At 64.1% G+C, this 50,256-nt stretch carries 48 protein-coding genes and 2 pseudogenes; 20 read left to right on the top strand and 30 right to left on the bottom strand.

Annotation, left to right across the window (positions count from 1 at the left end; all coding sequences use genetic code 11):
• A partial coding sequence (locus JQ628_RS32640; protein WP_212230213.1) for a porin occupies positions 1 to 971 on the top strand: 971 nt, incomplete at its 5' end.
• Positions 972 to 1,179: 208 nt separating this feature from the next.
• Here the strand turns inward: JQ628_RS32640 and JQ628_RS32635 are convergent.
• Together JQ628_RS32635 and JQ628_RS32630 are read right to left on the bottom strand one after the other, a co-directional pair.
• Positions 1,180 to 1,800, bottom strand: coding sequence for a hypothetical protein (locus tag JQ628_RS32635; RefSeq protein WP_212230211.1), 621 nt, complete (start codon positions 1,798 to 1,800; stop codon positions 1,180 to 1,182).
• A gap of 185 nt (positions 1,801 to 1,985) precedes the next feature.
• The gene (locus JQ628_RS32630) at positions 1,986 to 2,513 is read right to left on the bottom strand and encodes a DUF6101 family protein (RefSeq protein WP_212230209.1); all 528 of its coding nucleotides are present in this window, start codon (positions 2,511 to 2,513) and stop codon (positions 1,986 to 1,988) included.
• 312 nt (positions 2,514 to 2,825) lie between these two features.
• Between JQ628_RS32630 and JQ628_RS32625 the strand changes: the two genes are divergently transcribed.
• The 6 genes from JQ628_RS32625 (at position 2,826) to lpxK (ending at position 8,311) form a co-directional block, all read left to right on the top strand.
• Positions 2,826 to 4,199, top strand: a complete 1,374-nt coding sequence (locus JQ628_RS32625; protein ID WP_212230224.1) for a TldD/PmbA family protein — start codon at positions 2,826 to 2,828, stop codon at positions 4,197 to 4,199.
• Entirely contained in the window at positions 4,186 to 4,995 is an 810-nt protein-coding gene (locus JQ628_RS32620; RefSeq protein WP_212230207.1) for a 3'(2'),5'-bisphosphate nucleotidase CysQ, read from the top strand. The genes JQ628_RS32625 and JQ628_RS32620 overlap by 14 nt, the downstream gene beginning before the upstream one ends.
• A 63-nt stretch (positions 4,996 to 5,058) precedes the next feature.
• Positions 5,059 to 5,307 carry a DUF4170 domain-containing protein gene (locus tag JQ628_RS32615; protein ID WP_212230205.1) on the top strand — a complete coding sequence of 83 codons (249 nt, stop codon included), beginning with the start codon at positions 5,059 to 5,061 and terminating at the stop codon, positions 5,305 to 5,307.
• Complete coding sequence (locus JQ628_RS32610; RefSeq protein ID WP_212230203.1) at positions 5,304 to 6,017, top strand: lysophospholipid acyltransferase family protein; 714 nt, start codon at positions 5,304 to 5,306, stop codon at positions 6,015 to 6,017. Before JQ628_RS32615 ends, JQ628_RS32610 begins: the two co-directional genes overlap by 4 nt.
• A complete protein-coding gene (locus JQ628_RS32605; RefSeq protein WP_212230201.1) occupies positions 5,980 to 7,314 on the top strand; it encodes a 3-deoxy-D-manno-octulosonic acid transferase in 1,335 nt (444 codons plus the stop codon). Before JQ628_RS32610 ends, JQ628_RS32605 begins: the two co-directional genes overlap by 38 nt.
• On the top strand, positions 7,307 to 8,311 hold the full coding sequence (gene lpxK, locus JQ628_RS32600) for a tetraacyldisaccharide 4'-kinase (protein ID WP_212230199.1): 1,005 nt from the start codon (positions 7,307 to 7,309) through the stop codon (positions 8,309 to 8,311). The genes JQ628_RS32605 and lpxK overlap by 8 nt, the downstream gene beginning before the upstream one ends.
• 85 nt (positions 8,312 to 8,396) lie before the next feature.
• Here lpxK and JQ628_RS32595 read toward each other — a convergent pair whose 3' ends face one another.
• Entirely contained in the window at positions 8,397 to 8,615 is a 219-nt protein-coding gene (locus JQ628_RS32595) for a DUF2093 domain-containing protein (RefSeq protein ID WP_212230197.1), read from the bottom strand.
• Positions 8,616 to 8,806: 191 nt separating this feature from the next.
• Here JQ628_RS32595 and JQ628_RS32590 point away from each other — a divergent pair, with 191 nt between their 5' ends.
• Positions 8,807 to 9,631 (top strand): dienelactone hydrolase family protein, encoded by an 825-nt coding sequence (locus JQ628_RS32590; protein ID WP_212230195.1) that lies wholly within the window; start codon positions 8,807 to 8,809, stop codon positions 9,629 to 9,631.
• Positions 9,632 to 9,805: 174 nt separating this feature from the next.
• On the opposite strand, the gene JQ628_RS32585 is transcribed toward JQ628_RS32590, so the two are convergent.
• Both JQ628_RS32585 and JQ628_RS35005 read right to left on the bottom strand, forming a co-directional pair.
• Positions 9,806 to 10,057 (bottom strand): hypothetical protein, encoded by a 252-nt coding sequence (locus JQ628_RS32585; protein ID WP_212230193.1) that lies wholly within the window; start codon positions 10,055 to 10,057, stop codon positions 9,806 to 9,808.
• A gap of 479 nt (positions 10,058 to 10,536) precedes the next feature.
• Positions 10,537 to 10,938 (bottom strand): DUF6894 family protein, encoded by a 402-nt coding sequence (locus tag JQ628_RS35005; RefSeq protein WP_433996183.1) that lies wholly within the window; start codon positions 10,936 to 10,938, stop codon positions 10,537 to 10,539.
• 393 nt (positions 10,939 to 11,331) lie between these two features.
• Here JQ628_RS35005 and JQ628_RS32575 point away from each other — a divergent pair, with 393 nt between their 5' ends.
• Together JQ628_RS32575 and JQ628_RS32570 are read left to right on the top strand one after the other, a co-directional pair.
• Positions 11,332 to 11,685: a hypothetical protein gene (locus JQ628_RS32575; protein WP_212230190.1), complete on the top strand. Its 354-nt coding sequence runs from the start codon at positions 11,332 to 11,334 to the stop codon at positions 11,683 to 11,685.
• A gap of 215 nt (positions 11,686 to 11,900) precedes the next feature.
• Positions 11,901 to 12,110, top strand: coding sequence for a cold-shock protein (locus JQ628_RS32570; RefSeq protein ID WP_212230188.1), 210 nt, complete (start codon positions 11,901 to 11,903; stop codon positions 12,108 to 12,110).
• A gap of 702 nt (positions 12,111 to 12,812) precedes the next feature.
• Here the strand turns inward: JQ628_RS32570 and xseA are convergent.
• Positions 12,813 to 14,420, bottom strand: a complete 1,608-nt coding sequence (gene xseA, locus JQ628_RS32565; protein WP_212230186.1) for an exodeoxyribonuclease VII large subunit — start codon at positions 14,418 to 14,420, stop codon at positions 12,813 to 12,815.
• A 165-nt stretch (positions 14,421 to 14,585) separates the two neighbouring features.
• On the opposite strand from xseA, the gene purD reads away from it, so the two are divergent.
• Positions 14,586 to 15,869: a phosphoribosylamine--glycine ligase gene (purD, locus tag JQ628_RS32560; RefSeq protein ID WP_212230178.1), complete on the top strand. Its 1,284-nt coding sequence runs from the start codon at positions 14,586 to 14,588 to the stop codon at positions 15,867 to 15,869.
• A 363-nt stretch (positions 15,870 to 16,232) separates the two neighbouring features.
• Here the strand turns inward: purD and JQ628_RS32555 are convergent, their stop codons facing one another.
• Complete coding sequence (locus tag JQ628_RS32555) at positions 16,233 to 16,526, bottom strand: GYD domain-containing protein (RefSeq protein WP_212230176.1); 294 nt, start codon at positions 16,524 to 16,526, stop codon at positions 16,233 to 16,235.
• Positions 16,527 to 16,712: 186 nt separating this feature from the next.
• Between JQ628_RS32555 and JQ628_RS32550 the strand changes: the two genes are divergently transcribed.
• Positions 16,713 to 16,931 carry a hypothetical protein gene (locus JQ628_RS32550; protein WP_212230174.1) on the top strand — a complete coding sequence of 73 codons (219 nt, stop codon included), beginning with the start codon at positions 16,713 to 16,715 and terminating at the stop codon, positions 16,929 to 16,931.
• Positions 16,932 to 17,182: 251 nt separating this feature from the next.
• On the opposite strand, the gene JQ628_RS32545 is transcribed toward JQ628_RS32550, so the two are convergent.
• Positions 17,183 to 18,415 carry an acyl-CoA dehydrogenase family protein gene (locus tag JQ628_RS32545; RefSeq protein ID WP_212230172.1) on the bottom strand — a complete coding sequence of 411 codons (1,233 nt, stop codon included), beginning with the start codon at positions 18,413 to 18,415 and terminating at the stop codon, positions 17,183 to 17,185.
• A 239-nt stretch (positions 18,416 to 18,654) separates the two neighbouring features.
• On the opposite strand from JQ628_RS32545, the gene JQ628_RS32540 reads away from it, so the two are divergent.
• The gene (locus JQ628_RS32540) at positions 18,655 to 19,560 is read left to right on the top strand and encodes an alpha/beta fold hydrolase (RefSeq protein WP_212230163.1); all 906 of its coding nucleotides are present in this window, start codon (positions 18,655 to 18,657) and stop codon (positions 19,558 to 19,560) included.
• A gap of 104 nt (positions 19,561 to 19,664) precedes the next feature.
• On the opposite strand, the gene JQ628_RS32535 is transcribed toward JQ628_RS32540, so the two are convergent.
• The gene (locus JQ628_RS32535; protein ID WP_249128690.1) at positions 19,665 to 20,111 is read right to left on the bottom strand and encodes a nucleoside deaminase; all 447 of its coding nucleotides are present in this window, start codon (positions 20,109 to 20,111) and stop codon (positions 19,665 to 19,667) included.
• 132 nt (positions 20,112 to 20,243) lie between these two features.
• Between JQ628_RS32535 and JQ628_RS32530 the strand changes: the two genes are divergently transcribed.
• The 3 genes from JQ628_RS32530 to JQ628_RS32520 all read left to right on the top strand — a co-directional run bounded on the left by JQ628_RS32530 (position 20,244) and on the right by JQ628_RS32520 (position 26,095).
• Complete coding sequence (locus JQ628_RS32530; protein ID WP_212230160.1) at positions 20,244 to 22,340, top strand: pseudouridine synthase; 2,097 nt, start codon at positions 20,244 to 20,246, stop codon at positions 22,338 to 22,340.
• 140 nt (positions 22,341 to 22,480) lie between these two features.
• Positions 22,481 to 23,041 carry a 16S rRNA (guanine(966)-N(2))-methyltransferase RsmD gene (gene rsmD, locus JQ628_RS32525; protein ID WP_212230158.1) on the top strand — a complete coding sequence of 187 codons (561 nt, stop codon included), beginning with the start codon at positions 22,481 to 22,483 and terminating at the stop codon, positions 23,039 to 23,041.
• Between the two features lie 300 nt (positions 23,042 to 23,341).
• Entirely contained in the window at positions 23,342 to 26,095 is a 2,754-nt protein-coding gene (locus JQ628_RS32520) for a beta strand repeat-containing protein (RefSeq protein WP_212230157.1), read from the top strand.
• A gap of 174 nt (positions 26,096 to 26,269) precedes the next feature.
• On the opposite strand, the gene JQ628_RS34660 is transcribed toward JQ628_RS32520, so the two are convergent.
• The 3 genes from JQ628_RS34660 to mutL all read right to left on the bottom strand — a co-directional run bounded on the left by JQ628_RS34660 (position 26,270) and on the right by mutL (position 28,875).
• The gene (locus tag JQ628_RS34660) at positions 26,270 to 26,692 is read right to left on the bottom strand and encodes a GFA family protein (protein ID WP_283815861.1); all 423 of its coding nucleotides are present in this window, start codon (positions 26,690 to 26,692) and stop codon (positions 26,270 to 26,272) included.
• A 119-nt stretch (positions 26,693 to 26,811) separates the two neighbouring features.
• Complete coding sequence (locus JQ628_RS32510) at positions 26,812 to 27,045, bottom strand: hypothetical protein (RefSeq protein WP_212230153.1); 234 nt, start codon at positions 27,043 to 27,045, stop codon at positions 26,812 to 26,814.
• 18 nt (positions 27,046 to 27,063) lie between these two features.
• Positions 27,064 to 28,875 carry a DNA mismatch repair endonuclease MutL gene (mutL, locus tag JQ628_RS32505; protein ID WP_212230150.1) on the bottom strand — a complete coding sequence of 604 codons (1,812 nt, stop codon included), beginning with the start codon at positions 28,873 to 28,875 and terminating at the stop codon, positions 27,064 to 27,066.
• A 325-nt stretch (positions 28,876 to 29,200) separates the two neighbouring features.
• On the opposite strand from mutL, the gene JQ628_RS32500 reads away from it, so the two are divergent.
• A complete protein-coding gene (locus JQ628_RS32500) occupies positions 29,201 to 29,515 on the top strand; it encodes a ribbon-helix-helix domain-containing protein (RefSeq protein WP_212230148.1) in 315 nt (104 codons plus the stop codon).
• A gap of 61 nt (positions 29,516 to 29,576) precedes the next feature.
• Here the strand turns inward: JQ628_RS32500 and JQ628_RS32495 are convergent, their stop codons facing one another.
• From JQ628_RS32495 to JQ628_RS32480, 4 genes are read right to left on the bottom strand one after another with little or no spacing between them, the layout of a single operon-like run.
• Entirely contained in the window at positions 29,577 to 31,145 is a 1,569-nt protein-coding gene (locus tag JQ628_RS32495; protein ID WP_212230146.1) for a GMC family oxidoreductase, read from the bottom strand.
• A 38-nt stretch (positions 31,146 to 31,183) separates the two neighbouring features.
• Complete coding sequence (locus tag JQ628_RS32490) at positions 31,184 to 31,732, bottom strand: gluconate 2-dehydrogenase subunit 3 family protein (protein ID WP_212230144.1); 549 nt, start codon at positions 31,730 to 31,732, stop codon at positions 31,184 to 31,186.
• A 33-nt stretch (positions 31,733 to 31,765) separates the two neighbouring features.
• Positions 31,766 to 32,161: a VOC family protein gene (locus JQ628_RS32485; protein WP_212230142.1), complete on the bottom strand. Its 396-nt coding sequence runs from the start codon at positions 32,159 to 32,161 to the stop codon at positions 31,766 to 31,768.
• Positions 32,162 to 32,497, bottom strand: coding sequence for a c-type cytochrome (locus tag JQ628_RS32480; protein ID WP_249128698.1), 336 nt, complete (start codon positions 32,495 to 32,497; stop codon positions 32,162 to 32,164).
• A 652-nt stretch (positions 32,498 to 33,149) separates the two neighbouring features.
• Here JQ628_RS32480 and JQ628_RS32475 point away from each other — a divergent pair.
• Positions 33,150 to 33,452, top strand: coding sequence for a hypothetical protein (locus JQ628_RS32475; RefSeq protein WP_212230140.1), 303 nt, complete (start codon positions 33,150 to 33,152; stop codon positions 33,450 to 33,452).
• A 185-nt stretch (positions 33,453 to 33,637) separates the two neighbouring features.
• Here the strand turns inward: JQ628_RS32475 and arfB are convergent, their stop codons facing one another.
• The 6 genes and pseudogenes from arfB to ileS all read right to left on the bottom strand — a co-directional run.
• Entirely contained in the window at positions 33,638 to 34,057 is a 420-nt protein-coding gene (gene arfB / locus JQ628_RS32470; RefSeq protein ID WP_212230138.1) for an alternative ribosome rescue aminoacyl-tRNA hydrolase ArfB, read from the bottom strand.
• A 195-nt stretch (positions 34,058 to 34,252) separates the two neighbouring features.
• Positions 34,253 to 35,617 carry a M16 family metallopeptidase gene (locus tag JQ628_RS32465; protein ID WP_349628152.1) on the bottom strand — a complete coding sequence of 455 codons (1,365 nt, stop codon included), beginning with the start codon at positions 35,615 to 35,617 and terminating at the stop codon, positions 34,253 to 34,255.
• The gene (locus JQ628_RS32460; RefSeq protein WP_433996182.1) at positions 35,614 to 37,008 is read right to left on the bottom strand and encodes a M16 family metallopeptidase; all 1,395 of its coding nucleotides are present in this window, start codon (positions 37,006 to 37,008) and stop codon (positions 35,614 to 35,616) included. Before JQ628_RS32460 ends, JQ628_RS32465 begins: the two co-directional genes overlap by 4 nt.
• A gap of 243 nt (positions 37,009 to 37,251) precedes the next feature.
• Positions 37,252 to 37,968, bottom strand: a complete 717-nt coding sequence (locus JQ628_RS32455; RefSeq protein ID WP_212230134.1) for a hypothetical protein — start codon at positions 37,966 to 37,968, stop codon at positions 37,252 to 37,254.
• Positions 37,969 to 38,046: 78 nt separating this feature from the next.
• Entirely contained in the window at positions 38,047 to 38,574 is a 528-nt protein-coding gene (gene lspA, locus JQ628_RS32450; protein WP_349628151.1) for a signal peptidase II, read from the bottom strand.
• 501 nt (positions 38,575 to 39,075) lie between these two features.
• Positions 39,076 to 42,072: pseudogene (gene ileS / locus JQ628_RS32445) on the bottom strand (isoleucine--tRNA ligase); the annotation flags it as partial.
• Between the two features lie 277 nt (positions 42,073 to 42,349).
• Here ileS and JQ628_RS32440 point away from each other — a divergent pair.
• Positions 42,350 to 42,811 (top strand): cupin domain-containing protein, encoded by a 462-nt coding sequence (locus JQ628_RS32440; RefSeq protein WP_212230132.1) that lies wholly within the window; start codon positions 42,350 to 42,352, stop codon positions 42,809 to 42,811.
• 31 nt (positions 42,812 to 42,842) lie between these two features.
• Here the strand turns inward: JQ628_RS32440 and JQ628_RS32435 are convergent, their stop codons facing one another.
• From JQ628_RS32435 to JQ628_RS32420, 4 genes and pseudogenes are all read right to left on the bottom strand, one after another.
• Entirely contained in the window at positions 42,843 to 43,370 is a 528-nt protein-coding gene (locus JQ628_RS32435; protein WP_212230214.1) for a sugar O-acetyltransferase, read from the bottom strand.
• 25 nt (positions 43,371 to 43,395) lie between these two features.
• Positions 43,396 to 43,677 carry a helix-turn-helix domain-containing protein gene (locus JQ628_RS32430; RefSeq protein ID WP_212230130.1) on the bottom strand — a complete coding sequence of 94 codons (282 nt, stop codon included), beginning with the start codon at positions 43,675 to 43,677 and terminating at the stop codon, positions 43,396 to 43,398.
• Positions 43,674 to 43,998 (bottom strand): annotated as a pseudogene (locus tag JQ628_RS32425) (type II toxin-antitoxin system RelE/ParE family toxin). The gene JQ628_RS32430 and the pseudogene JQ628_RS32425 overlap by 4 nt, the downstream one beginning before the upstream one ends.
• Before the next feature lie 68 nt (positions 43,999 to 44,066).
• The gene (locus tag JQ628_RS32420) at positions 44,067 to 45,038 is read right to left on the bottom strand and encodes a bifunctional riboflavin kinase/FAD synthetase (RefSeq protein ID WP_212230128.1); all 972 of its coding nucleotides are present in this window, start codon (positions 45,036 to 45,038) and stop codon (positions 44,067 to 44,069) included.
• Between the two features lie 227 nt (positions 45,039 to 45,265).
• Here JQ628_RS32420 and JQ628_RS32415 point away from each other — a divergent pair, with 227 nt between their 5' ends.
• A complete protein-coding gene (locus JQ628_RS32415) occupies positions 45,266 to 45,661 on the top strand; it encodes a response regulator (RefSeq protein ID WP_016844467.1) in 396 nt (131 codons plus the stop codon).
• Between the two features lie 150 nt (positions 45,662 to 45,811).
• Here JQ628_RS32415 and JQ628_RS32410 read toward each other — a convergent pair whose 3' ends face one another.
• The 4 genes from JQ628_RS32410 to JQ628_RS32395 form a co-directional block, all read right to left on the bottom strand.
• A complete protein-coding gene (locus JQ628_RS32410) occupies positions 45,812 to 46,666 on the bottom strand; it encodes a TIGR01459 family HAD-type hydrolase (protein ID WP_212230126.1) in 855 nt (284 codons plus the stop codon).
• A 15-nt stretch (positions 46,667 to 46,681) separates the two neighbouring features.
• A complete protein-coding gene (locus tag JQ628_RS32405) occupies positions 46,682 to 48,133 on the bottom strand; it encodes an EAL domain-containing protein (RefSeq protein WP_212230124.1) in 1,452 nt (483 codons plus the stop codon).
• Positions 48,134 to 48,275: 142 nt separating this feature from the next.
• Entirely contained in the window at positions 48,276 to 49,406 is a 1,131-nt protein-coding gene (locus JQ628_RS32400) for a YihY/virulence factor BrkB family protein (protein ID WP_212230122.1), read from the bottom strand.
• Entirely contained in the window at positions 49,403 to 49,987 is a 585-nt protein-coding gene (locus JQ628_RS32395) for a phage holin family protein (protein WP_212230120.1), read from the bottom strand. Before JQ628_RS32395 ends, JQ628_RS32400 begins: the two co-directional genes overlap by 4 nt.
• Positions 49,988 to 50,256: the final 269 nt, after the last annotated feature.

Genomic DNA, 50,256 nt, shown 5'->3' with positions numbered 1-50,256 from the left:
CCAGCATCGGTCTCGATGATCCGACCGTGTTCAACCGCACCGCGATTTGGAACGCCTCTACTGCTCTTGCCATCGGCGCCAGCGGCACCGGCACCAATTCGTACGGCGGCACGCATGCTCCCGACATCGTCGGCCGCATCCGTGTCGACCAGGCTTGGGGTCTCTTCCAGGTGTCGGGATCGGCTCACCTCGTGAACGCCTCGTACAACAACCTGAGCGCCGGCGGCGCGCCGAACGCCCTGTCCGAAATCAGCGGCCACCCCGAAGACAAGTGGGGCGGTTCGGTGATGGCTGCGTTGCAGATCAAGAATCTGCCGACCGGTCCTGGCGACGACTTCAAGATCGACGCGACCTACGCCATCGGCGACACCAAGCAGGTGGTCTCGACCTCGGGCACTTCGCCGAGCATCGCGATGTTCGGTGGATCGGGCATCGGCTACCAGAGCGTTGGTTTCGGTGGCACGTCTGACGCTGTCTTCGCTCCTCCCGGTTCGTTTGGTGGTGGTCCTCTTCTCGGCGGCGCTGGCTCCGGTCTCATCCTGACCAAGGCCTGGGGTGTTCGTGGCGCCTTCAACCACAACTGGGACCCCTACTGGTCGTCCTCGCTGTGGGGCAGCTACGGTCAGGTCAAGTATGACGGCGGCGCCAACGACAACCTCGCCGGCATCGGATCGGCCAAGGGCATCATCTGCAACGGCTTCGCTGCGACCCACCCGGGTCAGACCGGTGCGGCCGGTGTCGGCACCTACTCGTGCAATCCCGACTGGAACTTCGCCCAGATCGGTCTGACCACCCGCTGGACTCCGGTCAAGAACCTGACGTTCTCGGCTGAAGTCGGTGCCTTCTTCCTCGACCAGAAGATGGAGGGCAGCTCGGTGTTCACCCCGGCTGCTCCGAAGCCGGCCGCTCTGTACGAGTTCAAGGACCAGAGCACGGTGTTCCTGAACGTCCGCGCTCAGCGCAACTTCTGATCACGTCTCCCGCAAGGGAGCTCCGATCGACAGAAGCCCCGGCAAGAAATTGCCGGGGTTTTTTGTTGAAGGATCCGCTTTTCTGTCGAAGGATTCTCGGCTCGTTACAAATTCAGGTATTGCACTTAATTGAGTAACTCATGTATTATTCAAGCCGTAGGGAAGCCGGCAAATCCTTTGGCGGCGACTGGTCTCAAGGAGACACAACCTACTTAATGTTATACCTCCGAAACCTCCGGCAATGCCCTGCCGGAGGTTTTTCGTTTGAGGGCTGTGCGCGTGATTCGGTGCGCAAGCGCCGCCTCCGGACGATTCGCATCAGGAAGCCGATGAGCCACGCCGGGGCGCCGAGATAGCGCAATGTCTCGGGTTGTCCCTGATCGTCACGTTCGCGAAATCGCGCGTCGGAAAGCTGATCGGAATTGGCGGCGCACCACTCTAGTGTCCGCACGATCTCGTCCCGTAGAGGCTCGCCGTCCGGCAGCTTGGCTGCAAAGCGCAGCTCGCGCCGGAGACAAATCGCTTCGATCCGGGCGCGCCTCTCTTCGACGTAGACGATTCCCCATCCCTCCAGCCGCGCATGGGTTGCCTCATGCACGATGGTGGAGGCGAGCTTCTCGAGCGTCATCGCTTCCCCGAGCGCGTAGCGCTCATCGATGACACAGGCGTTCAACGACCTGTCGTAATGCGCTTGAGCGCTAGCAATGACGTGCACCCATATTCGATCGAGATGGCGTGTGATGCGGGAATAGTTGAGTGCATCGTGGCGCTGGATCAGTTGCAGCGCCTCTTCGACGCGCCTCAGGGCGGGACCAGGATCGCTTTCCATCGTCCCCACCCAAAGCCCGTCAATCTTCCGGCCCCTTGACAGCCAGAGTTCGAGCTTGTCGACGCGGGAAGGTTTCCGGTCCGGCTTTCGGACCTGGACGAGACCGCGTGATTTTCGCGGTGGTTCCGCATACTGCAAACGTCACCTCACACGCGTGGAGCCGATGGCGACGTCATCGGCTCCGCTCAGTCCCGCGCGATGATCTCGCGTTCGCCGCGATGGATGCTGAGTTCGCCGAGCGGGCTGCCTACGCGGCGGCGCACGAGAAATTTCGGGCGGCGGGTGCGGATGGCATTGCGGCGGCGGCGGCGGGCTGCGGGTTGGCGCGGCTTGTGCTCCGGCAATTGCGGCAAGCCGAAGATCTCACTCCACATCTGCGCTGCGGATTCGAGCTCGCTGCGATCGGAGCTGACGCCGAGCGGAATGGTCAGCGAGGGATCGCGATGGGCCAGCACCAGCATCTGCGCCTCGTCGTCGAGGCCGCGCAGCGCGATGCCGAGGAAATCGCTGACGCGAACATTGACGGCCATCCGCATGCCGCGGACGGCACGGCGCAGCACGACGCGCTCGCGGTGAATCTCGACGTTCCGCACGCCGCCGTCGGCGCGGATGTCGTGCGCGACAAAGATCTGCGGAAGGGAAAGAGGGTCGAGCCGCAATGCGCGGCTCGACCCGGCGGGATTGATCCCGCTTGTTGATGTTTGACGCCTCACCGGCTTTGTCTCCCCGCCGGGATTATGTTCCCGGTCGATGCGTGAGACCTTAGCGCAGGCGTTTCCGTTTCGGCTTAAAAAGGCTGGTTAATCGCTTCTGACTAAGGCTCCATCGCCTCGCATGATTGACAAGACCTTGGCACGCATGATTGACGAGTCCTTGCCCAAATGGCGAAAATCGATGGCTTTTGCCGGGCCAAAGTGCTTGAAATCCCCGTGAATCAGGCACATCTGCAAAACTTGCGGGTTGTGCCAACGCCGCATCAATTGCCGGGAATTTTATTCGTGATCTCTTCACCATCTACTTCCTCGATGCTTTCGAGCAAGCCCGCGACCTCCGATCTGTTCGACCAGAGCGCGCTGAGCGAGCTTGCGCAGCGCCTGGTCGAGGCAGCCAAACGCGCCGGCGCCGATGCGGCCGATGCGGTGGCGGTGCGCGGCGTCTCGCAGGGCGTCGAGGTGCGGGACGGACGCGTCGAGGAATCCGAGCGTTCCGAAGGCGACGATGTCGGGTTGCGCGTGCTGGTCGGGCAGCGCCAGGCGGTGGTGTCGACCAACGACATCAGCGGCGACGGCATCGCAAGGCTCGCCGAGCGCGCGGTGGCGATGGCGCGCGTCGCACCCGACGACAAATATGTCGGCCTTGCCGATCCCGCGCTGCTGGCGCGCGATTTCCCCGATCTCGATCTGCTCGATCCCGTCATTTCCACCACCGCCGAACTCGAACGCCGCGCGATCGCGGCGGAAGCCGCGGCGCTTGCGGTGAAGGGAGTCACCAAGTCCGGCGGCGCGTCGGCCTCGACCGGCATCGGCGGCATGGTGCTGGTGACCTCGAGCGGTTTTCATGGCGCCTATTTGCGCTCCAGCCAGGGCATCGCCATGACGGCGATCTCGGGCGAGGGCACCACCATGGAGCGCGACTACGATTACACGTCGGCGCCGCATGCGGCCGATCTGGCCTCGCCGGAAAGCGTCGGCCGCACCGCCGGCGAGCGCGCGGTGGCGCGCGCCAATCCGCGCAAGGTCGAGACCTGCAAGGTGCCTGTGGTGTACGACCCGCGCGTGTCGGGCTCGATCGTCGGCCATCTGATCGGCGCGGTAAACGGCGCCTCGATCGCGCGCAAGACCAGTTTCTTGAAGGACCGGCTTGGCCAGCAATTGTTCTCGAAAGACATCCGCATCATCGACGATCCGTTGCGGGTGCGCGGCCTGCGATCGCAGTCGTTTGACGCCGAGGGCGTGAAGGTGAAGAAGCTCGCCGTCATCGACGAGGGCGTGCTGACCTCATGGCTGCTCGACAGCGCAACCGCGCGGGAACTGGGCCTCGTCACCACCGGCCATGCCCATCGCGGCGTCTCGTCTTCGCCGTCGCCAGGCGCCTACAACCTGCATCTCGAAGCGGGCAGCGTGACGCCGGCCGAGCTGATCTCGGACATCAAGCAGGGTTTCTACGTCACCGACCTGATCGGTTCCGGCGTCAACGGCGTGACCGGCGATTACAGCCGCGGCGCGTCCGGCTTCTGGATCGAGAACGGCGAGATCAAATATCCCGTCAGCGAAGTGACCATCGCCGGCCATCTGCTCGACATGTTCAAGTCGCTGGTGCCGGCCAACGACCTGGAATTCCGCTACGGCGTCAATGCGCCGACATTGCGCATCGAGGGCCTGACGCTTGGCGGACGCTAGCTTGCAGGACGATCCCAGGACGAGTGACGCCACGCTGTTAAAGGATGCGGTGCGCGAAGCCGGCCAGCTTGCACTGTCGCTGTTCCGCACCGAGCTGAAGAACTGGATCAAGGGCGCCTCCTCGCCGGTGTCGGAAGCCGACATCGCGGTCAACGATCTCCTGGAAGCGCGGCTGCGCGCGGCCACGCCGGATTATGGCTGGCTGTCGGAAGAAAGCGCCGACGACGAGGCGCGCCTCGGCAAGCAACTGACATGGATCGTCGATCCGATCGACGGCACGCGCGCCTATCTCGCCGGGCGCGACGACTGGTGCGTGAGCGCGGCGCTGGTGGAAGGGGCGTCTCCGGTGCTTGCCGCGGTGTTCGCGCCCGTCAGCGGCGAGTTTTTCTTTGCCGTGCGCGGGCAGGGTGCGCGGCTCAACGACGCACGGCTGCACGCGAGCGGCGGCGTCGAGCTGGATTTCTCCCGGATGGCCGGACCGAAGCCGCTGGTGCAACGGCTCAGCCCATCGCACGAAGATATCACACTGCATCCGCGCATCGGATCGCTGGCGCTGCGGCTCTGCCGCGTGGCCGATGGCAGTCTCGATGCCGCCTTTGCAGGCGGGCAGAGCCGCGACTGGGATCTTGCGGCGGCGAATTTGATCGTGCAGGAAGCGGATGGTAGAATGACCGCGCTCTCGGGGGATCCGATCCTGTATAACCGCCGGGAGGTGGTGCACGGGATTCTCGTGGCAGCGGGGCGCGATCGGCATGCACGCATCGTCGGGCATTTCAAGCAACGTCCGCTCCCCTGAACATCGTCCGTCAGCGTCGCGCGAACATGCTTTGCCGGGCATCTCGGTTGGGAAAAATTCGTCATGTCAGATAGCCCGCAGCAGCAACTGCTTCATCTCGTGATCGGCGGCGAGCTCACCGATCTCGAGCACGTCACCTTCAAGAACCTCGACGAGGTCGACATCGTCGGCGTGTATCCGAACTACGCGGCCGCCTATGCGGCGTGGAAGGCGAAGGCGCAGCAGACGGTCGACAACGCCCAGATGCGCTATTTCGTGGTCCACCTGCATCGCCTGCTCGACCCCGCCGCAGAGACAAAGCCCTCCCGTTGAAACGACTCCTCCGCAACCTGCTGCGCAGCAATGTGGTCCAGCGCGCGCTCGGCGTGCTGGCGGCCGAATATCTGCGCTTCGTCTGGCTGACCACAAAATTCGAATTCGAGCCGCCCGACGTCTATGAGCGGGTGGTGCCGATCCAGCCGGCGATCTTGGCGTTCTGGCATGGCCAGCACTTCATGACGCCGTTCATCAAGAACAGGAAGGAATACAAGGCGAAGGTGCTGATCTCGAAGCATCGCGACGGCGAGTTCAACGCGATCGCCGCCGAGCGGCTCGGCATCGAGACTATCCGCGGCTCCGGCGACCATGGCGGCGCGTTCCACCGCAAGGGCGGTGTCGGGGCGTTCCGGGAAATGGTGCAGGCGCTGGCCGAGGGGTGGAACATTGCGACCACGGCCGATGTTCCCAAGCGCGCGCGCGTCGCCGGGCTCGGCGTCGTCATGCTGGCGCGCGAATCAGGCAGGCCGATCCTGCCGTTCGCGATGGTCACCAGCCGGTACATAAGGTTGAAAAATTGGGACTCCTCGACCATCAATCTGCCCTTCGGGCGCGGCGCCGTGGTAGGTATTGACGCCGTTGAGGTTCCCCCCGACGCGGACGCCGAGACCATGGAAAGACTGCGCCTGCAAGTCGAGACCTATCTGAACGAGGCGACGCGCCTGGCCTATGCCAAGGTCGGACGTCCGGAGGGCGCCCTTGGCTGATTCGCTGCCGATGACGCTGCGGGTCTATCGCAAGCTGTCGAGCGCGATGGTGCCGTTGGCGCCCGCGCTGATCGCGCGGCGGCTCAAGCAGGGCAAGGAAGATCCGGAGCGCGTCGGCGAGCGGCGCGGGCTGTCGCCCGATACGCGGCCGCACGGGCCCCTGGTGTGGATTCACGGCGCGAGCGTCGGCGAGGTGCTGGCGGCGGCGGCGCTGATCGAGCGGCTGCGCGCGCTCAATCTGCGCATCCTTTTGACCTCGGGCACGGTGACCTCGGCGGCGATCGTCGCAAAACGCTTTCCGCCCGACATCATCCATCAATATGTTCCCTACGACTCCCCGCGCTATGTCGCGCGCTTCCTCGATCACTGGCGGCCGTCGCTGGCGCTGTTCATCGAATCCGATTTGTGGCCAAACCTGATCCTGTCGAGTGCGGCGCGGCGGCTGCCGATGGTGCTGATCAACGGCCGGATGTCGCCGCGCTCGTTTCCGCGCTGGCGCAGAGTCAGCAACACGATCTCGGCGCTGCTCGAAAAGTTCGAGGTGTGCCTGGCGCAATCGGAAACCGATGCGGACCGCTTTGCGGCGCTCGGCAGCCGCAACGTGGTGGTGACGGGCAATCTGAAGCTCGACGTGCCGGCGCCGCCGGCCGATCAGGCAAAACTCGAAAAGCTGATGGCGGTGACGCGCGGCCGGCCGGCGATCGTGGCGGCCTCGACCCATCCGGGCGAGGAACAGATGCTGGTCGAGGCGCACAAGACGCTCGCCAGATACTTTCCGGGACTGCTGACCGTGATCGTGCCGCGGCACCCCGATCGCGGCGATGCGGTCGCCGGCGTCGTTGCCGCCGCCGGCCGGCACTCTGCCCAGCGCTCGCGCGAGGAATTGCCGACGGCGACCTCGGATATCTATGTCGCCGATACCATGGGCGAGCTCGGGCTGTTCTATCGTTTTTCGCCGATCGTGTTCGTCGGCGGCTCGCTAGTGCCGCATGGCGGGCAAAATCCGATCGAGGCGGTCAAGCTCGGGGCCTCGGTCGTGCACGGCCCGCATGTGTTCAATTTTTCCGATGTGTATGAGGCGCTCGACAAGGCCGGTGGCGCGCGGCTCGCGGCTACGCCGGAGGCGCTGGTCAAGCAGCTCGGCCAGCTCCTGGCCGATTCCAGGACGCGCGAGGCCTGCCTGACGGCCGCGGAACACGTGGTCGGCGAGCTCGGTGGCGCGCTGGACCGGACAATGGCGGCGCTCGAGCCGTATCTGTTGCAATTGCGGCTCGAGATGGGAGCCGCCAATGCGTGAGCCGGCCTTCTGGTACCGGCCCGCTTCCTGGAAATCGCATCTGCTCCGGCCGTTAGGCGCGCTCTATGGCGCGATTGCCGGACAGCGGCTGAGACGGCGCGGCATCGATGCCGGCATTCCCGTGCTCTGCGTCGGCAATTATCACGGCGGCGGCGCCGGCAAGACGCCGACGGTGCTGGCGCTGGCGAGACTGCTGCATGAACTGGGCGAGACGCCTGTCGTGCTGACCCGCGGCTATCGCGGCAAATTGCGCGGCCCGGTGCGGGTCGATCCGCAGCGTCACACCGCCGCCGACGTCGGTGACGAGCCGTTGATGCTGGCATCGCTGCTGCCCGTGGTGGTGGCGCGCGACCGCGTCGAGGGCGTGGTGCTGGCCAAATCGATGGCTGCCAGCATGATCCTGATGGATGACGGGTTTCAGAATCCATCTGTAGCAAAGGACGCCTCGCTGATCGTAATCGACTCTGAGCGCGGGCTCGGCAACGGCAAGGTGATCCCTGCCGGTCCCTTGCGCGCGCCGCTGCGATTGCAGATCGAGCGCACCGACGCGCTGGTCGTGATCGGCGACGGCCGCGCTGCGGACATGGTGGCAGGCGAAATCGCGGCGCGGGGAAAACCGGTGCTGCGCGCGCGCTTTTGCGCCGATGAAGCCTCGCTCGCCGCGCTGCGCGGCAAGCGGACGCTCGCCTTTGCCGGGATCGGCGATCCCGTGCGATTCTTCAAGACGCTGAGTTCAAACGGGATCGAGGTCGTGCGCGGCCGCACGTTTGCCGATCACCACGCCTTCGCACCGCACCAGATCGACGCGCTGCTGGCGGAAGCCAAACGCGATGGCCTGATACCGGTGACGACGGAAAAGGATTTTGTGCGGCTGACGGAGCGGGCGGGCGAGATCGTGCCGTTCAAGGTCACGCTCGCGTTCGACGATGCGGACGGATTGCGGCAGTTCGTGAGCGAGCGCCTGTTCAAGGCGCGCGAGAAGAGGTTTCGGAGTTGATCCGTAGGGTGGGTTAGCGAAGCGTAACCCACCGCCTGGCTAACGTGAATGGTGGGTTACGCCTTCGGCTAACCCACCCTACGATTTACTTTACCTGGTCCGGATGATGCCGCTGTAGCACGGCGACCGGCGAGGCATAGGCCTCCTGCAAATCGACGCTCCAGTATTTCAGCTCATCCAGCGGGATGCGCGCATCCGAGACGGCGCAGCGCACGTAAGAGCCGGGCGAGATCACCCGGAAGTCGCCGTCGAGATATTGCACCTGCGCTTCGCCATGGCCCGAGGGGCCGAATTTGTTCAGCACGTCAAAACTCTCCGAGGCTGGCCGATTCGCCGGCTCATCAAACGCATTTTCGAAATGCGATCTATCATAAATAGGTTGTAATGTCCGCCCCCGCAAAACCACCGATTTGTGATGGTTTGCACATGGGGGTGCATGCTAGCCTTTTGGGCATGGTTGCCATGTGTTCGGCGCCATCATGATGCGGCCACCCGATGCGCTTGTTGTCAGCAACCACATTCCTGACATGGTTGGCGGCCGCCTGCGCCGCGGGCGCCGCGCCTGCGCCGCAACCGGTCGATATTCCCGCAGGAAGCATTACGCTGCACGCGCAGCTCTTCAAGCCGGAGGGCGCAGGTCCCTTTCCGGTGGTGATCGCGCTGCACGGCTGCGGCGGGCTGTCCACGTCGTCGGAAGCCGTGCAGCCGCGCTACCGTGACTGGGCGGAACAACTGCTGAAGAGCAAACACGCCGTGCTGCTGCCGGACAGTTTCGGTTCGCGCGAGCTCGGCCCGCAATGCCGCGTGAGGGATCACCGCGTGCTGGCGCGGCGCGAGCGCGTCGCCGACGTCAATGCGGCGCGGCGATGGCTGGATGCGCAGGACTGGGTGATCCGCGACCGGATCAGCCTGATCGGCTGGGCCCATGGCGCCAGCACCGTGCTGTGGGCGGTGCGGCCGCAACTCGCCGCGCGAGGGCTGGAGCCGGACTACCGCTCGGCGATCGCGTTCTATCCGGACTGCCGCATCTCTTCCGCCACCGGCTGGAGCACGCGGGTGCCGACGCTGCTGCTGATCGGCGCCAGCGACGACATCTCCTCGCCGTCGTCCTGCAAGGCGATGGTCGACAACGCCCGCGGCCGCAGCGCGCTGGCACGCATCGTGCTCTATCCCGGCGCCGAGCACGATTTCGATCGCGCGAATGTGACGACACGCTCGGTGGGTGCGGACCCCGCCGCTCCGGAGCGCGGCCGGATCGGCACCGACAAGGAGGCGCGCGCGGATGCGCAGAAGCGGGTCGCGGACTGGCTGGCGAGGTGAGGCGTTATCCTTCTACAGGGCCGATCGGCGGATCGCCGACGCGCCGGCTGGATACACTAAGATCGAATTAGGTGTTGGCGCTGAAACTGGCAACCGGTCGATAATGCTTGAGCGGGGTGTCATGCTGCCGTTCAACAGACGCGGTGATCCGACAAGAGGCCCAAAGGCTCATCCTTATCGCCGGTTCCGCGCGCGTTCGTGTTCTTCCTCTTCCTTTAGCCTCGCCGAATTCTGACGCTCACGCTCCGCCCGCCACTTGTCGCCATCGGAAAAGCCGGCCGCCTTGGCTTTGCTGTACTCGCCCGCGGTTGAGAAGCCTGCTGCCTCGGCAGCGTCGGCGTCCAGTTTCCTGTTGAAACCATAGTAAGCCCCGTAGCCCAAGACCGCGGCGACCAGAACGATGGCCAATACGTCGCTTACGTTCATCTCAATCATCCTTCATTTGGCGTCCACTCGATAGCGATATCGACAACACAAGTGAAATAGACGCTTGGGGGTTGGCTCGTCATGCACGAGAGCCGCACGCATTGATGATGCGGCTCCATCAATTCAACAAAAAGCAGCGGACCGAAGCCGCCTGATGCGAAAGCCCCCGCCGGAAAAGGATTCGGCGGGGGCTCCGGTGCGCGTGGACAGGTTGAGGCCGGCTCGCGCCAGGTGTCGCCCCGAGGACCCCGACCTCTATGGCGGTTGAATGAACAGGAAGGCGAGGCAAACGATCAGTGTCGCCGCGCTTAGGATGACCACGACAAGCGACCCCGTCTTCAAATGATCAAGCTGCCTCGGTTGATCCATACCAATTCCTTACCGATCAGGGTGCAGATAGCCTGCGTTAACTTCATGCCGCTTTCCGATGCTGGAATATTCGCCAGGCACGGTCTGTCAGGCTCCGCGCAACAATCGCTCTACCGGTCGACTTCGAAAGTGAACAGCGCCTTCATGACCGGTCCATTGTCGTCGCGGACTTCGATTGCCATACGGCGCCGCCCGCAGTTTGATGTTCGAGCCACCGTTTCCTTTGCCATGTCAGCCAACGAGTACGCGGCCTCTTCCTGCATGGCTTCGACACTCGGGAGTTCCATTCCTTCCTCATCAATTGCGAGGAGTTCGCCGTCTCGCAAATCAAAGAATAACGACGCATCGGGCGGTCCATTTCTGCAAAGCCACCGGCGACGAAACTCGCCTCTAGCGTCAGACCGCAGGGTCAGTCCGCGCTTTTTGGCGGCCTGACTGGTCCCGCGACCAGGCGATAGGTAGGGACCCAGGCCGTATTCCAGCTTTCTATGGTTACCCCGCAAACGGAGCATTCAAAGCTGCTTATCTGGCGGCCCGGCGCCATAGATTCGGAGCGGTTGTAAACCGATCCGCATGTGCAAGTCCTGTGCGTGGTTTCGTCCATGGGTCACGTAATCAGGGCGGCTATCGCGACCAGCATCGCGAGAAATAGCGGCACTAGCAAAGGAGGAACGGACCAATTGCGCAGATTAAACTGCTTGTGAGCAGACATTAGGTTCCCTTTTCCTGAGCAGGCGGGAGCACAAACTGTCTCTCGGCCACCAGCGCCTACGGCATCAGCCTCAGCCGGTGATGTAGCTAAACTAGCTGAAGTCCCTTAAGGTTCATAGTTAGAATGAAGAAACCGCAAAGTATTTGCCAGGTCGGCGCTAGCCTCTTCAGTCTGACGTTGGGAGACCTCTATCATGGCCAAATCGAGTAAGAGAACAGCCGCCGCGGCTCGGGATCCTCTGATGGGCTTTCGCGCCGCTCCAAAAATCAGGGCAAGGATTGTTCGTTGGGCCGAGGATCAGCCTGACCACCCCTCGCTGCCCGACGCGGTGCACCAACTGGTGGAACTGGGGCTGGGAAGGTCCGCAGCGAAGAAGGTGCGAACCCCCTCGACTCGAAGCGCAAATGCCGCCCGGGCTGCTGAATTAGCCTCAAAAACGATAGACACGCAGTCGAGCCAGGACGCGACCAACGCCGAACGAGAGACACGAAAGCAAAAGCTCCTGCGAGGTCCCCGATCGTTCCAGCAGGTTCGCAAGGACCGCTAATGCTGGACGCCGGATGCGTAGCAAACGCCATTGGAAAACTTAGCCCTCGAAACTCATTGTAAAGTTTGCGTAAGCTGCTATATCACGTTCATTCGATTTTGCCGCTGTGCCTTGTTGAACGCGCCTGCGGGCACTTTTTCCAAAGACATCGACCAGGTTGGATTGGCTCGCGCAGTTGTGGCGCGGGATGCGCGTGTGCGCTTTGGAGAAGAAAAATGACGACAGGTACTGTGAAGTGGTTCAACGGCCAAAAGGGTTTTGGCTTTATTCAGCCGAACGACGGCGGACAGGATGTGTTTGTGCACATCAGCGCGGTCGAGCGCGCCGGTCTTGCCGGACTGGCTGAGGGCCAAAAGGTAACGTTCGAGCTCAAGACCGATAAGATGCGCGGTAAGGTCAGCGCGGAAAATCTGGCGCTGGCTTAAGAGCCCGGCGCACCTCGCCACGGATGTACTGGCGAGGTGCTTTGCCCGCTCAATCCTCAGGATTGAGCGGGTTCTCGTCGTGAGATCGGTAAAGCCATATGGCCGGCAGAAATCCGGGATTGTCGCCTGCGAGCATCGCGCGCGCTAATCGCCAAAGGTTAGCCACCGAGCACGGCAAAGCAGCGATGGCTGAGGTGGAGCGGAAGGCGGTAGCCGTCCGCGACAACATGGCGCGCCTGCGCGCCTTGAGGGAAGCGGAAGAGTCAAGAAAGCGCGAGACCGCAGGCCCCGCTGTAGCGCCGGCAAAGAAGACTCGGAAGCCGAGGCACACGTCCTAGGTGGGGTGCACCGCCAAGCACCATCCCGCTTCTTCGGAATGCGTTTGAAATGGGTCACGAACAGCAACGCTTCTAACGCCGTCAATCAACTCGCGTGCTGTACTTCGTTCCTGAAATCAAGGTCCCTCTTCCGCACCTTTGAAGGCGCAGGGATCGCGACAAACTAACTTGAGCCCTTGATCGGCGTCTTGTTCTGTACGATGGCCGCGATCAAAAGACGATTCCTGGCTCTAATGAGCCGAACGTCGTATCCAACCCGACTGGTTCGAAATGAGACGCAGGGCGGATAGCCCGGAGCGGCTGCGTGAGGTCAGAATGGCCTATCTCGGCCTTTTACCCCTCGTGGGCGCGAGAGCACTCGCCGCTAGAACAAGCTTCCCTGATCGGCAGACTGTGCCGCGCGTCGTCGCCTTGCTTCGCGCGCTGCCGATCTGGGCGGGCTTGTCGGCGCCGCAGGGGCCGCAGGGCGGTCGGCATCCGCGGTGACGCCGACGTTGCCGTCGGCGAATTCGACCGACAGGCGCGCATGCGGGCCTATTGCGGCCGCACGGTGCACCGGATGGCCTTCACGGTCGCGCACCAGCGCAAAGCCACGCGCGAGCACGCCGCGATAGGAGAGCGCCGTGAGCAATTGACCGCGATGGGTCACCTGCGCATCGAGCCGTTCCAGCAGCGTGTCGATGGCGCGGGTCGCGCTATCAGACAAGCGATGCACGCGATCACGCGCACGGGCGATGGTGGCGCGCTGGGCCTGAGCGTTGGCGAGCTTTGAGGCCTTGAAGCGCGCCTCCAGCGCGACAAAACGATCGCGGCGGCGGTGCAATAGCGAACGCGCGCAATGGGTCAGCCGCTCGCTGCCCACGGTGAGACGCTGGCGGGCGTGGCTGACTTGGGCGTGCAGCACGCCCAATGTCAGCTTGGCGCTGCTGGCGGCGAAGCGGCGGAAATGCGCGTGCGTGTTGGCTTTCAGCCCGCGGGGCAGGGCGCTGCCGGCGGCATCGAGCCGCTGGCGCGGGATCGCGAGCACTTCGTTTGCCGCCGGCAGGGCGCGGGCGGCGGCGCGCAGCTCGTTGCGGCGGGCTTCCTGGCCGCGCTGCCAGCACACCATGGTGCGCCGCGCCAGCGCCGTGACCTCGACGAACAATTCGCTGCGCACGGGCACGGCCATCTCGGCCGCCGCCGTCGGGGTCGGCGCGCGCTTGTCGGCGACGAAATCGATCAGGGTGATGTCGGTCTCGTGGCCGACCGCCGAGATCAGCGGGATCGTGCTGTCGGCGGCGGCACGCACCACGATCTCCTCGTTGAACGACCAGAGGTCTTCCAGCGAGCCGCCGCCGCGCGCGACGATCAAGAGGTCAGGGCGGGGAATACGCCCGCCTTCCGGCAGCGCGTTGAAGCCGCGGATGGCGGCGGCGACCTGCTCGGCCGAACCTTCGCCCTGCACCTTGACCGGCCACACCAGCACGCGGCGGGGAAAACGGTCCTGCAGGCGGTGCAGGATGTCGCGGATGACAGCGCCCGTGGGCGAGGTGACGACGCCGATCACTTCCGGTAGCCAGGGCAAAAGCTGCTTGCGCGCAGCGTCGAACAGGCCTTCGGCCGCGAGTTTTTTCTTGCGCTCTTCCAGCAGCGCCATCAGCGCGCCGACCCCGGCGGGCTCCAGCGCGTCGATCACGATCTGATAGGAGGACTTGCCGGGGAAGGTGGTGAGCTTGCCGGTGGCGATCACCTCAAGCCCTTCCTGCGGCTTGAAGCGCATGCGGAACAGCGAGCTCTTCCAGATCACGGCGTCGATCTTGGCGCCCTCGTCCTTCAGCGCGAAATAACAGTGGCCGGAGGAATGCGCGCCGCGGAAGCCGGAAATCTCGCCGCGCACCCGCACCCGGCCATAGGCGTCCTCCACCGTCCGCTTGAGGGCGGAGGACAGTTCCGAGACGGTGAATTCAGGCGCGTTGGCAAGCGGTTCGGGCATAAGCGATTCGGGTTTTGGGGCTGTTGGCGCAAGGTAGGGATTTTGGCTGATAACGCCAATCGCCGGATTGGGGATGGAGGATTATAATACCTCTCTCCTGCTTGCGACAGTGGGCGGACTCGTGCGAACCGAAGCCATCCGAAATCCCCGCATCCGGCTCTATTCATGAAAATCCTCGTGCTCGGTTCCGGCGGCCGCGAACATGCCTTGGCGTGGAAGATCGCGGCTTCTCCGCTTGTGGAAAAGCTCTGGTGCGCGCCGGGCAATGCCGGCATCGCGCGCGATGCCGAATGTGTGCCGATCGATATTGCCGACCATGCGGCAGTGATCGACTTTTGCAAGCGCAATGCGGTCGATTTCGTGGTGGTCGGTCCCGATGCGGCGATCGCGGCCGGCGTGGTCGACGATCTCAATGCGGCCGGCTTCAAGGCGTTCGGGCCGACCAGGGCGGCGGGACGGCTGGAGAGCTCGAAGAATTTCACCAAGGCGCTGTGCCGTGCCAACAACATTCCGACCGCGGCCTATGAACATTTTACCGATGCGGAACAGGCGAAGGCCTACATCCGTAAGCAGGGCGCGCCGATCGTCGTGAAGGCGGATGGTCTTGCGGCCGGCAAGGGCGTCGTGGTCGCGATGACGGAGGCCGAGGCGCTCGCCGCTGTCGACATGATGTTCGGCGGCGCCTTCGGCGCTTCGGGCGCGGAAGTCGTCGTCGAAGAATTCATGCAGGGCGAGGAAGCTTCCTTCTTTGCGTTGTGCGACGGCGAACATGCGCTGGAGCTTGCGACCGCGCAGGACCACAAGCGCGCCTTCGACGGCGATGAGGGCCCGAACACCGGCGGCATGGGCGCCTATTCGCCCGCACCTGTCATGACGGAAGCGATGTGCGCGCGCGTGATGGACGAGATGATCCGCCCCACGCTGCGCGCGCTCAAGGCGATGGGGACGCCCTACAAGGGCGTGATCTTCGCCGGCATCATGGTGACGAAGGACGGCCCAAAGCTGGTCGAATACAATGCGCGCTTCGGCGATCCCGAATGCCAGGTGCTGATGCTGCGGATGATGTCCGACATCGTGCCGGCGCTGCTCGCCTGCGCCGACGGGCAGTTGAAGAACTTCAATCTGCGCTGGTTCGACGATGCCGCGCTGACGGTAATCATGGCGACGAAGGGCTATCCCGGCGACTACGGCAGAGGGTCGGTGATCGGCGGCCTCGATGAGGCCGCGAAGGTGGAAGGCGTCGAGATTTTTCATGCTGGCACGGCAGCGAAGGATGGCCGCATCGTCGCCAATGGCGGGCGTGTGCTGAACGTTTGCGCGCTCGGCAGGAACGTGACGGAGGCGCAGGCGCGGGCCTATCAGGCGGTGGACCGCATCAACTGGCCGGAAGGCTTTTGCCGCCGCGATATCGGCTGGCAGGCGGTGGCGCGGGAGAAAGCGAAGGCCTGATTGTCCTCCGTCCTCACCCTGAGGAGCATCGCAGAGCGATGCGTCTCGAAGGGCGAGGGCGGCCCGGCCCCATCCTTCGAGACGCGGCCACGAGGCCGCTCCTCAGGATGAGGCCTCTCGCTTCCGTCATTGCGAGCGAAGCGAAGCAATCCATTTTGCCACACGAAGAATGGATTGCTTCGTCGCTTCGCTCCTCGCAATGACGGCTGTCGTTACTGACTTCGTTATTTCGGACGACGTGCGTAGCGCGTCGATCCGGAATCTCGGAACTTTAGCGCTTATCATCTCCGGATTCCGGGTTCGATGCTTCGCATCGCCCCGGAATGACAAGTAAATTGCAAGAACTCGAAGTAACTGCTGCCGTCAAAGCATATCGTCGACGATTTTCGTCATCTCTGCCGCGGAGAAGGCCCGCAGAGATTCGGTGCGGACGTTGCCAAGCTTGGCGAGGCTCAGCGTGAGCGACATGAAGGACGATTCATCCGGCGCATCGACGATGGTGACGATGTCGTAGCGTCCCTGTGTCCAGACGATCTCCCTGACAGTCACCCCGAACGTCTTCGCCAGATCTTTGAAAGCGTCCGCCCGCTTTGGGGATTCCTTGGCGTTGCGAACGCCCTGATCCGTGAAATTCGCCAGCACAACATAGGCTACCATGATCGTCCTCCCGGGTTAGGACCACGTGCAATGGCATGAGGAAGTCGCGCGAGCTTGTCATAGCGGTGCCGGCGCAGCCACAAGCTTGATCGGAAAGGTCAGCGGGCGTGACTTATGCTGCCGTGCAACTGTGTCCAGGGCTGCAAGGGTAGCGCGAAGCTGAACTCATGAGTGATATAGTGCGATATGGCAGACGGTCAGGTCGTGCTGGTGACAACTCAACCATTGGGAGGCGGTCCGCCCGTCCGCTCGGTCTACTTTGTGGCCGAACAGGATCCGGCGAAGGCCACCGCCATTATTGCGGAGGTGATGGCGCCGAACGAGCAGGTTGAAGCGTTGGGCCGGCTTCCGGATGCGGCCGTCAAGGCGCTCGGTCTGAAACACGGCGATTTCACGCATGGCTGACGGGCGTTGGGCCCGGCGATGACGGTCTCGTAGGGTGGGCAAAGCGAAGCGTGCCCACCGCTCGGGATGCCATGGATAGAATGGTGGGCACGGCGCAAGAGCGCCTTTGCCCAACCTACGGTGTGTCTTCCGCCTCATCCTGAGGAGCGCGCATTTGCGCGCGTCTCGAAGGACGAGGCGGCCCGGCTGTATCCTTCGAGACGCCGCGAAGACGCGGCTCCTCAGGATGAGGTCTCACAGTCCCTTTGACGTCACAGCAAATCGCCGCCCGCGGCGCTTGCCGTGGTGCCGTGCTCGCGGAACGCCTTGATGACGTTCCGGCCGATCTTCCACTTGTGCACCTCGTCGGGGCCGTCGACCAGCCGCTGCGAGCGCACCTGGGTGTACCATTTGGCGAGCGGGGTATCCTGCGAGAAGCCGAGTGCGCCGTGCAGCTGGATCGCGGTGTCGATCACCTTGTGCACCATGTGGGCGTGGAAGATTTTTGCGATCGAGTTCTCCTGGCGGATGTCGAGGCCTTTCTCGGCCTTGTAGGCGATGTGCAGCAGCATCAAGCGGCCGATATAGAGTTCGCTGGCGCAATCGGCCAGCATGAACTGCACCGCCTGGCGGTCGGCCAGCAACTGCCCGAAGGTCGAACGCTTGGTGACATGCGCCACCGCCATATCCAGCGCGCGCTGCGCTTTGGCGACGTTGTGCATGCCGTGGCGCAACCGGCCATAGGCGAGGCGGTGCTGGCCCATGTTGAAACCGTTACCTTCGCCGCCGAGCAGATTGTCGGCAGGCACCTTCAAATCCTTGATCTCGATCTCGGAGTGGCCGCCGTGCAGGACATCGTCATGAGGCCCTTCGATCGCCATGTTGGCGACGTTGCGCTTGATCTTGTAGCCGGGGTTCGGCAGCTCGACGATGAAGGCCGAATGCTGCTTGTGGCGCGGCGCGTTCGGGTCGGTTCTGGCGATCACCAGCGCCATGTCGGCGACGCTCGCGGAAGACGAAAACCATTTTTCGCCGTTGAGGATGTAGTTCTCGTTGCCGTCCTTCACCGCTGACGTCTGCATGCCCGTAGCGTCGGCGCCGGCGGCCTTTTCCGTCATCGAATAGCAGATGCGCTTGTCGCCATTGAGCAGGGGTTTAAGGAATTTCTCTTTCTGATATTCCGTGCCGTGGGCGAGGATCGTCATCATCGAGGCATCGTCGGGGCCTTGCGTGTTCATCGAGAGCGCGCCGAGCATGCTCTCGCCAAGCTCCATCTGCACCAGCGCATTGGCCAGCGGGCCAAGGCCCATGCCGCCATATTCCTTCGGCACCCACGGGCACCACAGCCCTTGCGCGCGCGCCTTCTTGCGCAGCGGGCCGAGCACTTCGGCGAGCGGTTTGGTGTCGAGTTCTTTCTCGGCCGGGATGCATTCGTCGTGCACCCATTTGCGCACCTTCTCGCGGATCGCCTTGGCCTCGGCCGGGATTTCGAAATCGATCGACATGGCGTTTTCCTCTGTTCTTGCTTGATGGCGGAACTTGGCGGATGGCATAAACCTGAGGCAAGGCAGCGGCAACCCGAACAAAGTTTGAAGCGCGATGGCGACGCCAACACATGGTCGTCATGCCCGCGCAGGCGGGCATCCAGTACGCCGTGCCGGTTGTTGTTACCCGCGAAGCTGGTGTTTACTGGATCACCCGCCTTCGCGGGTGATGACGGCTCGTGATGACGTGAGAGTGTGACATGCCCGATCTCGCCGACCTGTTTCCCGGCTACGCCTCCGAATGGATCAACACCTCATCGGGCCGCATCTTTGCGCGCGTCGGCGGCAAGGGCCCGCCGCTGCTCTTGCTGCACGGCTTTTCCTCGACCCATGTGATGTGGCATCCGGTGACGAAGATGCTGGACGACAGGTTCACGCTGATCATCGCCGACCTGCCGGGCTATGGCTGGTCCGATATGCCCGACAGCGACGAGAACCATACGCCCTACACCAAGCGCGCGATGGCGAAGGCGATGATCGAGGCGATGGAGCAACTCGGCCACGTTCACTTCGCGCTTGCCGGTCACGACCGCGGCGGGCGGGTATCGTATCGCCTCGCGCTCGATCATCCCGGGCGGCTGTCGAAGCTGGCGGTGCTCGATATCCTGCCGACCTATGATTACTGGGAGCGCATGAACCGGCTCTATGCGCTGAAAATCTATCACTGGGCGTTCCTGGCGCAGCCGGCGCCGTTTCCGGAAACGCTGATCCTGGGCGCTCCCGATTTCTTTCTGAAGAAGAAGATGGCGAGCCAGACCAAGTCGAAGACGCTCGACGAGATCGATCCGCGCGCGCTGGAGCATTATCTGGCGCCATTCCGCGATCCCTCCCGCGTGCATGCGATGTGCGAGGACTATCGCGCCGGCGCCTATGCCGATTACGAGATCGACAAGGCGGACTTTGAAGCGGGCAAGAAGATCACGGTCCCGATGCTGGCGCTGTGGGGCGATGCCGGCATTGCGAGCGCCGCGGCGACGCCGCTGGATACCTGGAAGAAATGGGCGACCAACGTGCAGGGCGCGCCAGTGGATTCCGGGCATTTTCTGCCGGAGGAAAATCCGCAAGCGACGGGGAAATTGCTGCGAGAGTTTTTCACGGCGCCATAGCCACAACCGTCATTGCGAGGAGCGCAGCGACGAAGCAATCCAGCTTTCTTGTTGCGGCAAAGCTGGATTGCTTCGCTGCGCTCGCAATGACGGGGAGGGAGCTGTTACCGCCGCACCTTGAAAAAATCCCGCAGCAGCGTCGCCGCTTCGGTCTCGCCGACGGATGGATAGACCTCCGGCGCGTGGTGGCACGTCGGGGAGGCGAAGAAGCGGACGCCGGAATCGACCGCGCCGCCCTTGGGGTCCACCGCGCCGTAATAGAGGCGGCGGATGCGGGCGAGCGAGATCGCGCCGGCGCACATGGTGCAGGGCTCGAGTGTGACGTAGAGGTCGCAATCGACGAGGCGCTCGGTGCCGATGGCTTCCGCAGCCTGCCGGATCGCCAGGATTTCAGCGTGGGCGGTCGGGTCGCGGTCGGTCAGGGTGCGGTTGGCGGCTGACGCGATCACCTCAAACCCCCGCACAATCACGCAGCCGATCGGAACTTCGCCGGCATTTCCGGCATTTTCGGCCGCTTTCAGCGCCAAATCCATGAAAGTAGGGGCAGTCATGCCTCGTATCCCCACAAGAAACCTGCTACTAGCTGCGCCTTCAGCAAAAGTGGATACCGGTTTTGCGTGAGAATGCGGCCTGCGAGGCGGGCGCGCATGCCCTTTTGATTTTAGCTGCGAGTGAGACCTTTCATGCCCCGCGACACCGATAAAAACAACGATTCCCGAGGCCGGCGCGACCGGCCGGGTGGGGGCAGACCCGGTGGCAAGCCCGGCGGCAAGGGCCGTTCCGGCGCGGCGCGGGGACCGGAGAAGAAGTTCGCCAAGCGCGGCTTTGGCAAGGGTGAGGGCGACAAGCGTTCGTTCGGCGACCGCGAAGGCCGCCCGCCGCGCCGCCGTGAGGATAGCGATGCGCCGCGCCGCGATTACGGCGACCGTCCTCGCACGCCGCGGTTCGACCGCGACGACCGTGGCCGCGGCGAGAAGCGCGATTTCAAGCCGCGCGGGGACCGCCCGCGTTTCGATCGCGAGGATCGCGCGCCGCGTGGTGAAGGCCGATTCCGCGATCGCGATGACGCGCGTCCCGCCGGGCGTTTCGGGGATCGCAAGTTCGGCGACAGGAAGCCTTACGCTTCGCGGGATCGCGACGGCGAGAAGCGGCCCTACACGCCGCGTGGCGAGCGATCGTCGCGCGATGGTGATCGGCCGCCGCGGAAGTTCGGCGGCGACCGCGGCCCGCGCAAGGATTTTGGCGACCGTCCGCCGCACGGTGAATCCAAGCCGTGGCAGAAGCGCGAGGGCGGTGACCGCGACGAGCGTCCGGCGCGAAGTTTCGACAAGCCGCGGTTCAACCGTTCGCGCGATGATCGCGGCGACGGCGAGCGTCCGCGCTTTTCGCGTTCCCGCGAGGATCGCGTGCAGGGCGACCGGTCGTCCCGCGAGCGGCCGAATGCGGATCGCGAGAGCGACCGCAGAGATCGCGGGGATCGTCCGCGTGGTGATCGGCCGGACCGTCCCCGTTTCGACCGCGATCGTGAAGATCGTCCGAAATTCGATCGTCCGCGGCAACGTCGCGACGACCGCGAGGACCGCCCGCGCCGCGAACGGCCGGAAGGCCGCACCGATTGGCAGGAGCATCCGCGCAGCGACCGGCGCGACCGTTTCGCGGATCGGCCCCGCCGCGACAACGAGGATGACAGCAAGATCTTTGCAAAGCGGCCGGCCTTCGGCGGCCGCGGCGCCTATCGCGAGCGCAACCGCGACGACGACCGGCGTTCGTCGCGCAGGGAAGTGGAAGAAAAGCCGAAGAAGGCGGGTGAGCGCATTGCCAAGGTGCTGGCCCGGGCGGGGCTGGCCTCGCGGCGCGACGCGGAAGAGATGGTGACGCAGGGCCGCGTCACCGTGAACGGCCGGCTCATCAATTCGCCCGCGCTCGATATCACTGCCAACGACGTGGTCGCGGTCGATGGCAAGCCGTTGCCGCCGCGCGAGCGCACGCGGCTGTGGATGTATCACAAGCCGCGCGGGCTGATGACGACGCATGACGATCCCGAGGGGCGGCCGACGGTATTCGACAATCTGCCGGAAGGCCTGCCGCGGCTCATCTCGGTCGGCCGGCTCGATTTCAACACCGAAGGGCTGCTGCTGCTCACCAATGACGGCGGTCTGGCGCGCATTCTGGAACTGCCCGACACCGGCTGGCTGCGGCGCTACCGCGTGCGCGCCCATGGCGAGGTGACGCAGGCGCAGCTCGATGAGCTGAAGAAGGGCGTCGAGGTCGACGGCGTGAAATACGGCTCGATCGATGCGACACTGGAGCGCGACCAGGGCGCCAATGTCTGGCTGGTGTTCGCGATCCGCGAGGGCAAGAACCGCGAGGTGCGCAACGTGATGGCGCATCTCGGCCTCGAGGTGAACCGGCTGATCCGGATTTCCTACGGGCCGTTCCAGTTGGGCGAACTGGAAGAGGGCAAGGTCGAGGAGGTCAAGACACGCGTGCTGCGCGAGCAACTCGGCGAGAAGGTCGCAAAGCTGGCGGGCGCCGATTTTGCCCGGCCGGAGCAGAGCGAGGCGGATGAGGACGAGGCGCCACGGGCCAAGAAACCGTACAAGGCGTCCGGCAAGAATGCGATCGTCTCCGACGGCAAGGGCCGCCGCGTGCTGGTGCAGCGTACCGGCAGCGAGGAAGCGCGTATCCGCAACGAGGAAGAGAACGCTGCTTACGGCCCGCCGCGCCGCGTCAAGCGCGGCTATCACGGCAAGCGCGATCTCAAGCCGCGGGATGAGTAGACGCTGATGGTTGTGGAGACACTGCTTGCTCCAAATACGATGTCATGCCCGGGCCCGTCCCGGGCATCCACGTCTTTTGGCGCAGCAAGCAAGCAAGACGTGGATGGCCGGGACAAGCCCGGCCATGACGGAAACTTCTAATGCGCGTCGTCGGGGGGCGATTGAGGGGCCGCAACATCGCGTCTCCAGCTACGCAGGAGATCAGGCCGACGGCGGATCGCCTGCGCGAGTCCGTGTTCAACATTTTGATGCATGCGTATGGCGATCCGATTTCGGATGCGCGGGTGCTCGACCTGTTCGCCGGTACCGGCGCGCTCGGCATCGAAGCGATCTCGCGCGGGGCGAAGTTCGTGCTGTTCGTCGATAACGGCGCGGAGGCGCGGGCGTTGTTGCGCAACAATGTCGAGTCGCTGGGGCTCGGCGGCGTGACAAAAGTCTATCGCCGCGATGCGACCAATCCGGGGCCTGCGCATCCGGTCGAGCCATTTTCGCTGGCCTTTCTCGATCCACCCTATGGCAAGGGACTTGCGGAGAAAGCGCTCGCCGCGCTGCGCGACGGCGGCTGGCTGACGCCGGGCGCGCTGGTGGTGGTGGAGGAGGCGAAGGCAGCGGGGTTTGCGGTGCCGGAAGGATTCGAGGAGCTGGAGCGGCGCGCGTACGACGACACGGAGTTCGTGTTCTTGCGGTTTGGCGCGGCCTAGTGCATTCGCATTTTTGAGCCATGGCTCAATGGGCTGGTGCTGACTTGCAGTCATCTCGGGGATGTTACGAAGTTTGAAACTTCGTGAGTTCGTCGCAAAACCAAGCTCTCCTCGACGAAAACACAAGCTCTTCTCAAGGAATCCGAAAAGCCGAAACAGGCCTCCCAATCTAGCTTCGCCGGTGTCCATTTCGAACCACGAGTCTCGATGTCGCTGTTCGGAACGGATACCGGCACGATCGCGAACGGGTAGCGACGCGCTGCCGGGTCAATTCCGAGGAAACGCCCGGGAGAAATGCACATGGCTGTTACAGCGACTTTTTCGGCGGGGACCCTGACTGTCTTCGGCGACGCCCTGACCAACAACATCGCCCTTTCCCGCAACGCAGCCGGAACGATCCTGGTCAATGGCGGCGCGGTTAAAATCGTCGGCGGCACCGCGACGGTTGCCAATACCAAACTGATCCAGGCCTTCGGCCAGAACGGCGACGACATCATCACCATCGACGAGAGCCACGGTGCGATGCCTCCGGCGAACCTGTTCGGCGGCGCCGGCAATGACAGGCTGACTGGCGGGTCGGGCGGTGACATGCTGTTCGGACAGGCCGGCAACGACACGCTGTTTGGCAAGGGCGGCAACGATTTTCTGTTCGGCGGCGCCGACAATGACACGCTGACCGGCGGTGCCGGCGACGACCAGATGTTCGGCGAATCCGGCAACGACCGCATGATCTGGAATGCCGGCGACGGCACCGATCTGATGGAGGGCGGCGACGGCACCGACACCGCTGAGGTCAACGGCGGCAATGGCAATGAAACCTTTGCGATCACGGCCAATGGCACCCGCGTGCGCTTCGACCGGATCGACCCTGCGCCGATCAGCCTCGACATCGGCACCACCGAAAATCTCGTGGTCAACGCCGGTGGCGGCGACGACAGGATTTCCGCGACCGGCAATCTCGCCGCGCTGATCAAACTGACGATCGACGGCGGCGCCGGCAACGACACCATCCTCGGCGGCAACGGCGCCGATACCTTGCTCGGCGGCACCGGCAACGATTTCATCGACGGCAATCAGGGCAACGACACCGCCCTGCTGGGAGCCGGCAACGACACCTTTCAGTGGGACCCGGGCGACGGCAGCGACACGGTCGAGGGCCAGGCCGGCAACGACACGCTGCTCTTCAATGGCAGCAACATCGGCGAGAATTTCGATATCGCGGCAAACGGCGACCGCGTGCGCCTGACCCGCGATATCGGGGCCATCACGATGGACCTGAAGAGCATGGAGACCATCAACATCGCCGCGCTCGGCGGCAATGACAACATCGTCGTCAACGATCTCAGCGGCACCGGCGTCACTCAGGTCAACGTCAATCTAGGCGCGTCGACCGGCGGTGGCGACGCTGCGTCGGACAAGGTCACAGTCCAGGGCCGGAATTCGGCCGACACCATACAGGTGACCGGCTCGGGGACCTCGGTTTCCGTCACGGGATTGCCGGCCGCCGTCACCATCACCAACGCCGAAGGCGCGAATGATGCGCTTGTCGTGAACGCGCTCGGCGGTAACGACACGATCAACGCGGCCGGGCTTCCCGCGGGGATCGTCAAGCTGACCATCGACGGCGGCGCCGGGAACGACACGATCACCGGCAGCCAGGGCGACGATACGCTGCTCGGCGGCGACGGCAACGATGTCGTGACCGGCGGCCGCGGCAACGACATTGCACAGCTCGGAGCCGGCAACGACACGTTCCAGTGGAATCCCGGCGACGGCAGCGACACGATCGAAGGCGATACCGGCACCGACAAGATGCTGTTCCTCGGCGCCAATATCGCCGAGAACATCGACATTTTTGCCAACGGCAACCACGTCCTGTTCACGCGTGACGTCGCAGCCGTGACGATGGATCTTCACGGCGTCGAGCAGATCGATTTCCGTGCGCTCGGCGGCGCCGACCGGATCACGGTGGGCGATCTGAGCGGGACGGATGTCACGCAAGTGAATATCGACCTGCGCAGCCAGACCGGCACGCGCGACGGTGAAGTCGATTCCGTCACGGTCAACGCCACCCAGGGGGCCGACACGTTCGGCGTCTCCGGCAATGCGAGCGGCGTGACGGTGTTCGGCCTGCACGCGACCACGAAGCTGACGGGCATGGATGCGACCGACCAGCTCACGCTCAACGGCCAGGGCGGCGACGACAAGATCGATGCGAGCGGGCTTGCCGCCGGTACGCTGAAGCTCACGATCAATGGCGGGCTCGGCAACGACCTGCTGATCGGCAGCAAGGGCGACGACCTCGTCATCGGCGGCGACGGCAATGACGTCGCGCTGATGGGCGCCGGCAACGACACCTTCGTGTGGAATCCCGGCGATGACAACGACATTGTCGAAGGTCAGGCCGGAAGCGACACGATGCTGTTCAACGGTGCCAACATCGCCGAGACGATCAATATCTTCGCCAACGGCGGTCGTGCCGAATTCACGCGGGATGTCGCTGCGGTTACGATGGACACGGACGGCGTCGAAACCATCACGTTCACCGCCCGCGGCGGCGCCGACACCATCAATGTCGGCGACATGACCGGCACCGACGTGACGCAGGTCAATATCGATCTGGCCGGCACTCCCGGCACCCCGGGCGGGGATGGCGCGGCCGACAAGATCGTGATCGACGGCACCGGCGGTGACGATGTCATCTCGCTTTCGCTCGACAGCAACGGCGCGTTGGTGGTCGACGGGCTCGCAAGCCAGGTCGTGATCCAGAATTTCGACTTCAACGACACGATCACTATCAACGGCCTCGGCGGTGACGACGTGATCCTGGCCAACGGCATCAACCTCGGCGGGGCGCGTCTCGTCTTCGACGGGGGTGCCGGCGACGATGTGCTGATCGGTGGCGCAGGCAACGACACGCTGCTCGGCGGGCTCGGCGACGATGTCCTGATCGGTGGCGGTGGCACCGATGTGCTGGACGGCGGGCCGGGCAGCAATGTCGTACTTCAGTCGCTGGTCGCCAATGCGGCTTTCCACACGGAGATGCTGGTCTGAGCCGAGGTGTGTGAGTAACGAGACGGCTTCGCGCGGTCGGTGACCGCGCGAAGCCGGCGCTCTAACGGGCTGGCCGAAAAGTCACTCGCCGCGCTACGTGGCGGCGGGTGGCTGTAGCGGCAGCCCAATCCCTCCCCACAAAGGGAATAAACTATATTTGAAAAACCCAACACGTCACTTGCGCGACGGCTGTGTATGGTGGCTGACCTCCAGCCCGTTGATCGTTAGCCAAGGCGCCTTGCGCTTCGTCCATCCCTCGTAACGCGGTGCCAGCAGCGACGAATCGTCCAGCGTGCCGGGTTTGATGCTCAAGAAGCCTAATCCGCTGGTGTGCCAAAGGCGTATCCCGCAGGTTCCGCAGAAATAGCAGTTTTTGGCCCGCCCGCCATTCTCGGCGGGGCGTGTCCAGCACTTCGGCTCGCCACTGATGAGCTTAACATCGGCCTCGCGCATCCTGAGGCTCATGCCGAAAACCCCTCCGGATTGCATCTTGCAGTCGTTGCAATGGCAGACTCCCAGCCATACGGGCTCGCCTGTGAGGCGATAGCGGATTTCGCCGCACTGGCAGCCTCCCTCCGAGGGCAACGCGAGGCCCATCTCTTCCCTTTGCGCTTCGTACTGACCGGAGCGCTCCATAGGGTGGGTTAGCGGAGCGTAACCCACCATTCTTCGCGCGATCGGTGGATTACGCCTTCGGCTAATCCACCCTACGGCGGCTACCTTAGCCGCTCCCACATTCCAACACGACCTTTATCAAGCTTACCTTCTTTGACTAAACTGTCGCCGGCCCACCTCATGTCGTACTGCCAAGTATAGAAGAAATCACCAGACGATCGCAGGTCGCGCTCGTGGTGATCCCAGATGAACTTCGCAATCTTAGCAATCTTCGCTTTATTTCCGGGTGAGCCTAACGCTTGCAGAATAAGGGGCTTCAGGTCCTCTCGCGTCACGGAATACCTCCTTAAAATCTATCTCCGCCCGAACAGCTTTTCGATATCGCTCAGCTTCAATTCCACATAGGTCGGGCGGCCGTGGTTGCACTGGCCGGAGTTCGGCGTGTCTTCCATCTCGCGCAGCAGCGCGTTCATCTCTTCGGGCTTGAGGATGCGTCCGGCGCGCACCGAGCCGTGGCAGGCCATGGTGGCGGCGACATGCATCAGGCGGCGCTCGAGCGGCAAGGCTTCGTCCCATTCGGCCATGTGCTCGGCGAGGTCGCGGAGCAGGCCCGCGGCATTGGTCTTGCCGAGGAGGGAGGGTGTTTCGCGCACGGCGACGGCGCCGGGGCCGAAGGATTCGATGGCGAGGCCGAAGGAGGCGAGCTCCTCGGCGCGGTCGAGCAGTTGCTCCACCGTGGCTTCGTCGAGTTCGACGATTTCCGGGATCAGCAGAATTTGCCGCTGCACGCCGTTCTTCGCCAGCGAGGCCTTCAGTCGCTCATAGACGATGCGCTCATGGGCGGCGTGTTGGTCCACCACGATGAGGCCGTCGCGGGTTTGCGAGACGATATAGGTTTCGTGGATCTGCGTTCGCGCGGCGCCAAGCGGGCGGTCGAGCAGATCGGCGGACGGTGTTGACTCGAAGCGCACGTCGGCGGTCGGCGCGCCGACGTCGAAGGCGGCCTGTCCCGGCTCGGCGAAGGCTTGCGCGGCGGCGCCTTCGAAGCCCGGCATCGGCGAGACCGGAAAGGACGGCGAACGGCGCCAGTCCCAATTGCCCGGGCGCGGCGCGAAGGCTGGGCGGAACGCAGAGATGGCGGCGCCATCCGTATTGGCGGCGGTGCGCTTGCCCTCGCGCGCAAGGCCCTCCTTCAGTGCATGCACGATCAGGGCGCGGACGAGGCCGGCGTTGCGGAAGCGCACCTCGGTCTTGGCCGGGTGCACGTTGGCGTCGACCTCTTGCGGGGGCAGCGTCACGAACAGCGCGACTACGGGATGGCGGTCACGCGGCAGATAGTCGGCATAGGCCGCGCGCACGGCGCCGAGGATCAGCTTGTCGCGCACCGGGCGGCCGTTGACGAACAGATATTGCCCGAGTGCGTTGGCGCGCGTGAGGGAAGGCGCGGCAGCAAAGCCTTCGACCAGGACGCCCTCGCGCTCGGCGCGCACCTCGATGGCACTGGAGCGGAAGTCAGCGCCCAGGATATCGCCGAGCCGCGTCAGGCGGCCGGCGGCGCTGGGAAGCGCCGCGGCCCAGGTCACCGGCGCGCGCTCCTCGCCCGCCAGCGTGAAGGCGACGTCGGGGCGGGCCATTGCCAGACGCCGCACCACTTCGCGGATCGCTTCGGCCTCGGTGCGATCGGTTTTCAAAAATTTCAGCCGGGCCGGCGTCGCGTAGAAGAGATCGCTGACCTCGACGCGGGTGCCCTGTCCGAGCGCCGCAGGCATGACCTGTGATTTCTCGCCGCCCTCGACCGAGAGCGACCAGGCATGCGGCTCGGAGGCGTGGCGCGTGGTGATGCCGAGCCTGGCCACCGCGCCGATCGAGGGCAGCGCCTCGCCGCGGAAACCCAGCGTGCGGATACGCAGCAGATCCTCGTCGTCCAGCTTCGAGGTGGCGTGGCGGTCGACGGAGAGCGCCAGATCCGCATGGGTCATGCCGCTGCCGTCATCGGTAATGCCGATGCGGCGCCGGCCGCCGCCGTCGGTGAAGATGTCGATCCGGCTGGCGCCGGCATCGATGGCGTTCTCCACCAGCTCCTTCACCACGCTCGCGGGACGTTCGACCACCTCGCCGGCGGCGATGCGGTTGACGACCTGTTCGGGGAGCTGGCGGACGGGCATGGGTTTCGTCGGGGAGATTCGAAGGCAGCCGCCATTCTAGGCGCCTGGCGCGGCAAATGCATGGGCCGGGACCCGCAAATTCAATCCCGCCTGGGGATGAAACCGAACTAGAGCGGGATGACTTTTCTTCGAATCGTCATCCCGCTCTATCTTTTTGTTTGAGCATGATCTTTTCGGAAAACCGGTGTCCACTTTTCCGGATCATGCTCTATCGCCTTGAAGATGCTGGCGTTCGATACCGGGACGGCACGCAAGGTCGGGATTGTGAGGTCGCAGGCGCGGGTATATCGTTTAGAAAAATTATAATCTGACCGGGAGGAACGAAATGTGCCATCTGTTCGCGCATCAACCGCAACGGGACTACGAATCGCAGACCCGATCGCTGCGGATCGGCGGCCATTGCACGTCGATCCGGCTGGAAATGTCGTTCTGGGACACGCTGGAAGAGATCGCCGCCAAGGAGGGAATGAGCCTGGCGAAGTTCCTCACCACGCTGCATAACGAAGTCCTCGACCATCATGGCGAGGTCAATAATTTCGCCTCTCTCTTGCGCTGTTCCTGCCTGATCTACCGTTCCAAGAGCACGATCGCAGTCCCGGAATTTCGTGGCGCCGCGGCCATTCTCGACGCCGCCGAATAGGATTCATTCGCTCGACAAGGAAAAGCGGCCCGGTCCGCCCGGACCGGGCCGCTTTTTTGAACTAGATCTCCTTGCGTTGCATCGCGCCTGCGATGTGGTCGGCCTGCCGGATCGCGAGCGCCACGATCGTCAGCGTCGGATTGCAGGCGGCGCCGCTGGTGAACTGGCTGCCGTCGGAAACGAACAGGTTCTTGACGTCGTGGCTCTGGCCGAATTTGTTCACCACGCCGTCCTTTGCTTTCTCGCTCATCCTGACGGTGCCGAGATTGTGCGTGCTCGGGTAGGGCGGCGTCGGATAGGTCACGGTGGCGCCGACGGCCTCATAGACGGCGGCGCCCTGCTTGTAGGCGTGGTTGCGCATCGCGACGTCGTTGGGATGATCGTCGAAATGCACGCTCGCCACCGCCATGCCGAACTTGTCCTTGGCCTTCGGATCCAGCGTGATGCGATTGGTTTCCTGCGGCATGTCCTCGCCGACCAGCCACATGCCGGCCATGCGCGGATAGGACTCCATCGCCGACGTGAAGGAGCGTCCCCATGCACCCGGGTTCAGGAACGCCGCCATGAAGGGCACGCCGATCGACAGCGTCTCCATCTCATAGCCGCCGACGAAGCCGCGTTTGGGGTCGTTCTTGGCTTCGTCGCGGATGATGCCGGCCATGGTGGTGCCGCGATACATATGCACCGACTTCTCGAACGCCGCGTACACGCTGCCGGTCATATGCCGCATATAGTTGCGGCCGACCTGACCGGACGAGTTGGCAAGACCGTCCGGGAACATGTTGGAGGCGCTGTTGAGCAACAGGCGCGGGCTTTCGATCGAGTTGCCGGCAACCGCCACCACGCGCGCTTTCTGGCGCTGCATCGCGCCGGCCGCGTCGGCATACACCACACCGGTCACCTTGCCGGACGCATCGTGCTCGATCTTGATCACCATGCTGTTGGGGCGCACTTCGAGATTGCCGGTCGCCTCGCCCTTGGGGATTTCGGTATACAGCGTCGACCATTTGGCGCCGGACTTGCAGCCCTGGAAGCAGAAGCCGATCTGCTGGCAGGCGCCGCGCCCGTCGCGGGCCTCGCTGTTGATCGCCATGTTGCCGGTATGCACGGTCTTGTAGCCGAGCTTCTTCGCGCCGGCTTCCATCACCTTGAAATTGTTGTTGCCGGGCAGCCCCGCAATGCCGTTGGTACGGGTGACGCCCATCTTGTCCTCGGCCTTGGCGTACCACGGCTCCATCTCGGCCAGCGTGATCGGCCAGTCCAGCAAATTGGCGCCCTGGATGCCGCCATAGGTGCTCTTGACCTTGAACTCGTGCTCGTCGAAGCGCAGCGAGGCGCCCGCCCAGTGCGTTGTCGAGCCGCCGACCGCCTTCACGATCCACGCCGGAAGATTCGGGAAATCCTTTGCGACGCGCCAGCTTCCCGAGGTGGTGCGCATGTCGGACCAGGCGAGTTGGGTAAAACTCTCCCATTCATCATTGACGAAGTGCTGGAGTTCGATGCGCGAGCCCGCTTCCAGAATCACGACCTTGACGCCCTTTTGCGCCAGCTCATTGCCGAGCGTTCCGCCGCCCGCGCCGGAGCCGACGATCACGACCACGCCGCTGTCATTCAGATCGAATTTTGCCATGTGGGTTTCCTCCCTGACCGTTCGTTGCCTGAAGGCCTTTAGGCCTTCGGGAGCCAATCGATGTCGGCGAAGCCGCGCTTGATGTAGCCGCCATGCTCGGCGGAGGAGCCCTCGTAGCCGAACTTCGGCCAGACCTCTTTCTGGTTGTAGAGGGAGACGACGAGGTCGCCGCGGATCTTCTGGAAGAAGGCGGACTGCTCGATGCCCTGGAGCAGCGCGACGCGATCATTTTCCCACGCCACCTGCGCGTAAGGCACCTTGTGGCGGGCGTTGGCCTCCTGATCGAGCCGGGCTACGCCGTCGTTGATCAGTGACTTCACCGCCGGATCTTTTGCCGCCTTGCCGTCCCACGGCTTGATCGCGACGATGTAGTAGCTGTCGCCCAGGAAATCGTGCGGATAGATATCGCGCGCCATCTTCACCAATGTCTTCAGCGTTGACGGCGTCAGTGTGCCGGCGTCGTCGGCCCAGGCATCGCCGACGGCAAGGCCCGTGCTTGTCGCAATGGCGACGGTTGGAATCGCAGTTGCCGCGCCCTTCAGAAAGACCCGGCGGTCGTATTTGCTTCGACGATCGACTTCTCTCATGGGTGTCCTCCATTGAATGCCTGTTGATTGCGATTAGCCGAAGCGTCCACCCCGCTGGATCACCTCGATTTTGTAGCCGTCAGGGTCGGCAACGAAGAAGAAGCGCGCCAGCGTCCTGCCGTCATGCTTGAAGTCGCGCAGCGGTCCGGGCGACAGGCGTTCCCGCTCGAACCGCGCGTGTTCGGCGTCGACGTCATCGACGACAACGGCGAGATGGCCGTAGCCGTCGCCCAGCGCGTAGGGCTCCTTACGATCGAAATTGACGGTCAGTTCGACCTCGAAGGGCGAGGACGGATGACGCAGATAGATCAGTGCGAAATCCGCAAACTTGAGATGGTCGGCGACCTCGAGCCCGAAGGCGCGAGCGTAGAAGTCCAGCGATTTCGCCTCGTCGAACACGCGGATCATCGAATGAACGGGCTTTGCCATTCAGTTCAGTTCCTTCAGATAGGCGATGATGGCGGCGCGGGTCTCCGCCTTGGGCTGGCGGTAGGCCATGTTGGAACCCGGGACCGTCGCCTGCGGATTGGCGAGATAGGCATCGAGCCTGGCGTCGTCCCAGACGAAGTCCGCGTTGGCAAAGCCCGCCGAGTAGTGGAAGCCATCGAGCTTGCCGGCGGGTCTGCCGACGATCTTGACCAGTGGCGGACCTTGCCGCACCGGGTCGGACAAATTTGTCGTGTGGCAGGTCGCACATTGCTGCTTGAACAGCGTCGCGCCATCGGGCGGCGTTGCCGCCGGCAGCGCCATCTGCGCGCCGGCCATCCGCACCACAAGCGCCGCGCCGCAGCATCCGAGCCCGATTGCCTGTATTACGAGCAGCTTTGTCATATACATCACCGTTGGCGTGCACAGACTTTAGGTCGCGGCAAACAGGCGGTGGTAGTAGCGGGCTGTTTCACGCCAGAACAAAACCGGCCGCGGCTTGAGCCAGGCCGGTTCTGGAGGTGGCGCAATCCCCAAAAAATCTGGCGACTCGGCTTTCCCGGCATGCCGCTCGGCAGCGGGGCGATCGCGATCTTCACTGGCTTTTTCGGCTTTGCCGATGTTGCGCGATGGTGGGACGGGAAACGCCCGTCGGCGTGATTGCGTCCTGGACGCGAGGGAACTCGTCGCTGCGCGAACCGCTATCGGTTGATGCGGCTCACGCTAGCGGTTGTGTCAAACGGCGGTTTCGCGGAGTTTTCGTGAAACGCGCGATCGAAGCGGACGCTGCCGCCGCATATCGGGTCGGCCCGTGGCCAACGTTTCGCGAAATGACCTTCAAATCTCTGCACGATGACCACACGACGCAGTTTGCATCGCGCCCGCGCCGTTCGTGACAACAACCAGTTCCGGCGATGACGTGGCCAGGCAAAGGCGAACGGCGCAGCCAATCGCCCGGCCATTCATCGCCGACCAAACCTGGGAGAAGTGAATGAAGCTGATCAAAACCTCGGCGATCGCGTTTGCCGTATCGGCGCTGCTTGCCGGTCCCGTGCTCGCGCAAGGCACCTCGGCCGACCCGCAGTTGCGCGGCAGCGTGCAAGGCAAGGGCTCCATGCAGAAAGGCGTGACGGGCAGCGGCGATGAGGAATTCAACGCGCAGCCCGCGGCACCCGGTGAGCGGACCGGTACCAGCACGAAATCGAAGGGCACGGTCGGCGCCGGCAGCGGCGCTGTGCAAAAGGGTACCGGCGGCGCCACCGGCGATTCCGCGCCCGGCGGCAAGCGCTACTAGAGCGTTTTCAAGCGAAGTGGATACCGGTTCGCGTGAAGAAAACGCGTCAAAACAAAAAGCTGGAGCCCGTTCCGATTCAATCGGAACGTAAACGGCTCTAGCCGAGGCGATCTCCTTCGATACTTGTTTTTTGCGAAGACGAGAACTCCGGCCGCAGCGCGGCTGGAGTTTTTCACGTCGGTTTTCTAGTCGTCATAACGGCGCGGGCCGCGGCCGGCCTTGATGTCGCTGCGGCGCTTCTTGCCTTCGAGGCGGCGCTGTTTGGAGCCGAGCGTCGGCCTGGTCGGGCGGCGCGGCGTGGGACGCACCAGAGCTTCGCGCAAGAGTTCAATCAGGCGGTCGATCGCATCGCTGCGGTTGCGCTCCTGGGTGCGAAAGCGCTGGGCGTGGATCACGATCACGCCCTCCTTGGTCATGCGCTGGCCGGCGAGGCGGACGAGGCGCGCGGCGGCATCCTCGGGAAGCGCGATTCTGCTGGTGTCGAAACGGAGCTGCGCGGCGGTGGCGAGCTTGTTGACGTTCTGCCCGCCCGGTCCGGAGGCGCGGACGAATGCGATGTCGATGTCGTCTTCGTCGATCGAGAGGTTGTGCGAGACCCGCAGCATGGCGTCACCGGGAGAGGAATCGGTGGCCGCAGAATAGCGGGTTTGCTGCCCCAACCGAAAGATGCGTTCCCCGGACGCTGCGCAACATGAAATGTTGCGCTGCTGAGCCGGGGTCCATTGGGTGTGGCAACGTGTGGGTCCCGGCTCTGCAGCGCACCGCCAAGGCGCTGCGCTGCGTCCGGGACACGTGAGAGACTAATTCGCCTTCGGCGCGGTGGCGGCCGGCTGGGCGGCGGCTTGCGGGGCGCGGCCGACGACCACGGTGAGCAGGCCGTGACCCCACAGTCGTTTGGCGGCCTTTTTGGCGTCGTCCAGCGTCACGGCGTCGACCATCGCATTGCGCTTTTCGATGTAGTCGATCGGCAGCTTGTCGAGCTGATATTGCAAGAGCGCCTGCGCCAGTTTCGACGAGGTATCGAGCGCCAGCATCTGCGAGCCCTTCAGGTACGATTTGGCGTCGTCCAGCTCCTTCTGCGTCGGGCCTTCCTCGGCCATGCGGCGGATTTCCTTCTCGACCGCATCGACGGTCTCGCCGGCGCGGTCGGCGCGGGTCCCGGTGTTGCCGATGAACAGCGCGGAATGCTCCATCCAGGTCAGCGATTCATAGATCGAATAGGCGAGCCCGCGCTTTTCGCGGACCTCGCGATAGAGCCGCGACGACAGGCCGCCGCCGCCCAGAATGTGGTTCACGACGTAGCCGGCCATGAAATCGGGCTCGTGGCGGCGGATGCCGGGACCGCCGAAGGTGATGACCGTCTGCGGCACGTCGAGCGGGACGAAGGCGCGTTGCGGCGGCTTGGCCGCGACGACATCGGCGACCGGCGTCAGGTTGCCTTTCGCCTGTAGGCCGCCGAATGCCTTGTCGAGCAATTTCCCGAGCGTGTCGGGGTCGACGTCGCCGACCACTGCGATCCGCAAGTGATCCTTTGCCACCACGCGCGCGACATAGTCCTTCAGATCGGCGATCTCGATTTTCGGCACGCTCTCCAGCGTGCCGTTGGAAGAACGGGCATAGGGGTGGTCGCCATAGGCGAGTTCGAGGAATTTTCGGCCCGAGAGCGAGTTCGGATTGGTGGTTTCGCGGCGCAGACCCGACATGATCTGGTTGCGGATGCGCTCGACGTCCGCCTGATCGAAGCGCGCCGAGGTCAGCGACAGGCGCAACAGATCGAAGGCTTCGTCCTTGTTCTCCTTCAACATGCGCAAAGAGCCGCGCAGATTGTCGCGCGCCGCGGAAAAGCTGAGTTCAATGGCGCGGCGCTCGAGGCGTTCGTGGAAGGTCTTGGAATCGAGATCGCCGGCGCCCTCGTCGAGCAGGCTCGCGACCATATTGCCGAGACCGGACTTGCCGGGCGGATCCTGCGAGGCGCCGCCGCCAAAGGAATATTCCATCGCGATCAGCGGCACGGTGGCGTCCTGCACGAACCAAGCTTCGATGCCGCCGGGCGATACCAGCCGCTGGATCTTGGCCGCCGCCTGTGACGGCGTCGGAGCGAGTGCCGCAATCGCGAGCAGGGCGCCGCCGGCCAGCGCGGCTCGCCGGGTCAATTGATAGGTCACGAACGCTTCTCCTCGCGCTTCGACGCCGTTGTCGTATCCTTGATCAGATAACCCGTCACCGAACGCTTCTTGTCCAGCCATTTTGCCGCGGCCTCACGCACCTGCTCGGCGGTGACGGCGCGAATCCGGTCCGGCCAGCTCCTGATATCCTCGATGGAGAGGCCGGAGGTCAGCGCGCCGCCATACCAGCGCGCCATGGTGGCCTGATTATCCTGCGCATAGACCGCTTCCGCAATAAGCTGGGTCTTGACCCGCTCGAGGTCTTCGGCGCGCACCGGGTTGGTCGCAAGATCGGCGATGACCTCGTCGATCGCCTTCTCGACATCAGCGAATTCAACGCCGGGCTTCGGCGAGACCGAAATCTGGAACTGGGTCGGGTCGAGCGAGGTGCCCTGATAGCCGGCGCCGGCGCTGACCGCGAGCGGGCGGTCGATCACCAGGGCGCGGTAGAGATAGGAATTGGAGCCGGTGCCCATCAATTGCGCGAGCACGTCGAGCGCCGGGCTTTCGCCCGATGCGGCCGTGGTGGAAGAGGGCACGAGATAATAGCGCCGCACGCTGGTCTGCTCGACGCGCGGGTCGGACAGCGTCACGGTGCGCGGTGCGGCCGGCGTCGGTTCCTGCGGCCGGATCCGCTTTGCGGGAATCGCGGGCTGGGCGGGAATGGCGGCATAATACTTCTCCACCAGGGGGCGGACGTCCTTTGCCTCGACATCGCCGGCGATGACCAGGGTCGCGTTATTGGGGGCGTAGAAGCGCTTGTAGAAGGCGAGCGCATCCTCGCGGTCGAGTTTTTCGATCTCCTGCCGCCAGCCGATCACCGGCCGGCCATAGGGATGGTTGAGGTAGAGCGCGGCCATGATCTGCTCGGTCAGCCGTGCATCCGGATTGTTGGCAACCCGCATGTTGAATTCTTCCAGCACGACGTCGCGCTCCGGCAGCACGTTCTCGTCCTTGAGGATGAGACCGGTCATGCGGTCGGCCTCGAACTCCATCATCCTCGGCAACTGATCGCGCGGCACGCGCTGGAAATAGCCGGTGTAGTCGTAGGAGGTGAAGGCGTTCTCGTTGCCGCCGATCTTGAGCACGGTCTGCGAGAACTCGCCCGCGGGGTGCTTTTCCGTGCCCTTGAACATCAGATGTTCGAGGAAATGCGCGAGGCCTGATTTGCCCGGTGTCTCGTCGGCGGAGCCGACCTTGTACCAGATCATCTGCGTGACAACCGGCGTGCGATGATCCGGGATCACCACGACCTGAAGGCCGTTATCGAGGGTAAAGCTCGCGGGCTGCGTCGTGCTCGCTGAGGTCTGCGCAGAAACGCCGGCCGCGCCGGCGAAAGTGGAGAGCAAAGCGGCAAACGCAAAGGCAGCAAAACGATGTGATGGCATCATGACCTGTCTAGCGCGTCATCCGCAAAGGAGTATCGATGCTGCGGCCAAGCGATACGCGCCGTTTCCAATTTGAGTGACGGGCCGGACAAACAGTCCGGATCCATTTTCGTTCAAGCATGATCTTTTTCGGAAACCGGTACGCACGTTGCGCTACGCGGCCCTCCGGGTCCGGATCATGCTAGGCTCGCGATATACACCGCGCGCGAACCCGGCCTTGCTCACGAAGGCGAGAGAACAGCTTAACTATTCGCCATACTTGCCGGCGGCCGGATTGTATTCCTTGTTGAGCGATTCCTTCGGCCCGGTGCCGTAGGCAAAGTTGGGCGACGGCGTCTGGTAGCCGGTCGGCGGCTGGGTCAGCGAATCGCGCGTCGGCTCGCCCTTGAACGGGGCCGTCTCGCTCTTGTTGCCGCCGAACAGGCCGCTGAAGCCGCCGGAATAGCCAAGCTGCGACGGGCTCAGAATCGAGTCGGGCTTTGTAGCGCCGGGCTGCACGGGATCGTTGTTGGCACGCGTCGGTGCGACGGTCTTGCCGGCCGCGAGCTCGGTCGGCGATAGGGGACGGGCGGCTTCGATCGGGTCCTTGTTAGCTTTCTTGCGTGCGGCGATCGCCTGCTTGCGGCGCTGCTCGTCGGGATCCTTCGGCCAGTTCGGCGCGTTTTTCTGGACGGCAGCTTCCTGCGGCGGCGGCAGATCGAGCTTCGGAGGCACCACCAGCGGTGAGCGCTCGCGGTACTCGATGCCGCGGTTTTCCATGTTGGTGCCGCCGATGCCGCGCATGATGCCTTCGATGATCTTTTCCTCGAAGGTCTTGTCGTCTTCGTCGTCGTCCTCGGCGCGTGCGGGGCCGGAGGCCACCACGAGGCCGATGCCGAGCGTGACGGTTGCGAGCCACAGGCCGCGGCTGAACCGCCTGGAAAGTGTCCGCATCATCCAACCGCTTGCATCAGACTCGCGCATCGCGCTGTTCCTGTTCAAGAATTCCGGGTCCGCCAGTCCGGGCCAGGCGCCCATTCGAGGGGTCCGTATCGGCCGGGATCAGGGCGCTTTTGCGGCGGGTACCCCCAGCAGGGAATCATACAATAGGGCCGCTACCCCGGCAACAATGGCCACATCCGCAACGTTAAACACGTACCAATTGTAGGTTTTTCCGGCGATTTCGACATGAAGCAGGGCGAAATCGACCACCGCGCCGTAGGCGAAGCGGTCAATGGCATTGCCGATGGCGCCGCCGATGATCAGTCCGAGCGCGATGGTGGCGAGCATGGTTTTCGACCAGGCCATCCACAGCGCCAGCACGATCACGGCGATTGCCTTCACCGCCGTGAGCACGATCTGGGCGAGGAAATGGTCGGACTGGAACCAGCCAAAGCTGATCCCGACATTCCAGGCCAGCACGAGGTCGAAGAACGGTGTCACCCGCACCGCGCCGTGTCGGCCGATGTCGAACACGTAAAGCAGCCAGAGCTTTGAGGCCTGGTCGAGCACCAGCGCCACAACCGCCGCGATGATGCCGGCGCGGAGAGGGCGGCTGCGAGGCCGTTCGATCTCTGACGCCTCTGACACTTACCTGGCCTTCTTTTTCTTCTTGGCGTTTTTCGTCACGCCCTTCGCCTTTGTCTTGCGCGCGGGCGCTTTCTTCTTCGCTACTTTCTTCGTTGTCTTCGCGGCCTTCTTTTTCGAGCCCTTCGAAGGAGCCTTGGCCGATTTGGCGGGCTTTCCGCGCTTCACGGCGGCCGCGCCCGGCTTTGCCTTGCCTGCCTTTGCTTTGGCGGCCTTCGCATTGGCAGTCTTGGCCTTGCCGGCGTTTGGCTTGGCGGCCTTTGCCTTGCTGGTCTTCGCCTTCGCAGCTTTGGACTCGCGGGGCTTCGCCGTAGCGGTCTCGGCCTTGGCGGCTTTGACATTCTTCTTTGGCTTGGCTGCCCTTGGCTTGTCGTCCGCAGCAGGCGCTACGGTGGTTGATGCGACGGCTTCGCGGACCACTTCCGGCGCGCCTTCGGGTTTGAGCGATGGCTTCTCGTTCGGCTCGGCGAGCCCGGGGGCCGCTTCGACAAACCTTACCGGCTCTACGCCCTCCGCAAGCGCCTTCCATTCGCGCAAGGCCTGCGCATCGCGCGGCGTGACGTCGGGATATTCGGGGTCTTCGCCTACCGTCGGCAGGATCTTCCAGGAACGCGCGCATTTGGTGCCCTGCGCGAGTTCGACCACCACGGCAACGCCCTTGACGTCGGGCAGCGTGAATGCACTGACGGGGCCTTCGCCCTCGCGGACCTCATAGTTCGAGGTGATGCAGACCTCGGCCAGATCGACATCAAAGAGGGTAGCCAGCAGTGCCCGGTCCGCGACGTAGATGATCGGCGAGGCTTCCAGTGACGAGCCTATATTCTTGGCGGCGCGCTCGAGTTCGAGGGCGCCCGTCACGACGCGCCTGACGTCGCGGATGGTCTCCCACTTCGCGGCGAGCGCATCGTCGCGGAAGGAATCGAACTGCGTCGGGAACAACGTCAGGTGCACCGACGGCTCGGCATCCGCCTTGTACATCCGCCAGGCTTCTTCGGTCGTGAAGCTCAGCACCGGCGCCAGCCATTTCAGGATGGAATCGCAGATGATGTCGATCGCGGTCAGCGCGGCCTTGCGCGCCAGCGACGACGGCGGATCGCAATAGAGCGCGTCCTTACGGATATCGAAATAGAACGCCGACAATTCGCTGTTCATGAACGCGGCAAGGCTTGCCACCACGGTCTTGTAGTCGAAATCGGCATAGGCCTGCCGCACGATCGCGGCCTGGCCGGCGAGCTGATGCAGCATCAACCGCTCAAGCTCCGGCATGTCCGCATGCGCGACCGCGTCGGCCGGGTTGAAATGCGCGAGCGTGCCGAGCATCCAGCGGATCGTGTTGCGCAGCTTGCGATAGGTCTCGACCGTGTTCTTGAGGATCTCGGGGCCGATGCGCTGGTCGTCGGCGTAGTCGGTGGCGCAGACCCAGAGCCGCAAGATGTCCGCGCCGGAATCCTTCATCACCTTTTGCGGCTCGACGGTGTTGCCGAGCGACTTTGACATCTTGCGGCCGTTCTCATCCAACGTGAAGCCGTGGGTCAGCACGACGTCATAGGGCGCGCGGCCACGCGTGCCGGAGCTCTCCAGCAGCGAAGAGTGGAACCAGCCGCGATGCTGGTCCGAGCCTTCGAGATACATCACCGTGTCCTGCCCGCCGTCGATCTTGCGGACGATGTTGCCGAGCTGCGGAAAATGCTGGCGGTCTTCCAGCACGAAGGCATGCGTCGAGCCGGAATCGAACCAGACGTCGAGGATGTCGTCGACCTTGTTCCAATCCTCGTTCGCACGTGACCCGAGGAAACGCTCGCGCGCGCCGTCGCGGTACCAGGCGTCGGCGCCTTCCTCCATGAAGGCCTCGGTGATGCGCTGGTTGACGATCTCGTCCTGCAAGATTTCGGCCGAGCCGTCGCCCTTCTCGCGCACGAACACGGCGATCGGCACGCCCCAGGCGCGCTGGCGCGAGATCACCCAGTCCGGGCGGTTGACGATCATGCCGTTGATGCGGTTCTGGCCCGACGGCGGCACCCATTGCGTCACCGAGATTGCGTGCAGCGCGCGGGCGCGCAGCGTGTCGCCGGGTTTTGCCGTGCCGTTCTCGGCGATGTCCTTGTCCATCGCGATGAACCATTGCGGCGTGTTGCGGAAAATCACCGGCTTCTTCGAGCGCCAGGAATGCGGATACTGGTGCTTCAGCCGCCCGCGCGCGAGCAGGTTGCCGGCGTCGACCAGTGCCTTGATCACGGCCTCGTTGGCATCGCCCTTCTCGCCCTTGTCGTTGATGACGCGCTTTCCGGTGAAGCCGGGCGCGTGATCGGTGAAGGCGCCGTTCTCGTCGACGGTGTAGGGGATCGCGGTGTTGATGCCGCGGCTTTCCAGCTCGCGCGCATTCGCCGTCCAGACGTCGAAGTCCTCGCGGCCGTGGCCGGGCGCGGTGTGCACGAAGCCGGTGCCGGTGTCGTCGGTGACGTGCTCGCCCGGCAGCAGCGGCACGGTGAACTCATAGCCGCCGCCAATGCCCTTGAGCGGATGCGCGCATTCGATCGCATCCATCGTATCAGTGGGGATGTCGCGCACCTTCTCCCAGGCCGTCACGCGCGCCTGCTTGAACACGCTCTCGGCCAGCGCGTCGGCGAGGATCAGCAGATCGCCGGTCTTCGCCCAGTTGTCCGCGGGCGCATCGGTGACCTTGTAGAGGCCATAGGCGATCTTCGGCGAAAAACTGATGGCGCGGTTGCCGGGGATCGTCCATGGCGTGGTGGTCCAGATCACGACGCTGGCGTCCGCAAGCGCGCCATGCGCCGGCGAGGTCACCGGGAATTTCGCCCAGATCATGTCGGACTGATAGTCCTCATACTCGACCTCGGCTTCGGCGAGCGCCGTCTTCTCCACCACGCTCCACATCACCGGCTTGGAGCCGCGATAGAGCGTGCCGTTGGCGGCGAACTTCATCAGCTCGCGCGCGATCTGCGCTTCAGCGGCATAGTCCATGGTGGCGTAGGGATGGTCCCAGTCGCCGATGATGCCGAGCCGCTTGAATTCCTCGCGCTGCACGTTGAGCCAGTGCGTCGCATAGGCGCGGCACTCCTGGCGGAATTCCACCATCGCGGCCGAGTTGCGGAAGTCCGGCTTCTGCCGGCCCTTGGAGCGGTAGTTCTCCTCCTCGATCTTCCACTCGATCGGCAGGCCGTGACAGTCCCAGCCAGGCACGTAGTTAGAATCGAACCCGAGCATCTGCTGGCTCTTGGTCACCACGTCCTTGAGGATCTTGTTCAGCGCATGCCCGATATGGATGTTGCCGTTGGCGTAGGGCGGGCCGTCATGCAGAATGAACTTTGGCCGGCCCGCGGCATCCTTCCGCAGGGCCTCGTAGAGGCCGAGCTCGTTCCAGTATTTCAGGATTTCCGGCTCGCGCTGCGGCAGGCCGGCGCGCATCGGGAAATCCGTCTGCGGCAGGAACAGGGTCTTGGAATAGTCGTGGGCTTCGGACTTTTGCGGATTTTCGGACATGAATGCTCTGATTTGGCTCGGTAACGGCGCCTGATCGCAGGGAATCGCGGGTGAACGGATAAGTCCCGGTCTTGCGCCGAGCCTTTAGCTCAGGCGGAAGCCGGGCCGCTAATGCGTATGATGCGCCGCGCCAACATGGGCGCTTCCTTTAGCAGGGGGAGGAGGAAATCGCAAAGGGTGCCAAAGCCCAATGCATGTCGCAAATGTCCGGTATCGAGCCGGACATGGGGCTTCAGACGACCGTCCCTGCTGAATAGGATTTACGGAGCGACTGCCTATGCCCAAGATCGATGTCGCTGCCGTGCCGGAACGCAAGGGCACTGGCTATCCCGCGCAATTCAATGCCCGCAGTGTCGAGCGCGTGCGACAGCGGCTCGGCGATGCCGGCGGACTCACGGATTTCGGGATCAACCTCATGCGCCTGCCGCCGGGAAACTGGTCGAGCCAGCGCCATTGGCATTCGCACGAGGACGAATTCGTCTACGTGCTCGAAGGAGAACTGACGCTGATCGAGGATGGTGGCGAGACGGTGCTGCGATCCGGCGATTGCGCGGCCTTTCCGAAAGGCACCGGTAATGGCCATCACTTGATCAACCGATCGGACGCCATGGCGGTCTATCTCGAAGTCGGCTCGCGCCATCCCGACGACGTTACCATCTGCTCGGACATCGACATGATGAGCACCAATGCCGATGGCCGCTTTGTGCACAAGGACGGCAGGCCCTACCCCGAGCCATAAGCGCATTTGCCCCGCAGCCCGCAAGCCCGGTTCAACGCTGGCGCGGCCGGGCCGGATTCCCGGTCACCGTCTGGTCCGGTCCGACATCCCGCGTCACCACGCTGCCGGCGCCGATCACGGCGCCGTCGGCGATGGTGACGCCTGGCAGGATGATGGCGCCGCCGCCGATCCAGACGTCGTCGCCGATCCGCACCGGACGGCCGAATTCGAGGCCTTGCCGGCGGCTGGCGGCATCGCGTGGATGATCGGCGGCATAGATCTGCACGGCGGGGCCGATCTGGGTGCGCGCGCCGATGCTGACCTCGACCACGTCGAGGATGACGCAATTGAAGTTCATGAAGACGCCGTCGGCGATGTGGATGTTGTAGCCGAAGTCGCAGAAGAAGGGCGGGCGGACCACCACATCCGCGCCGACTGAGCCAAGGCGCTCGCGCAGCAACGCGTGCCGCTCCGATACGGGCGCGGCCAGCGCCGCATTGTAGCGCGCGAGCCAGGCCTTGGTGATGGCCTGATCGGCGCCGATCTCGGCATCGGGGCGATACAGTTCGCCCGCGAGCATCTTTTGCTTTTCGGTTTTCAACTGTTCACGCCGCGTTCGAGATGCGCATTTCGACGTGCATGCCTGCCGCGCCGACCATGTTGACCAGCGTATCGAGCCCAAACAGCTCGATCTTGCCGCGCATGAGATCGGAGATACGTGGTTGGGTCACCCCAAGCAGTTCCGCCGCCTCCGCCTGGCTCAGCCCCGTGCGAGCGATGTGATCCTTCAAGGCGATCATGAGGGTCGAACGGAGCTTCATGTTCTCGGCTTGCGCGGGTGTATCCTCAACGGCGTCCCACACGCTGTCGAAGCGTTTCCGGCTCATTGGCTTCGTTCCTTCAACAGATCGCGATAGCGCTGACTGGCGAGGTCCAGATCTGCCTTGCGCGTTTTCTGTGTTTTCTTCTGGAAACAGTGCAGCACATAAACGACATCCTCGAACTTCGCCACGTACAGCACTCTAAAGGCCCCTGCGGCATCGCGAATTCACGCCCGGGCCGACGCTGTTCATTGGCTTCCAGTCATCCGGCTCGCGCCCGCGCTGCACTCGATCGAGCTGATATCCCGCCTCGCGCCGGGCTGCCTGAGGAAACGCACGCAAATCCTCGAGTGCGCTGCCTATGAACTCAACGGGATTTGTATCCATTGGCCGTATCGAATATACAAAATTTTGTATGGATCGTCAACCGAGGGGGCGGCGCCCGGCCGATCTCTTCAACCGATCACGCCCAGCTTCGGAAACTCATCCGGCACTGCCGCCAGCATCGCGCGGGCGCGGGCGGAATCGTCATCCATCTGCCGCACCAGGGCGTCGATGTTGTCGAATTTCAGCTCGTCGCGGATGAAGCCGATGAAGGCGACGTCGAGCTCGGTGCCGTAGAGGTCGCCTTTGAAGTCGAACAAAAACACTTCCAGCAGCGGCGCGCCGTTATCGAACGTCGGGCGGCGGCCGAAGCTGGCGACGGCATCCAGCCGCTGATTGCCGAGGCCGACGCGCACGGCGTAGATGCCGTGCTTGAGCGCGCAGTTCTTGTCGAGGCGGATGTTGGCGGTGGGATAGCCGAGGTCGCGGCCGCGCTTCTCGCCGTGGATCACCTCGCCGCTGACGAACCAGGGGCCACCGAGCATCATGGTGGCGTCCGCGATCTGGCCCTCGGCGAGCGCCATCCGGATCGCGCTGGAGGAGACCGGCCGCTCGTCGATATCGACATGGGCCTGGACGTCAACCTCGATGCCCAGGCGCGGAGCTTCGCTGACCAGAAGGCTCGGCGAGCCGACGCGGCCTTTGCCGAAATGGAAGTCGTAGCCGACCGCAATGCCGGAAATGCCGAGCCGCTCGATCAGGTCATGGTGAATGAAATCTTGCGCCGAGGTCCCGGCGCGGGCCTTGTCGAAGGTCATCACGACGGCGCCGTCGAGGGCGGTGGCGGCGAGCAGCCGCAGCTTGTTGGTTTCGGTGGTCAGGCGGAATTGCGGGCTGTTGGGGCTGAAAAAGCTGCGCGGATGGGGCTCGAATGTCAGCGCAAGGGCCGGTTTGCCGCGCGCACGGCCCATTTGCAGGGCGGCCGCGATCACCGCGCGATGGCCGAGATGGACACCGTCGAAATTGCCCATCGCCACGACTGCGCCCCGGGGGATTTCGGCGGCAGGCGTGGTGTCGCGGATAACGGTAAAATCGGATGGCATTTTAGGGAACTTCAGCTCGGGGTCGGGCGGACCGTGGCTTGGGGGGGCCGACGAAGTCAAGCGGGTACGGAATGATCCGCATTGCACGTATTTTTGCGGGCTTTCCCCCCGAGGTGGGTTAACGCGCTGTTTAATGCCTGATGCTAGTCCTTGGTCGCGGGTTTGCGGCCCACGCCGCGTTCCCAACGGTTCTTGTCTGTGGCGTAAAGTGTTCGGGGGTAATGAAGATGGCGGTTGATTTGTCGATGCCGGTTCTGGTGGTGGATGATTACAGCACCATGATCCGGATCATCCGAAATCTTCTGAAGCAGCTTGGCTTTGAGAATATCGACGATGCCAGCGACGGTTCGGCGGCGCTGAACAAGATGCGCGGCAAAAAGTACGGCCTCGTGATTTCCGACTGGAACATGGAGCCGATGACCGGCTACGACCTGCTCAAGGAAGTGCGCGCCGATCCCAACCTCGCCACCACGCCGTTCATCATGATCACGGCGGAATCCAAGACCGAGAACGTCATCGCCGCCAAGAAGGCGGGCGTGAACAACTACATCGTCAAGCCGTTCAACGCCGCGACGCTGAAGACCAAGATCGAGGCGGTCTTCCCGGACATGGCGACGGCGTAAGGTTTCCCGCCTCATCCACGACTGTCGTCGCCCGGCTTGACCGGGCGACCCAGTATTCCAGAGACGTCAGCGATAGAGCCGAGAAGCCGCGGCGTACTGGATACCCGCATTCGCGGGTATGACGGCCGCGTGGTCAGGCGGCAGTCGGGCCTACCACCGCAACTCCCGCATCAGGGCGCGCGGCGGGTGGCCGAACAGCTCCTTCACCGAGGCGGCATCGAGCTGGTCGACGCCGGCAAAATCCTCCGAGTGAATGCCGCGGGTGACGAACAGCAGGTCGATCCCGAAACCATGCGCGCCGGCCAGATCCGTGCGGACGGAATCGCCGATGGCGAGCACCTTGCGCGGGTCGGCGGGCCGGCCGCGGCGCTCGGCGGCGAGTTGCATGGCGCGCTCATAGATCGGCCGGTGCGGCTTGCCGTAGAAAATCACCTCGCCGCCGAGTTCGCGGTAGAGCTCGGCGATGGCACCGGCGCAATAGACCATCCGGTCGCCGCGCTCGACCACGATGTCGGGGTTGGCGCAGATCAGCGGCAGCTTGCGATCCAGCGCCTTCAGCAGCATGGGGCGATAATCCTCGGCCGTTTCGGTCTCGTCGTCGAACAGCCCGGTGCAGATCACGGTGTCGGCCGCCTCCAGCGGCGTCAGCACGACGTTGAGGCCTTCGTGGACGGTGCCGTGGCGATCGGCGCCGATCCAGAAAGTTTTCTGGCCCGGATGATCGGCGACGTAGCTGCGCGTGAGATCGCCGGAGCTGACGATGGCGTCATAGACATCGTCGGCAACGCCGAGCTTACGCAATTGCCGCTGCACGGCATCGGCGGGCCGCGGCGCATTGGTGATGAGGATGACGGTGCCGCCCTGCTTACGGTAGGTGTGCAGCGCCTCGCAGGCTTCGGGAAACGATTCCAGCCCGTTGTGGACGACGCCCCAGATGTCCGAGAGCACCACCTCCACGCCGCCGACGAGGTCGCGCAGCCGCTCGACAAAACGCAGCGATGTCATGCGAGAGATGACCGGTTAGTTCGGGCCGGCGACGCGGCGCGCCAGGGCGGCATTGCCGGTCGCCCGCGGTGGCGGGCCGACGGCCGGAGTTTCTGATGCAGGTGAATTGCCGGAGCCATTGGAGCCGTTGCGTTCGCCTGCGCCGTTCGCAGGCGCTCCGGCGATAGCAGAGGCGCCCTCCGGCCGCAACGGCCGCGGCGGGGCAAACAGAAAACCCTGGCCGAAGCGGACGTCGTAATCGAGCAGATCGACCACGGCGCGCTCGCCCTCGATCTTTTCGGCGATCAGGTCGATGCCGAAACGGCCAAGCAGGTCGGAGAGGTCGGACGGATGGATGTCCGATGTCGAGGTCTGCTTGGGATCGAGCAGCAGCGCCGCCGGCACCTTGATGAAGCGCACGCCGCGGTCGGCGAGTTCGCGCGGCTCGACCCGCAGATCGGTGACATGGTCGATCGAGAAGCGATAGCCGCGCTGCGACAGCGCCGCGAGATTTTCGGTTTCCGTCGGGCCGAGGTTGCGGAAGGTCGACTGCTTGAATTCGAGCACGAAGGAGGGGGCCAGCACCCGATTGGCTTCGAGGAAATCGAGGCATTGCGCAAAATTGGTCGGATTGCCGAGCGTCGCCGCCGAGACGTTGCAGAACACGCCGACATCCTTGTTGCGCACCATCAGGCGGCGCAGCACCTGCACACAGCGCAGCATCACCGCATGATCGATCTTGCCGATCAGGCCGGCGCCCTCGGCAACGCCGATGAAATCGTCGGCGGCCAGGATCTGGTCCTTGTCGTCGCGCAGCCGCGTCACCGCCTCGTAGAAGCGCACTTTTCGCTGCGGCAGCGTCACCATCGGCTGAAGATAGATGTCGAGCCGGTTCTCCTCGACCGCGTTCTTGATGGCGCCGACAAGCTGCGTCAGGCTGCGCGAGGGAACGGTCGCCGGGGCGGCCGTGGCCGTCGGCGCAGAGGGGGCCGCGAGCACAGCTTCCGCAGCGGCCTTGGCATCGCCGGCGGACGGCTGGTCCGAAGCCGGGCTTGCGGGAGCCGGGGCGGGCGGCGCCGACGCCGCGCTCAGCATTTCCTCGTGACTCGCCACCGAGACGGCGAGCTGCTTGACCAGCACCCCGAGCTCGTTGATCTCGCCGATCACGTTCTGCATGCGGTCGGCGCCGGCGGAATTTTGCGACACCATCTTGCCCTCGATGGCGGCAAGTCTCCGGCCAAATTCAGCGACCTGGCGTGCGAGGTCGGCGGTACCGCGCGAAAGGTCCGCGATCTGGCCGCCGACGTCGGTGCGGTCGCGCAGCCGCATCGAGACGGCGTTGTAGAGAATCAGGAAGGTCAGCGCGGTCAGCGCCACGATCGCCGATTCCATGAAGTTGATGCCGGCCAGCGAATACAGCACCAGCCCGAGCGAGGCGGCGACCAGCACCATGCAGACGGCGATGAAAATCGTGGATATACGGATCATACCGCGCGCGACGTCCTCACGTCCGAATTGCCCGTTCGGGAAAACGCAGCACCCCCAATGGCCTCGAAAGCGCTCCCCCGAACGGGGGCGACCTTACCACCAATGTTGATTCGGAGGGGGAGACTTGTTTGATTTTGAAGAACTATTGCGGCTCCGACACGGCCGGGACGGCCGGTCCCAGCGTATCGGCCATCACGGCGCCGCGGACGCCCAGCGGCTTCGGCGGCCCGACCGTCGTGTCGCGGGCGGTCTGGTGCTCGATTTCCGAGTTCAGTTCGGCCCCGCACAGCACGATGATGGCCGACATCCACATCCACATCATCAGGCCGATGGCGGCGCCGAGCGAGCCGTAGGTGGCGTTGTAGTCCTCGAAGTTCGAGAGGTACCAGGACAGCCCGGCGGAACCGGCGATCCACAGCAGCGCGGCGGCAACGGTTCCAACGCCGAGCCATTGCCAGCGCGCCGGCCGGCGGCTCGGCCCGAAGCGGTAGAGCAGGCCGAGCGCGACCAGCAGGACGACGAACAGCAGCGGCCAGCGCGCCAGGCTGATGATGAGCTTGCTCTCGGAGGCGATGCCGAGATGACCGAGCGCCAGCGGGAACGCCACCACCGCGCTGACCATCAACAGCAGCGCGGCGATGCCGCCAGTGGTGAAGGCCAATGAAACGAGGTTCAGCTTCACGAAGCTGCGCTCCTCCCGTTCCTCGTTGACGACGTTGAGGGCATCGATGATCGCCTTGACGCCGGCATTGGCGCTCCAGATCGCGAGCGCCAGGCCGAACAGGAAAGTCGCACCCAGCGAGGCGTTGCCCTTGGCGAGCACGCGCGCGATCTGGTCCTGCACGATCTGGAACGATCCCTCGGGCAGCATCGTCGCGAGCGTCTGTAGATTGGCGCCGATGGTCGAGGGGTCGGCGAACAATCCGTAGGACGAGACCAGGGCGGTGACGCCGGGGAACACCGCCAGCAGGCCGAAGAACACGACGCCGGCCGCGGTCGCGAGCAGGCGGTCCTCGTTGGTGCTCTCATAGGTGCGCCAGAGGATGTCCTTCCAGCCGGCCCAGGGGATTTGCAGCGGATTGGTGGAATAGCGGCCGCGGCCGTGCTGGGTCAGTTCGCGCGCCGGGCTGCCGGGCTGTGCGGAGGCAGGGCTGATTTCGCGAGAGCCGGGCGGCGGGGCGTCCTGAAAGAAGCGCTGTGCGGCGAGGACCAGGATCGCGGTTGCCGCGATCAGCAACAAATTGCCGTTTTCTCCGGAGCGCGCCGACATCATTCGGCCGTGTGGTGCATCGCCTGGCGGCGGCGGGCCATCGCGACGCCCAGCAACACCGCCGTCAGCGCAACCCCGGCCTGGAGCGGGAAATTATTCTTTCCGTGGCGCGATCCCCTGGCGGAGCGACTGCGGGAGACCGGAGAGGACGTCGCCGCGAGAACGGATGCGGCGACATCCTGGACCGCTTCCGCGGGCGACAGATCGATCGGGTTCGCGCGGATCGCCACGCGCAGGCGGCTGGTCAGGGACGGGAATTGCGGCCCGGGCTGCTTGAGCTTGCGCATGGCGAGGCCGGCGCAGACGGCGGCGATCACCAGCAACAGCGCGCCCACCACGCCGAAGGCGTGGAACAGGCCGTAATTGATCTCGATCCAGCGGAACAGCGCGGTGACGCCGACGAGGCACGCGGCGATCAGGAAAATGCCGGCGGCGGCAAACAGTCCGGCGGCGACGGCGTAGGAAGTGACGGAGCCCGTCGCCTGATTGGCGCGGTCGCGCAGATAAGAGCGGGTCGCGCGCTTGATGTGGTTCAGTTTGAGGCCAATTCCTGCACGCAGCAGGCCGCCTGACGGCGCGAGCATCGCAAATTCCTCCGCGGGCCGAAGCTTGATTGCCTCTGCCCGGGAGAAACGTGCACGCGTTTTGAATGTTCCTGAATGGCGCGTGTCCCAGGCGCGGTGCAGCGTGTCCCGGCGATGCGAAGCACCGTCCGGTACGCTGCTTCGCAGAACCGTAGGGCTATCGCATATGATCCATTTGAGTGTGTGAGCGAACCCGGCCTTCATGGTTCGAGACGCGCCGCAAGCGGCGCTCCTCACCATGAGGGTCCAGGATTTCACCGCGAAACAAG

It is taken from the genome of Bradyrhizobium lablabi, assembly GCF_018129385.1.
GTDB lineage: Bacteria > Pseudomonadota > Alphaproteobacteria > Rhizobiales > Xanthobacteraceae > Bradyrhizobium > Bradyrhizobium lablabi_C.
This window is presented reverse-complemented; position numbering and strand designations above follow the sequence as displayed.

Bases quoted from the DNA above. Each gene is read 5' to 3' on its own strand.
- JQ628_RS32585 (WP_212230193.1), bottom strand. From the start codon at position 10,057: ATGAACGTAAGCGACGTATTGGCCATCGTTCTGGTCGCCGCGGTCTTG.
- JQ628_RS32535 (WP_249128690.1), bottom strand. From the start codon at position 20,111: ATGACTGCCCCTACTTTCATGGATTTGGCGCTGAAAGCGGCCGAAAAT.
- JQ628_RS32415 (WP_016844467.1), top strand. From the start codon at position 45,266: ATGGCGGTTGATTTGTCGATGCCGGTTCTGGTGGTGGATGATTACAGC.
- xseA (WP_212230186.1), bottom strand. From the start codon at position 14,420: ATGCCCGAACCGCTTGCCAACGCGCCTGAATTCACCGTCTCGGAACTG.
- JQ628_RS32615 (WP_212230205.1), top strand. From the start codon at position 5,059: ATGTCAGATAGCCCGCAGCAGCAACTGCTTCATCTCGTGATCGGCGGC.
- JQ628_RS32420 (WP_212230128.1), bottom strand. From the start codon at position 45,038: ATGCCATCCGATTTTACCGTTATCCGCGACACCACGCCTGCCGCCGAA.
- JQ628_RS32410 (WP_212230126.1), bottom strand. From the start codon at position 46,666: ATGACATCGCTGCGTTTTGTCGAGCGGCTGCGCGACCTCGTCGGCGGC.
- JQ628_RS32495 (WP_212230146.1), bottom strand. From the start codon at position 31,145: ATGGCAAAATTCGATCTGAATGACAGCGGCGTGGTCGTGATCGTCGGC.
- JQ628_RS32480 (WP_249128698.1), bottom strand. From the start codon at position 32,497: ATGGCCGGCGCGCAGATGGCGCTGCCGGCGGCAACGCCGCCCGATGGC.
- JQ628_RS32540 (WP_212230163.1), top strand. From the start codon at position 18,655: ATGCCCGATCTCGCCGACCTGTTTCCCGGCTACGCCTCCGAATGGATC.
- JQ628_RS32625 (WP_212230224.1), top strand. From the start codon at position 2,826: ATGCTTTCGAGCAAGCCCGCGACCTCCGATCTGTTCGACCAGAGCGCG.
- rsmD (WP_212230158.1), top strand. From the start codon at position 22,481: ATGCGCGTCGTCGGGGGGCGATTGAGGGGCCGCAACATCGCGTCTCCA.
- JQ628_RS32530 (WP_212230160.1), top strand. From the start codon at position 20,244: ATGCCCCGCGACACCGATAAAAACAACGATTCCCGAGGCCGGCGCGAC.
- mutL (WP_212230150.1), bottom strand. From the start codon at position 28,875: ATGCCCGTCCGCCAGCTCCCCGAACAGGTCGTCAACCGCATCGCCGCC.
- JQ628_RS35005 (WP_433996183.1), bottom strand. From the start codon at position 10,938: ATGCTCCGTTTGCGGGGTAACCATAGAAAGCTGGAATACGGCCTGGGT.
- JQ628_RS32430 (WP_212230130.1), bottom strand. From the start codon at position 43,677: ATGAGCCGGAAACGCTTCGACAGCGTGTGGGACGCCGTTGAGGATACA.
- JQ628_RS32500 (WP_212230148.1), top strand. From the start codon at position 29,201: ATGTGCCATCTGTTCGCGCATCAACCGCAACGGGACTACGAATCGCAG.
- JQ628_RS32590 (WP_212230195.1), top strand. From the start codon at position 8,807: ATGCGCTTGTTGTCAGCAACCACATTCCTGACATGGTTGGCGGCCGCC.
- JQ628_RS32395 (WP_212230120.1), bottom strand. From the start codon at position 49,987: ATGCTCGCGCCGTCAGGCGGCCTGCTGCGTGCAGGAATTGGCCTCAAA.
- JQ628_RS32440 (WP_212230132.1), top strand. From the start codon at position 42,350: ATGCCCAAGATCGATGTCGCTGCCGTGCCGGAACGCAAGGGCACTGGC.
- JQ628_RS32520 (WP_212230157.1), top strand. From the start codon at position 23,342: ATGGCTGTTACAGCGACTTTTTCGGCGGGGACCCTGACTGTCTTCGGC.
- JQ628_RS32570 (WP_212230188.1), top strand. From the start codon at position 11,901: ATGACGACAGGTACTGTGAAGTGGTTCAACGGCCAAAAGGGTTTTGGC.
- JQ628_RS32635 (WP_212230211.1), bottom strand. From the start codon at position 1,800: ATGGAAAGCGATCCTGGTCCCGCCCTGAGGCGCGTCGAAGAGGCGCTG.
- lpxK (WP_212230199.1), top strand. From the start codon at position 7,307: ATGCGTGAGCCGGCCTTCTGGTACCGGCCCGCTTCCTGGAAATCGCAT.
- JQ628_RS32485 (WP_212230142.1), bottom strand. From the start codon at position 32,161: ATGGCAAAGCCCGTTCATTCGATGATCCGCGTGTTCGACGAGGCGAAA.
- arfB (WP_212230138.1), bottom strand. From the start codon at position 34,057: ATGCTGCGGGTCTCGCACAACCTCTCGATCGACGAAGACGACATCGAC.
- JQ628_RS32400 (WP_212230122.1), bottom strand. From the start codon at position 49,406: ATGATGTCGGCGCGCTCCGGAGAAAACGGCAATTTGTTGCTGATCGCG.
- JQ628_RS32405 (WP_212230124.1), bottom strand. From the start codon at position 48,133: ATGATCCGTATATCCACGATTTTCATCGCCGTCTGCATGGTGCTGGTC.
- JQ628_RS32490 (WP_212230144.1), bottom strand. From the start codon at position 31,732: ATGAGAGAAGTCGATCGTCGAAGCAAATACGACCGCCGGGTCTTTCTG.
- JQ628_RS32545 (WP_212230172.1), bottom strand. From the start codon at position 18,415: ATGTCGATCGATTTCGAAATCCCGGCCGAGGCCAAGGCGATCCGCGAG.
- purD (WP_212230178.1), top strand. From the start codon at position 14,586: ATGAAAATCCTCGTGCTCGGTTCCGGCGGCCGCGAACATGCCTTGGCG.
- JQ628_RS32605 (WP_212230201.1), top strand. From the start codon at position 5,980: ATGCCAAGGTCGGACGTCCGGAGGGCGCCCTTGGCTGATTCGCTGCCG.
- JQ628_RS32575 (WP_212230190.1), top strand. From the start codon at position 11,332: ATGGCCAAATCGAGTAAGAGAACAGCCGCCGCGGCTCGGGATCCTCTG.
- JQ628_RS32455 (WP_212230134.1), bottom strand. From the start codon at position 37,968: ATGCGCGAGTCTGATGCAAGCGGTTGGATGATGCGGACACTTTCCAGG.
- JQ628_RS32555 (WP_212230176.1), bottom strand. From the start codon at position 16,526: ATGGTAGCCTATGTTGTGCTGGCGAATTTCACGGATCAGGGCGTTCGC.
- JQ628_RS34660 (WP_283815861.1), bottom strand. From the start codon at position 26,692: ATGGGCCTCGCGTTGCCCTCGGAGGGAGGCTGCCAGTGCGGCGAAATC.
- JQ628_RS32550 (WP_212230174.1), top strand. From the start codon at position 16,713: ATGGCAGACGGTCAGGTCGTGCTGGTGACAACTCAACCATTGGGAGGC.
- JQ628_RS32475 (WP_212230140.1), top strand. From the start codon at position 33,150: ATGAAGCTGATCAAAACCTCGGCGATCGCGTTTGCCGTATCGGCGCTG.
- JQ628_RS32460 (WP_433996182.1), bottom strand. From the start codon at position 37,008: ATGATGCCATCACATCGTTTTGCTGCCTTTGCGTTTGCCGCTTTGCTC.
- JQ628_RS32435 (WP_212230214.1), bottom strand. From the start codon at position 43,370: ATGCTCGCGGGCGAACTGTATCGCCCCGATGCCGAGATCGGCGCCGAT.